Annotated in this window: 52 protein-coding genes, 1 tRNA gene, 1 pseudogene and 1 riboswitch (2 of these 55 cut by a window edge); of the genes and pseudogenes, 47 read left to right on the top strand and 7 right to left on the bottom strand. The window is 32.7% G+C overall.

Annotated features, from left to right (window positions below; translation table 11 throughout):
• From DEFDS_RS10610 to DEFDS_RS10500, 23 genes and pseudogenes are all read left to right on the top strand, one after another.
• Positions 1–495 carry the 3' portion of a glycyl-radical enzyme activating protein gene (locus DEFDS_RS10610; protein ID WP_013008797.1) on the top strand. Its footprint begins 402 nt before the window's first position, so 495 of the gene's 897 nt are visible here — the last part of the coding sequence; its start codon lies off the left edge, out of view; it ends in the stop codon at positions 493–495.
• Position 496: 1 nt separating this feature from the next.
• A complete protein-coding gene (hypD, locus tag DEFDS_RS10605) occupies positions 497–2,917 on the top strand; it encodes a trans-4-hydroxy-L-proline dehydratase (RefSeq protein ID WP_013008796.1) in 2,421 nt (806 codons plus the stop codon).
• Positions 2,918–3,395: 478 nt separating this feature from the next.
• Complete coding sequence (pheA, locus tag DEFDS_RS10600) at positions 3,396–4,466, top strand: prephenate dehydratase (protein WP_013008795.1); 1,071 nt, start codon at positions 3,396–3,398, stop codon at positions 4,464–4,466.
• Positions 4,463–5,560 carry a histidinol-phosphate transaminase gene (gene hisC / locus DEFDS_RS10595; protein WP_013008794.1) on the top strand — a complete coding sequence of 366 codons (1,098 nt, stop codon included), beginning with the start codon at positions 4,463–4,465 and terminating at the stop codon, positions 5,558–5,560. The genes pheA and hisC overlap by 4 nt, the downstream gene beginning before the upstream one ends.
• 2 nt (positions 5,561–5,562) lie before the next feature.
• Positions 5,563–6,582: a 3-deoxy-7-phosphoheptulonate synthase gene (gene aroF / locus DEFDS_RS10590; RefSeq protein ID WP_013008793.1), complete on the top strand. Its 1,020-nt coding sequence runs from the start codon at positions 5,563–5,565 to the stop codon at positions 6,580–6,582.
• A 13-nt stretch (positions 6,583–6,595) separates the two neighbouring features.
• Positions 6,596–7,420, top strand: coding sequence for a prephenate dehydrogenase (locus DEFDS_RS10585; RefSeq protein WP_013008792.1), 825 nt, complete (start codon positions 6,596–6,598; stop codon positions 7,418–7,420).
• Between the two features lie 2 nt (positions 7,421–7,422).
• The gene (gene aroA, locus DEFDS_RS10580) at positions 7,423–8,697 is read left to right on the top strand and encodes a 3-phosphoshikimate 1-carboxyvinyltransferase (protein WP_013008791.1); all 1,275 of its coding nucleotides are present in this window, start codon (positions 7,423–7,425) and stop codon (positions 8,695–8,697) included.
• Positions 8,684–9,364, top strand: coding sequence for a (d)CMP kinase (cmk, locus tag DEFDS_RS10575; protein ID WP_013008790.1), 681 nt, complete (start codon positions 8,684–8,686; stop codon positions 9,362–9,364). Before aroA ends, cmk begins: the two co-directional genes overlap by 14 nt.
• A gap of 1 nt (position 9,365) precedes the next feature.
• On the top strand, positions 9,366–10,229 hold the full coding sequence (gene ispH / locus DEFDS_RS10570; protein ID WP_013008789.1) for a 4-hydroxy-3-methylbut-2-enyl diphosphate reductase: 864 nt from the start codon (positions 9,366–9,368) through the stop codon (positions 10,227–10,229).
• Complete coding sequence (locus DEFDS_RS10565) at positions 10,201–11,901, top strand: S1 RNA-binding domain-containing protein (RefSeq protein ID WP_013008788.1); 1,701 nt, start codon at positions 10,201–10,203, stop codon at positions 11,899–11,901. The genes ispH and DEFDS_RS10565 overlap by 29 nt, the downstream gene beginning before the upstream one ends.
• A 39-nt stretch (positions 11,902–11,940) precedes the next feature.
• The gene (locus tag DEFDS_RS10560) at positions 11,941–12,936 is read left to right on the top strand and encodes a sodium:calcium antiporter (RefSeq protein ID WP_013008787.1); all 996 of its coding nucleotides are present in this window, start codon (positions 11,941–11,943) and stop codon (positions 12,934–12,936) included.
• The gene (sppA, locus tag DEFDS_RS10555) at positions 12,933–13,790 is read left to right on the top strand and encodes a signal peptide peptidase SppA (protein ID WP_013008786.1); all 858 of its coding nucleotides are present in this window, start codon (positions 12,933–12,935) and stop codon (positions 13,788–13,790) included. Before DEFDS_RS10560 ends, sppA begins: the two co-directional genes overlap by 4 nt.
• A 4-nt stretch (positions 13,791–13,794) precedes the next feature.
• Positions 13,795–15,321, top strand: coding sequence for a YifB family Mg chelatase-like AAA ATPase (locus tag DEFDS_RS10550; RefSeq protein ID WP_013008785.1), 1,527 nt, complete (start codon positions 13,795–13,797; stop codon positions 15,319–15,321).
• A gap of 227 nt (positions 15,322–15,548) precedes the next feature.
• The gene (locus DEFDS_RS10545; protein WP_013008784.1) at positions 15,549–17,150 is read left to right on the top strand and encodes an MFS transporter; all 1,602 of its coding nucleotides are present in this window, start codon (positions 15,549–15,551) and stop codon (positions 17,148–17,150) included.
• 13 nt (positions 17,151–17,163) lie between these two features.
• Positions 17,164–17,598 carry a c-type cytochrome gene (locus tag DEFDS_RS10540; protein WP_013008783.1) on the top strand — a complete coding sequence of 145 codons (435 nt, stop codon included), beginning with the start codon at positions 17,164–17,166 and terminating at the stop codon, positions 17,596–17,598.
• A complete protein-coding gene (locus DEFDS_RS10535; RefSeq protein ID WP_013008782.1) occupies positions 17,595–21,197 on the top strand; it encodes a nitrate reductase subunit alpha in 3,603 nt (1,200 codons plus the stop codon). The genes DEFDS_RS10540 and DEFDS_RS10535 overlap by 4 nt, the downstream gene beginning before the upstream one ends.
• A 1-nt stretch (position 21,198) precedes the next feature.
• The gene (narH, locus tag DEFDS_RS10530) at positions 21,199–22,641 is read left to right on the top strand and encodes a nitrate reductase subunit beta (RefSeq protein ID WP_013008781.1); all 1,443 of its coding nucleotides are present in this window, start codon (positions 21,199–21,201) and stop codon (positions 22,639–22,641) included.
• A complete protein-coding gene (locus DEFDS_RS12745; RefSeq protein WP_013008780.1) occupies positions 22,638–23,141 on the top strand; it encodes a molecular chaperone TorD family protein in 504 nt (167 codons plus the stop codon). The genes narH and DEFDS_RS12745 overlap by 4 nt, the downstream gene beginning before the upstream one ends.
• Positions 23,134–23,793 (top strand): respiratory nitrate reductase subunit gamma, encoded by a 660-nt coding sequence (locus DEFDS_RS10520; protein ID WP_013008779.1) that lies wholly within the window; start codon positions 23,134–23,136, stop codon positions 23,791–23,793. The genes DEFDS_RS12745 and DEFDS_RS10520 overlap by 8 nt, the downstream gene beginning before the upstream one ends.
• A 15-nt stretch (positions 23,794–23,808) precedes the next feature.
• The gene (locus tag DEFDS_RS10515) at positions 23,809–25,113 is read left to right on the top strand and encodes an MFS transporter (protein WP_013008778.1); all 1,305 of its coding nucleotides are present in this window, start codon (positions 23,809–23,811) and stop codon (positions 25,111–25,113) included.
• A 1-nt stretch (position 25,114) separates the two neighbouring features.
• Positions 25,115–25,495 (top strand): PAS sensor domain-containing protein, encoded by a 381-nt coding sequence (locus DEFDS_RS10510; RefSeq protein ID WP_013008777.1) that lies wholly within the window; start codon positions 25,115–25,117, stop codon positions 25,493–25,495.
• A 22-nt stretch (positions 25,496–25,517) separates the two neighbouring features.
• Positions 25,518–25,814 (top strand): annotated as a pseudogene (locus DEFDS_RS10505) (ATP-binding protein); the annotation flags it as partial.
• A 196-nt stretch (positions 25,815–26,010) separates the two neighbouring features.
• Positions 26,011–27,639: a hypothetical protein gene (locus DEFDS_RS10500; protein WP_013008776.1), complete on the top strand. Its 1,629-nt coding sequence runs from the start codon at positions 26,011–26,013 to the stop codon at positions 27,637–27,639.
• Positions 27,640–27,861: 222 nt separating this feature from the next.
• Here the strand turns inward: DEFDS_RS10500 and DEFDS_RS10495 are convergent, their stop codons facing one another.
• From DEFDS_RS10495 to DEFDS_RS10485, 3 genes are read right to left on the bottom strand one after another with little or no spacing between them, the layout of a single operon-like run.
• The gene (locus DEFDS_RS10495; protein WP_013008775.1) at positions 27,862–28,584 is read right to left on the bottom strand and encodes a septal ring lytic transglycosylase RlpA family protein; all 723 of its coding nucleotides are present in this window, start codon (positions 28,582–28,584) and stop codon (positions 27,862–27,864) included.
• Positions 28,529–29,608 (bottom strand): tRNA 2-selenouridine(34) synthase MnmH, encoded by a 1,080-nt coding sequence (mnmH, locus tag DEFDS_RS10490; RefSeq protein WP_013008774.1) that lies wholly within the window; start codon positions 29,606–29,608, stop codon positions 28,529–28,531. The genes DEFDS_RS10495 and mnmH overlap by 56 nt, the downstream gene beginning before the upstream one ends.
• Positions 29,608–30,501, bottom strand: a complete 894-nt coding sequence (locus tag DEFDS_RS10485; RefSeq protein WP_013008773.1) for a selenium metabolism-associated LysR family transcriptional regulator — start codon at positions 30,499–30,501, stop codon at positions 29,608–29,610. The genes mnmH and DEFDS_RS10485 overlap by 1 nt, the downstream gene beginning before the upstream one ends.
• 249 nt (positions 30,502–30,750) lie before the next feature.
• Between DEFDS_RS10485 and DEFDS_RS10480 the strand changes: the two genes are divergently transcribed.
• From DEFDS_RS10480 to DEFDS_RS10450, 7 genes are all read left to right on the top strand, one after another.
• Positions 30,751–31,536 carry an enoyl-CoA hydratase/isomerase family protein gene (locus DEFDS_RS10480; protein WP_153801494.1) on the top strand — a complete coding sequence of 262 codons (786 nt, stop codon included), beginning with the start codon at positions 30,751–30,753 and terminating at the stop codon, positions 31,534–31,536.
• A 10-nt stretch (positions 31,537–31,546) separates the two neighbouring features.
• Complete coding sequence (locus tag DEFDS_RS10475) at positions 31,547–31,951, top strand: cobalamin B12-binding domain-containing protein (RefSeq protein WP_013008771.1); 405 nt, start codon at positions 31,547–31,549, stop codon at positions 31,949–31,951.
• Positions 31,948–32,589 carry an enoyl-CoA hydratase-related protein gene (locus tag DEFDS_RS10470; RefSeq protein WP_013008770.1) on the top strand — a complete coding sequence of 214 codons (642 nt, stop codon included), beginning with the start codon at positions 31,948–31,950 and terminating at the stop codon, positions 32,587–32,589. The genes DEFDS_RS10475 and DEFDS_RS10470 overlap by 4 nt, the downstream gene beginning before the upstream one ends.
• Position 32,590: 1 nt before the next feature.
• Positions 32,591–33,502 carry a methylmalonyl Co-A mutase-associated GTPase MeaB gene (gene meaB, locus DEFDS_RS10465; protein WP_013008769.1) on the top strand — a complete coding sequence of 304 codons (912 nt, stop codon included), beginning with the start codon at positions 32,591–32,593 and terminating at the stop codon, positions 33,500–33,502.
• On the top strand, positions 33,492–35,138 hold the full coding sequence (locus DEFDS_RS10460) for an acyl-CoA synthetase (RefSeq protein ID WP_013008768.1): 1,647 nt from the start codon (positions 33,492–33,494) through the stop codon (positions 35,136–35,138). The genes meaB and DEFDS_RS10460 overlap by 11 nt, the downstream gene beginning before the upstream one ends.
• 85 nt (positions 35,139–35,223) lie before the next feature.
• Positions 35,224–36,057, top strand: a complete 834-nt coding sequence (locus DEFDS_RS10455) for a hypothetical protein (RefSeq protein WP_013008767.1) — start codon at positions 35,224–35,226, stop codon at positions 36,055–36,057.
• Positions 36,054–37,550 (top strand): leucyl aminopeptidase family protein, encoded by a 1,497-nt coding sequence (locus tag DEFDS_RS10450; protein ID WP_013008766.1) that lies wholly within the window; start codon positions 36,054–36,056, stop codon positions 37,548–37,550. The genes DEFDS_RS10455 and DEFDS_RS10450 overlap by 4 nt, the downstream gene beginning before the upstream one ends.
• A gap of 31 nt (positions 37,551–37,581) precedes the next feature.
• On the opposite strand, the gene DEFDS_RS10445 is transcribed toward DEFDS_RS10450, so the two are convergent.
• Both DEFDS_RS10445 and DEFDS_RS10440 read right to left on the bottom strand, forming a co-directional pair.
• On the bottom strand, positions 37,582–38,901 hold the full coding sequence (locus DEFDS_RS10445) for a TRAP transporter large permease (protein ID WP_013008765.1): 1,320 nt from the start codon (positions 38,899–38,901) through the stop codon (positions 37,582–37,584).
• A complete protein-coding gene (locus DEFDS_RS10440; RefSeq protein ID WP_013008764.1) occupies positions 38,894–39,430 on the bottom strand; it encodes a TRAP transporter small permease subunit in 537 nt (178 codons plus the stop codon). The genes DEFDS_RS10445 and DEFDS_RS10440 overlap by 8 nt, the downstream gene beginning before the upstream one ends.
• 513 nt (positions 39,431–39,943) lie before the next feature.
• Between DEFDS_RS10440 and DEFDS_RS10435 the strand changes: the two genes are divergently transcribed.
• The 7 genes from DEFDS_RS10435 (at position 39,944) to DEFDS_RS10405 (ending at position 47,439) form a co-directional block, all read left to right on the top strand.
• Complete coding sequence (locus DEFDS_RS10435) at positions 39,944–41,665, top strand: proline--tRNA ligase (protein ID WP_013008763.1); 1,722 nt, start codon at positions 39,944–39,946, stop codon at positions 41,663–41,665.
• A gap of 136 nt (positions 41,666–41,801) precedes the next feature.
• Positions 41,802–43,403, top strand: coding sequence for an ABC transporter substrate-binding protein (locus tag DEFDS_RS10430; protein ID WP_013008762.1), 1,602 nt, complete (start codon positions 41,802–41,804; stop codon positions 43,401–43,403).
• A 121-nt stretch (positions 43,404–43,524) separates the two neighbouring features.
• On the top strand, positions 43,525–44,529 hold the full coding sequence (locus DEFDS_RS10425; protein WP_013008761.1) for an ABC transporter permease: 1,005 nt from the start codon (positions 43,525–43,527) through the stop codon (positions 44,527–44,529).
• The gene (locus DEFDS_RS10420) at positions 44,529–45,395 is read left to right on the top strand and encodes an ABC transporter permease (protein WP_013008760.1); all 867 of its coding nucleotides are present in this window, start codon (positions 44,529–44,531) and stop codon (positions 45,393–45,395) included. The genes DEFDS_RS10425 and DEFDS_RS10420 overlap by 1 nt, the downstream gene beginning before the upstream one ends.
• Complete coding sequence (locus DEFDS_RS10415; RefSeq protein ID WP_013008759.1) at positions 45,396–46,370, top strand: ABC transporter ATP-binding protein; 975 nt, start codon at positions 45,396–45,398, stop codon at positions 46,368–46,370.
• The gene (locus tag DEFDS_RS10410; RefSeq protein ID WP_013008758.1) at positions 46,370–47,326 is read left to right on the top strand and encodes an ABC transporter ATP-binding protein; all 957 of its coding nucleotides are present in this window, start codon (positions 46,370–46,372) and stop codon (positions 47,324–47,326) included. The genes DEFDS_RS10415 and DEFDS_RS10410 overlap by 1 nt, the downstream gene beginning before the upstream one ends.
• A 40-nt stretch (positions 47,327–47,366) precedes the next feature.
• Positions 47,367–47,439, top strand: a tRNA-Ala gene (locus DEFDS_RS10405).
• 353 nt (positions 47,440–47,792) lie between these two features.
• Here the strand turns inward: DEFDS_RS10405 and DEFDS_RS10400 are convergent.
• Together DEFDS_RS10400 and DEFDS_RS10395 are read right to left on the bottom strand one after the other, a co-directional pair.
• Complete coding sequence (locus tag DEFDS_RS10400; RefSeq protein ID WP_013008757.1) at positions 47,793–48,533, bottom strand: ABC transporter permease; 741 nt, start codon at positions 48,531–48,533, stop codon at positions 47,793–47,795.
• Positions 48,530–49,381, bottom strand: coding sequence for an ABC transporter ATP-binding protein (locus DEFDS_RS10395; protein ID WP_013008756.1), 852 nt, complete (start codon positions 49,379–49,381; stop codon positions 48,530–48,532). The genes DEFDS_RS10400 and DEFDS_RS10395 overlap by 4 nt, the downstream gene beginning before the upstream one ends.
• A gap of 47 nt (positions 49,382–49,428) precedes the next feature.
• Positions 49,429–49,631, top strand: a riboswitch (cobalamin riboswitch).
• Between the two features lie 81 nt (positions 49,632–49,712).
• Between DEFDS_RS10395 and DEFDS_RS10390 the strand changes: the two genes are divergently transcribed.
• The 10 genes in view from DEFDS_RS10390 to cbiR are tightly spaced (at most 20 nt apart) and all read left to right on the top strand, a layout consistent with a single transcriptional unit that may run on beyond the window.
• Positions 49,713–51,050 (top strand): cobyrinate a,c-diamide synthase, encoded by a 1,338-nt coding sequence (locus tag DEFDS_RS10390; RefSeq protein ID WP_041223745.1) that lies wholly within the window; start codon positions 49,713–49,715, stop codon positions 51,048–51,050.
• Complete coding sequence (locus DEFDS_RS10385) at positions 51,051–52,025, top strand: sirohydrochlorin cobaltochelatase (protein WP_013008754.1); 975 nt, start codon at positions 51,051–51,053, stop codon at positions 52,023–52,025.
• The gene (locus DEFDS_RS10380; RefSeq protein ID WP_013008753.1) at positions 52,022–52,963 is read left to right on the top strand and encodes a FecCD family ABC transporter permease; all 942 of its coding nucleotides are present in this window, start codon (positions 52,022–52,024) and stop codon (positions 52,961–52,963) included. The genes DEFDS_RS10385 and DEFDS_RS10380 overlap by 4 nt, the downstream gene beginning before the upstream one ends.
• Entirely contained in the window at positions 52,964–53,695 is a 732-nt protein-coding gene (locus DEFDS_RS10375) for an ABC transporter ATP-binding protein (RefSeq protein WP_013008752.1), read from the top strand. It begins immediately after the preceding gene.
• Positions 53,640–54,434: an ABC transporter substrate-binding protein gene (locus DEFDS_RS10370; protein WP_013008751.1), complete on the top strand. Its 795-nt coding sequence runs from the start codon at positions 53,640–53,642 to the stop codon at positions 54,432–54,434. The genes DEFDS_RS10375 and DEFDS_RS10370 overlap by 56 nt, the downstream gene beginning before the upstream one ends.
• Positions 54,431–55,192: a uroporphyrinogen-III C-methyltransferase gene (gene cobA / locus DEFDS_RS10365; protein ID WP_013008750.1), complete on the top strand. Its 762-nt coding sequence runs from the start codon at positions 54,431–54,433 to the stop codon at positions 55,190–55,192. The genes DEFDS_RS10370 and cobA overlap by 4 nt, the downstream gene beginning before the upstream one ends.
• Positions 55,180–55,887, top strand: coding sequence for a precorrin-2 C(20)-methyltransferase (gene cobI / locus DEFDS_RS10360; protein WP_013008749.1), 708 nt, complete (start codon positions 55,180–55,182; stop codon positions 55,885–55,887). The genes cobA and cobI overlap by 13 nt, the downstream gene beginning before the upstream one ends.
• A complete protein-coding gene (locus tag DEFDS_RS10355; protein ID WP_013008748.1) occupies positions 55,880–56,497 on the top strand; it encodes a precorrin-8X methylmutase in 618 nt (205 codons plus the stop codon). Before cobI ends, DEFDS_RS10355 begins: the two co-directional genes overlap by 8 nt.
• The gene (gene cobK / locus DEFDS_RS10350; RefSeq protein WP_013008747.1) at positions 56,490–57,185 is read left to right on the top strand and encodes a precorrin-6A reductase; all 696 of its coding nucleotides are present in this window, start codon (positions 56,490–56,492) and stop codon (positions 57,183–57,185) included. The genes DEFDS_RS10355 and cobK overlap by 8 nt, the downstream gene beginning before the upstream one ends.
• Positions 57,186–57,205: 20 nt before the next feature.
• Positions 57,206–57,671, top strand: partial view of a cobamide remodeling phosphodiesterase CbiR gene (gene cbiR, locus DEFDS_RS10345; RefSeq protein WP_013008746.1) — the 5' portion only. It continues 242 nt past the right edge of the window; the window shows 466 of its 708 coding nt (coding positions 1–466); it begins with the start codon at positions 57,206–57,208; its stop codon lies beyond the right edge, outside the window.

Raw genomic sequence — 57,671 nt, 5'->3', positions numbered from 1 at the left:
GCACAGCCAGAATTTTTGAGAGAACTATTGAAATTATCAAAAGAAAAAAGGTTGAATACATCTGTTGATACCAGTGGATATACCGATTTTGCAAATATTGAGGCATGCAATCAGTATATTGATACATATCTTTATGATATCAAAATGATGGATGATGATAAACATAAGAAATATACAGGGGTTTCAAATCGTTTGATTTTAGAAAATTTAAAAAAGCTTGATGAAATAGCTGCGGATATAAGGGTTAGAATCCCTTTAATCCCTGGTGTAAATGATGATGTAGAGGAGATAGATAAGATCTATGATTTTATAAAAGATCTAAAATCAGTGAAGGGTGTGGATTTGCTACCTTATCACAATATTATGATTGATAAGTATTTAAGGTTAGGGATGGATGTTTTGGTGGGGGATATACCAGAGATAGATAAAAATAAAATTAATTATTTTAAAGAATTTTTTGAAAAAAATGGTTTTTCCGTTTTGATAGGAGGATGATATGGCAACAAAAATCTGTGTTTTAAATTTTCCAACAGGGAAAGAATATCTTGAAAGAGGCTCAACAGAAAGGATAAGGAGACTTAGGAGAAAGAGCCTTGAAACAGAAGAACGCATCAGTGGTGAAAGAGCAAAAATCATTACAGAATTTTATAAGAACAATAAAGAGATGTCTATACCGGTTGTTAGAGGGAAAGCTTTTAAGTATTTGATGGAGAAAAAATCTTTATATTTTGATAAAGATGAGCTGATTGTTGGAGAAAGGGGTGAAGCTCCAAAAGCTGTACCTACCTATCCAGAAGTTTGCTGCCATTCTTTAGAAGATTTGAAAATGCTAAATGATAGAGAAAAAGTGCCATACAAAGTAAGTGAAGAAGTATTTGAATTATACGAAAAAGAGATTATCCCTTTTTGGGAAGGTAAAACGATTAGGGATAAGATTTATGCTGAAATGGATGAAGAATGGCTAAAGGCATACAAAGCAGGGATTTTCACAGAGTTTATGGAGCAAAGAGCCCCTGGTCATACAGTTTTAGACGATAAAATTTATAAATACGGGATGAAAGATTTTATTAAAAAAATTGATGAATCAATTGCAAATCTTGATTTTGAAAACGATCCCTTTGCTTTTGATAAAAAAGAACAGCTAATTGGTATGAGGCATGCAGCAGAAGGGCTAATTATTTATGCTAAAAGATATTCCGAGTTGCTAAGAAAAATGGCTGAAGAAGAGATAGATGAAGAAAAAAGAGCAGAGCTGTTAGAGCTTTCAAGAATTTGTGATAAAGTGCCAGAAAATAAGCCGGATACCTTTCATGAAGCTTTGCAATATTATTGGTTTGTCCATGTGGGGGTAATTAGTGAGTTAAATACTTGGGATGCGTTTAATCCTGGTAAATTAGATAGAAATCTTTACCCATTTTATAAAAAAGATATTGAGGAAGGGCGTTTGACTAAAGAAAGAGCAAGGGAGCTTTTAGAATGTTTCTGGATAAAGTTTAATAATCAGCCAGCTCCTCCAAAAGTGGGGGTAACAGCAAAGGAGAGTGCCACATATACAGATTTTGCTCAAATCAATCTTGGTGGAGTAAATGAGGATGGCAGTAGTGCTATAAATGAGCTGACTTTTCTAATACTTGATGTAATAGAAGAGATGAGATTGTTACAGCCAAGCACAAGTATTCAGGTAAGTAAAAAGAGTCCTGATAGGTTTATCAAAAGAGCTTTGCAGATAATTAAAACAGGTTTTGGGCAGCCTTCAATATTTAATACCGATGCTGTAATACAAGAATTATTAAGGCAAGGGAAATCAATTATTGATGCAAGAAATGGTGGGACAAGTGGGTGTGTAGAAGCTGGAGCGTTTGGAAAAGAGAATTACGCATTGACAGGTTATTTTAATTTGGTGAAAGTTCTTGAGGTTACACTCAATAACGGCGTTGATCCTTTGACTGGTGAAAAAATAGGGGTTGAAACAGGTGATCCAAGAGAGTTTAAAACCTTTGATGAGTTAATGAATGCTTTTAAAAAGCAACTTGAATATTTTGTAAATGTAAAGCTAAAAGGGAACAGGATTATTGAGAGGATTTACGCAAAATATATGCCTGCTCCATTTTTATCAATTCTGATTGATGATTGTATCGAAAAAGGGGTGGATTACAATGCAGGTGGCGCAAGGTACAACTCCCTTTATGTCCAAGGTGTAGGTATTGGGACAATTACTGATTCATTATCAGCTATAAAATACCATGTTTTTGATACAAAAAGGTTTACCATGGATGAGTTGTTAATGATGTTGAAAGCAAATTTTAAAGGGTATGAAAAGGAAAGGCTATTTTTATGGAACAAGACACCAAAATATGGCAATGATGATGATTATGCTGACAGTATAATGAGACAAATATTTGAAACATTTTTCTCCTTGATTGATGACAGACCTACGACAAAACCTGGAGGAAAATTTAGGATTAATATGTTGCCTACTACCTGTCATGTATATTTTGGTGAAGTGTGTGGTGCAACTCCAGATGGTAGGTTTGCGCATGAGCCTCTTTCAGAGGGGATATCACCTGTTCAGGGGTGTGACAGAAATGGCCCTACAGCTGTTATAAAATCTGCTGCAAAGATGGATCATGTTAAAACAGGTGGAACTTTGCTTAATATGAAGTTTTCTCCATCATTTTTGGAAACAGAAAAGGGGATTGATGCAGTTTGTTCGCTAATTAGGTCTTACTTTGCTATGGATGGGTATCATATTCAGTTTAATGTAATTAGTGCAGATGTTTTAAAAGAGGCTAAAAAACATCCTGAACAGTATAGGGATTTAATCGTAAGGGTTGCTGGTTATAGCGACTATTTTTGTGATTTAAATGATAAGTTGCAGGATGAAATAATCAGAAGAACAGAGCACGAATCTATGTAAAATCCAAAAAAACAGTATGATTTTAAAGCCCCTAATGGGGCTTTTTTTATGTTACGTTATAGATTGATATGTTGATAATAAATATAAACATGTGATCGCTTCTGCAACTTTTGTTGTCTCGCAATAACCAAAAACGCAGTCATTGCGAGCATTAGCGAAGCAATTTCCAATTTTTGTCACTGCGAGGAACGTTAGTGACGAAGCAGTCTAAATTTCGTAAGTAGTGAATGGTGAATAGTGAAAAGTGAAATATGAAAAGGGAATAAAAGAAGAGATTGCTTCGGTAACTTATGTTGCCTCGCAATGACCCAAAAATGCCGTCATTGCGAGCGTCAGCCAAGCAATCTGAGGTGATTAAGCAACTCTTATTGAGCAACACCCTCATTTCAAACAATTTATAGTGATTTGTTTAGAAATATGGTATTATGAGACTTAAAAAGGTTGAATATTTTTTAACTCTGAATTATATAACACATCTATGGATAGATTAAACGATTTAAGAAAAGAGATTGATAAAATTGATGAGCAGATTTTAAAGCTTCTCAATGAGCGAGCTAAGCTTGTGATTGAAATTGGTAAGATAAAAAAGGAGCAGAACAAACCATTGTATGTTCCTTCAAGAGAAAAGGCTATATATGAGAGGTTAAAAAGTATAAATACAGGCCCTTTTCCTGATGAATATATAAAAAATGTTTTTAGAGAGATAATTTCTGCTTCTTTATCACTTGAAGAGGTTCAAAAGATTGCTTATCTTGGGCCTGAGGGCACTTTTACGCATCTTGCAGGAATAAAACATTTTGGGCTTGCAGCAAAGCTTATACCGCTTTCTAATATCTCAGATGTGTTTGAATATGTGGAAAAAAAGAGATGTGCCTATGGTGTAATCCCTATTGAAAACTCATTGGAAGGTGTGGTCAATCACACACTTGATATGTTTATGGATTCCGCCTTAAAGATTTGTGGTGAAATATTTTTAGAAGTTTCTCATCATTTAATGAATTTGAGTGGAAAATTTGAAGATATCAGAAAGATATATTCTCACCCTCATGCCATAGCACAGTGTAGAAAATGGCTTAGCAAGAATGCTAGAAATATTACTATTGTAGAGGTTGAGTCCACTGCGAAAGCGGCCGAAATTGCAAAGGGGGATGCTTCTGTTGCTGCTATAGCCAGTGAAATGGCTGAAATTCAATACGGACTAAAGATAGTGGAAAAGAGTATCGAAGATTATACAAACAATTACACAAGATTTCTTGTTATAGGTTTTAATGAGCCTGCGAAAACAGGTAATGATAAAACATCTATTATGTTTTCGTTAGCTCACAAAGCTGGTTCATTATACAACGCTTTGAAAGCATTTGCCGAAGAAAATATCAATATGACTAAGATTGAATCGAGGCCTTCAAAAAGGAAGGCTTGGGAGTATATCTTTTATGTGGATATCGATGGACATATAGATGATGAGCCTGTTAAGAAGGCTCTTGAAAATTTTTCAAAAAATGTAAATATGCTAAAAATATTAGGTTCATATCCAAAGGGGGAAAAATGATAGATTTTGAAAAATTGGCTGGAGAAAATATTGCAAGCTTAATCCCTTATCAGCCAGGAAAACCTGTAAAAGAGCTTGAAAGGGAGCTTGGTATTAAAAAGGCAATTAAACTTGCCTCTAATGAGAACCCTTTGGGGATTCCACCAAAAAGTAAAGAAGCATTAATGAATTTTTTGGATGAATTAAATAGATATCCGCTTGGAGATTGTTATTATTTAAGAGAAAAATTGAGCAAAAAATTGAATGTGGCACAAAATGAGTTGCTATTTGGTACTGGCTCAAATGAAATTATTGAGCTTCTTATCAGGACTTTTGTGAAGCCTGGAGAAAATGTGGTATCTTTTGCCCCAAGTTTTTCTGTATATGGGATAATTGCACAGGCAAATAACTCCTTTTGCAAATGGGTTGAAACTGATAAAGATTTTATTGTGAATTTTGATAAAATACTTGAAAATATCGATGAGAAAACAAGGCTTGTATTTTTAGCCAATCCAAATAACCCCACAGGGACTTATTTTAGTGAAGAACAGCTTGTATCTTTTCTTGATAAAGTGAGAGAAGATATCCTTGTGATACTTGATGAAGCTTATTATGAATTTGTCGATGCGGCAGATTATCCTAATAGTTTGAAATTGATGAAAAAATATCCAAACCTTTTTTCCATGAGAACCTTTTCTAAAGCATACGGATTGGCTGGACTTAGGATAGGATATATTATTGGTAATAGTAAAGCTCTTGATATGCTAAATAGGGTGAGGCAACCTTTTAATGTAAATATGGCTGCTCAAGTAGCGGCTATTGCTGCTCTTGATGATCATGACTTTTTAAGAAAAGTTATAAAAAACAATAGGGACGGAAAGCTGTATCTGTATAAAGAGTTTCAGAGGCTTGGTTTAAAATATTATGAAACGCAGGCAAACTTTATACTTGTTGATGTTGGTGATGGGAATAGAGTTTTTAACGAGTTATTGCATAAAGGTGTGATTGTTAGATTTCTTGGGCCAAAACTGGCACCATTTATCAGGGTGTCTATTGGATTGCCTGATGAAAATAAAGTTTTTATCAAAAAATTAGAAGAGGTTATTGGAGGCTAAAAATGATTATAGTAATGAGGCCAGAGGCCACAGAGAAAGAGATAGAATTTGTTGAGAAGAAATTAATAGAATATGGGTTTAAAACTCACCTTTCAAAAGGTGTAGAAAGAACAATTATTGGTGCAATAGGTGATGAAAGGGCGCTTAGAGATAAACCGTTAAGCTCTTTGCCAGGTGTTGAGAAGGTTGTCCCAATTTTAAAACCTTACAAACTTGTGAGCAAAGATTTTAAAAAAGAGCCGACTGTTTTAAATATTAAGGGTGTAAAAATAGGTGGCAAACATATTGCAGTAATGGCTGGCCCCTGTTCGGTAGAAAGCAGAGAATTATTATTTGAAGTTGCAGAATCTGTTTATAAAGCAGGTGCAAGAATTTTAAGAGGTGGAGCATTTAAACCAAGAACTAGTCCTTATTCTTTCCAGGGGCTTGGCGAAGAAGGGTTGAAATATCTTCGTGAAGTTGCAGATCACTTTGGAATGCTTGTAATAACTGAGCTCATGGATCCAAGAGATTTGGATCTTGTGGCAAAATATGCTGATATTTTGCAAATTGGCGCAAGGAATATGTCAAACTTCAGATTGTTGAAAGAGGTTGGTAAGGCGAAAATGCCAGTAATGCTGAAAAGAGGAATGTGTGCCACTATCAAAGAGTTTCTTATGGCAGCAGAATATATAGCAAGTGAAGGAAACTATGACATCATCCTTTGCGAAAGGGGGATAAGGTCTTTTGATACTGAGACAAGAAATACATTGGATCTTGCTGCAGTCCCTGTTATTAAAAACTCAAGCCATTTACCTATCATAGTGGATCCAAGTCATGGTACAGGTAGAAGAGATTGTATCTTGCCTATGGCTCAGGCTGCAATAGCTGCAGGAGCTGATGGTTTGATGGTAGAAGTTCATCCTCGTCCATCTGAAGCTTTGAGTGATGGTGATCAATCAATTTTGCCATCAGATTTTGAAGTGTTGATGAAAAGGGTTAGAGTTATTGCTGCAACTTTAGAGAAACATTTAGAAGAATAAAAAGGTATCTGTTTTGATAAAAAAAATTGGGATTATCGGTTTAGGGTTAATCGGTGGCTCTTTAGCTAAAGCATTTAATAATGTTGGTTTTAAAATATATGGGTTTGATTTAAATCCTGATGTAGTTATTTCTGCTGCAGAATCAGGTGTTTTTGACGCGGTTGCTGATAACTTAGAAGATTTTTTATCACTTGATATGGATTTGGTATATCTTGCAACCCCAGTATTGACCACTTTAGAATTGTTGGTTGAGTTAAAGGGATTTAATGTTGATGTATTGATAACAGATGCTTGCAGTACTAAAAAAAGTATTGTGGAAAAAGCAAAATCTCTTGGTTTGAGATTTGTTGGTGGACACCCTATTGCAGGTAAAGAGACATCAGGATTTAAAAACAGTGATGAAAAATTATTTGAAAATGCGTATCATTTTTTAACAACTGATTTTGTTGATAAATCGGATGTAGATAAGCTAAAAGAAATTCATAAAAAAATTGGGATGCGTGTAGAGCTTATTAGTAGTAATGAGCATGATAAACTTTTTGGTTTAATTAGTCATTTTCCCCATTTGATAGCTTTTTCATTGATAGATCTTGTTTTTAATGTTGATGAAACTTCATTGAGATTTACAGGTGGTGGATTTAGAGATTTTACCAGAATAGCTGGTAGCGACCCTAAGATGTGGAGTGATATTTTTGTGGATAATAATGCAAATTTGGTGGAGCTAATTGATAAGTTTATTGATATATTAAGAACATGGCAAGAAATGATTATAAATAAGGATGGAAAAGAGTTATTTAACTCCATCGAAAAAGTTAGTAATTTAAGGCGGAGTTTGTAGTTATGATAAGTTTTGAAAAAATAAGAGGGCTAAATGGTGAGATTACTGTTCCTTCTGATAAGTCTATGACTCATAGAGCATTTATTTTTGGTGCTATGGCAAAAGGGAAAACTGTAGTAAAATCACCGCTTTTATCAAGGGATACGATAGCCACAAAGGATGCACTTGTAGCTTGTGGTGTGGATTATGAACTAAAAGATGGGGATATGATAATAAATTCTAAAGGGTATGATAGCTTTTTAGAACCAGACAATGTTATAAATTGTGAAAATTCTGGTACTACAGCAAGGTTATTGACAGGGTTATTTGCTCCGCAAAGCAAATACTTTTTTATGACTGGCGATAACTCGCTTCGTAAAAGGCCTATGAAAAGGGTTATAGACCCCCTTTCTAATTTGGGAGCGGTTATTCATTCAAGAAGAGGTTTTCTCCCTTTGATGATACAGCCATCAAGTATGAAAGGTGGTATAATTGAAGCTAAGGTAAAGAGCGCTCAGGTTAAAAGTGCTGTAATACTTGCAGGTTTACAGATTGATGAGCCTGTAACATATATTGAAAAGGATCAAACAAGGGATCATACAGAACAGATGTTAAAATATTTTGGTGTCAATTTGGATATAAATAATGGTGTAATTGAAGTTAATAAAAAGTATCAATTAAAATCTACAGAATTTACTGTGCCTGGTGATTTTTCATCTGCAGCTTTTTTTATTGGTGCGGCATTAATGTTTGAAAATAGTGAAGTGGTAATAAAAAATGTGGGTTTAAATAAAACAAGGACTGGATTACTTAAAATTTTAAATGAAATGGGAGCAAAAATAGATGTTTTAGTAACAAAAGAAGGGGATGAACCTATTGGGGATATTTCCATTAAATTTTCATCTTTAAATGGTGGTGTAATTAGAGGTGAGATAATTCCAAATATTATAGATGAAATCCCACTGCTTGGAGCACTTGGGCTTTTTGCAAAATCACCTATTGAAATAAGGGATGCTGAGGAGTTGCGTGTAAAAGAATCAGATAGGATTAAATCGATTGTGTATAATCTAAGGGTAGTAGGTGCAGAGGTTGAAGAGTATGAAGATGGTTTTAAGGTTTACCCTATGAAAAAGGTTAATGATAAAGGGGTGCTAAAGTCTTTTGATGATCATAGGATAGCTATGATTAATATATTGCTCTCTAAAAGGTTTGGAAATTTTGATATTGACAGTATAGAAAGTATTGATGTATCTTTTCCAGACTTTTTGGAGAGGTTGAAACAGATTGAAATCAGTTAAAAAACTTCGTATTGCAATAGATGGCCCAGCAGGCAGTGGAAAAAGCACAATAGCCAAAATTTTAGCAAAGCTTTATAATTTGATATATATCGATACTGGTGCAATGTATCGTTATGCTGCATATCTGTATCTAAAAAATAATCAAAATCTTGATATAGTTATCAATATGCTGAAAGAATCTGAGTTTAATTTTGTTAAAGATGGTGAAACTCAGAAGTTAAAGGTAGATTTTCATGGGGAAAGTAAGCTTTATGATGATGAGTTAAGAACGGTTGATGTAAGCAAAATAGTTAGTAAAGTTGCTAAAAATAAGGATATCAGAATAATTTTGACAGAAAAACAGAAAGAAATTGCAAAAAATAACAGTGTGATCATGGATGGAAGAGATATTGGGACTGTGGTAATACCTGAGGCAGAAGTAAAAGTGTTTTTATCTGCAACACCTGAAGAGAGAGCAAAGAGAAGATTAAAAGATTATGAAACTAAAGGGATAAAAATTTCATATGAAGAAGTATTAGAGGATATTAAAAAAAGGGATGAAGAGGATGTAAACAGAGACATTGCTCCTTTAAAAAAGGCAGATGATGCCTATGAGCTTGATACAACTGGTTTGTCAATTGATGATGTGGTAAGAAGAATAAAAGAGTTAATTGATAAGGTGTATTAATATGAAAATTTTAGTTGCAGAGCATGCTGGGTTTTGTTTTGGTGTTGAAAGAGCTGTGGGGATTGTGGAGGATACAGCAAATAAAAAGAGTAATGTTATCACACTCGGGCCAATCATACATAACCCTCAACTTGTTAATAAATTGAAAGAGAAAGGGGTGCTCCCTTTAGAAAATATAGATGAAGTGAAAGATGTTCATACTGTGATTATTCGTTCTCATGGTATTACAAAGGATAATTATGAGTTGTTGAAAAATAAAGGGGTTGAAATAATCGATGCTACCTGCCCCTTTGTAATCAAAGCTCACAACTCAGCTATGAAGTTATCTAAGGAAGGTTACAGTGTAATAGTTTTTGGCGATAAGAATCATCCTGAGGTAAAAGGGATTGTTAGTTATGTGGAAGGGGAATATTTTCTTGTTTCCAATAGTGAAGAAGCTAAGAACTTGCCATTTAGAAAAAAGTATGGCTTAGTGGCTCAAACCACGCAGAATAGTCAAAGTTTTGAAGAAGTTGTTAGTGTTGTTCAAGATAAATGTGATGAATTAAAAGTGATAAACACCATTTGTAATGCCACAACTCATAGACAGGAAGCTGCCAAAGAGGTTGCAAAACAGGTTGATATGATGATTGTTATAGGTGGCAAAAATAGCGGAAATACAAGAAGATTGTTTGAAATCTGTTCAGAACTTTGTAAAAATACTGTTCATATTGAGACAAAAGATGAATTATCAGAAAAAATGTTTGAAAATATTGAAAAAGTTGGTATAACAGCAGGAGCAAGCACTCCTGACTATCTTATAAAAGATGTTATAAACTATTTAGAAGAGGTTAAAAATGAGCGAGAACGAAAAGAAAATAGGTGAGACTGAGATTGAAGATTTTGAAACTTTATTAGAGCAATCATTGGCTACTCCACAAAAAGGGGCTATTGTAAAGGGGCAGGTTGTCCAGATTACAGATAGCCATGTGTTAATAAATTTTGGTTATAAATCTGAAGGTTTTGCAAATAAAGAGGATTTTTTAGAAGATGGAGAGCTGACTGTTAAGGTTGGCGATGAAGTAGAGGTTATGGTTGTTGGTATCACTGGAGGTGGTGCAAGGATCTGGCTTTCGAAAAGAGTCCTTGATCAGAAGAAAGACTGGAGCGATGTTTTAGAAGCTCATGAAAAAGGTAAATATATCCCTGTAAAGATTTTAGAGAAGGTGGAAAAAGGGTTTAAAGTTGTTTTCAAAACGGTAGAAGGGTTTATCCCTGATGGGCACATGGAATATATGCATAAACAAAGGGATGATGAATACTACATCGGCAAGGTATTCAATGTAAAAATTTTAAGAATTAACAAAAGAGATAAATCCTTTTTAGCTTCAAGAAAAATTTATATGCAAGAGGTTGCAGAGGAGGAGAAAAAACATTTCTTTGAAACTGCAAAAGTAGGTGACCTTGTAAAGGGTAGGGTGAAAAGTATTAAAAATTACGGTGTGTTTGTGGATCTTGGCCCAGTTGATGCATTTTTAAAGAGGGAAAATATAAGCTGGGGTAGAGTAAGACATCCAAATCAGTTTTTAGAAATAGATGATAAAGTAGAAGGGGTTATTATTAACCTTGATCCAGAAAATCAAAAGGTTGAGATCAGTATTAAGGATAAAACAGAAGATCCTTGGCTTAGTGTAGATAAGAAGTATAAAAAAGGTGAAAAAGCTTCTGGCCAGATTGTAGCTAGAGTTAGAAGAGGTTATATTTTGGAAATGGAACCAGGTATAGATGGATTTTTACCTGATGAAGAGTTGTCCTGGCTTAAGAAATCTAATGTTAAACTTAATGTAAAAGATGTTGTAGAAGGGCAAGTACTTGATATAGATCAGAAAAATAAAAAAGTGGTTATTTCTTTAAAATTGCTTACCGATAATCCTTGGAATACTCTAAAGGAGAAACATCCAGAAGGCTCTGCCATCAAAGGGAAAATAAAAAATATCACAGATTTTGGGCTTTTTGTAGATTTTGGATCTTTTATAGATGGGTTAATTAGAAAAGAGGATATTTCTTGGACTGAGGAGATTGAAGATTTAAATGAAAGATTTAAAGTAGGTGATGAGGTTGAAGCGAAGATATTAAAAATAGATGAGAAAAGGGAAAGAGTATCTCTTGGGATAAAACAGTTAGAGAAAAACCCTTGGAAAGAGATAGATAAGATTTTACCAAAAGGTAAGGTTGTTGAAGCCCCTGTAACATTTGTGGGCAAAGATTATGTGGAAGTTGAGTTGCCTAGAGGGATAAAAGGGGTTATTGAAGCAAGAGAGCTTGATGAAAATAGAGTATTGCCAGAGGATGTGGCAAAAGTTGGTGATACTTTAAAAGCAGTTGTTATTGGGCATAATGCAAAAGAAAAAAAGGTTTATTTATCAAGGAAGAAATATTTATTGGACTCTGAAAAGAGGGAAGTAAAAGAGTTTTTAAAACAGCTAGAAACTAAAGAAACTTCAGGCTTTAGCTTGGGGAATGTGTTAAAAGATAAGCTTAAAGATATTAAAGAATAGAATAAAAAAGCTCCCCTCTTTTTATAAATTGAGGCAACAATGATTTATTATCTTATTTTTCTTGTTTGTGCCGCGGTTATCGTTGTAAGCGGAATTAAGCTTTCTAAATACGGTGATGTGATTGCCGAAAAAACATCTTTAGGGCATAGTTTAGTTGGTATTTTACTCATCTCTGTTGTTACAAGTTTACCTGAGTTGATTTCTTCAATCGGTTCTGTCACAGTTGTAGATTCACCATCTTTGGCATTTGGAAATGTATTTGGCTCTAATATGTTTAATATTTTTATCATTTTTTTGATGGACTTATTATTTAAAGATGATTCTATTTTTATAGATGTTAGTCTTGCAAATGTAATTACAGGGATTTATGCAGTTTTGCTTACATTTATTGCTATGGCTGGTTTTGTATTTAAATCACCTCAGATATTTTGGGTTTCTTCTGTAAGTGTTATAATTTTCATTGTTTATGTAGGATCTGTTTACAGTGCTTATAGAAGCTCATCACTGGATGTTGATGTGGATAGCAAAGAGGATGAAATATCTGAAATTCCCCTTAGCAGAGCTGTTTTACTTTTTTTACTTTTTGCAGTTTTGATCATTGTGGCAGGTTTGTTACTCAGTAAATCAGCTGATGAGATAGCAATTAGAACTGGGCTTGGTCAAAGCTTTGTTGGCATGTTTTTGCTGGCAGCTGTTACTTCCTTACCTGAGGTTTCTGCAGCTGTTGGAGCTTTAAGAGTTGGCTCTAGCAATATGGCTATCGGTAATCTTTTTGGCTCCTGTGTGTTTAATGTGGCTGTTATCTTTTTTGTAGATATTTTTTATGCAAAGGGGAGTGTCTTTAACAATGTTGAATTGATTCACTTAAAATCTGCTCTTTTTTCTGGTATAATGATTTTAATTGCTATGATAGCTGTAAAGCAGGATAAATTATCTAAATTTAGGTTTGGGAGGATAAGTATTTATTCTTTTTATATCGCATTGTTTTATGTATTTTATCTCTATTATATGTATAAATTTAGGGTTGGGGTATGAAGACTTTTAAAAAGGTTATGAAATTTTTGCTTTCATTGATAGTAATAGTAATATTTATCTATTTTGTAGTGTATTTATTCTCTGGAAAAAATGAAATTGTTTTGAATAAGCCGCATATAAAAGTGATCAAATTAGAAGGGATTATCGTAGATTCTGAAAAGATTGTCAGAGAGTTAAGAAAAGCTGAGGAAAATGACTTTGTAAAAGGGGTAATTATTAGGATTAATTCACCAGGAGGAGCAGTAGCTCCAAGCCAGGAAATTTATAAGGCTATTAGAAAGGTCAAAAAGCCTGTTTATGCAGCAATTAGCACACTTGGAGCTTCTGGTGGGTATTATGTGGCTGCTGCATGTGATAAAATTTATGTACTGGGTGGTAGTATCACTGGTAGCATAGGTGTTATTATGAGATTTTCAAATTTTAAAGAGCTTTATGATAAGATAGGGGTAAAGTTTGAGAGTATAAAAAGTGGTAAATTTAAAGATATTGGGTCATCAAGTAGAGAGATGTCAAAAGAAGAAAGGGAGCTTTTACAAAAAGCTATAGATAATGTTTATAAACAGTTTGTTAATGATATTTTAAAAACAAGACATATTTCAAAAGATATCATTAAAAAATATGCTGATGGAAGAATTTTAACTGGTGAGCAGGCTTTAAAACTTGGTTTTGTAGATAAAATTGGGACATATTATGATGCTTTTGAAGACATGAAAAAAGATTTTCATTTGGGTGAAGATGTTGTTTTGTATGAGGTAAAGGATAAGAATAGTTTACTCAAAGAGCTATTGGAAGGGGTCTCAAAAGTTAGGTTACTATTTAATAATTCAGCAATATTTTATTATTTATACGAATAGATAGATGTTTGCTAAAGTTACCACTGCGCATTTAGAAGGGATTGAGCCTGTTTTAGTTGAGGTGGAAGCAAATATTTCAAGTATGGGTTTGCCATCATTTTCTGTGGTGGGTTTAGCCGAGACGAGTATCAAAGAGAGTAAAGAAAGAGTCAAATCTGCATTAAAAAATTTTGGATTTAATATCTTTGCAAAACCTATCATTATAAATCTTGCTCCTGCTGATTTCAAAAAAGAGGGGACTCATTATGATTTGCCTATAGCTGTTGTTTTATTGCTTGCTGCAGGATATTTAAACGCTAATGTTGATGATACCTTTTTTATTGGTGAACTTTCCCTGGATGGAAAACTAAGAGGTGTAAGAGGGGTTTTGCCGTTTACTATTTTTGCAAAAGAGATGGGTTTTAAAAGGGTAATATTGCCTGAAGAAAACATAAACGAGGCAGGCATCATTGATGGAATAGATATTTTTGGATTTCAAAGTTTAGATGATGTGATTGGTTATATAAATGGTGAGGTTAAAAAAGAACCGGTCAAAATGGATATAAATGAACTTTTATCTGATGAAGAGGAGCATTTGGATTTTAGTGATGTAAAAGGGCAGTTTGCTGTAAAAAGGGCTGCAGAAATTGCTGCAAGTGGTATGCACAATTTTATTATGATTGGTTCTCCTGGAAGTGGAAAATCAATGATTGCAAAGAGAATCCCAACAATTATGCCCTCAATGACTATTGATGAGATTATAGAAACTACAAAAATACACTCAGTAGCTGGTAGGCTTTTAAAAAAGAATGGGATTGTAAATAAAAGGCCTTTTATTGCGCCACATCATACGGCAAGTGATGTTTCAATTATAGGTGGTGGTAGAGATGCAAAACCTGGCGCAGTGAGCCTTGCTCACAATGGGATACTTTTTTGCGATGAGGTGTTAGAGTTTAAAAAGAGTGTGCTTGAGGTTTTGAGACAGCCGTTAGAAGATAGGGTGGTGACAGTTAGCAGAGCAAATAGGACTGTGGTTTATCCAGCAAATTTTATGTTTGTTGCTGCATGTAATCCTTGCCCTTGTGGGTATTTGGGTGATAGTAAAAGGGAGTGTGTATGTACTCAAGCACAAATTCAAAGATATAGAGCAAAGCTATCAGGTCCTCTTATGGATAGGATAGATATACAGGTGCAGGTATCATCAATTGATATAAAGGATTTATCAAAATTGCAGCCTGGTGAATCATCAGCAAGTATAAGGGAGCGTGTAGAGGCAGCAAGAAAGATTCAGCAGGAAAGGTTTAAAGAAGAGGGGATATTGTATAATTCTCAAATGAGTGAGAAATTGATAAGGAAATATTGTAAGCTTGATAGTGAAAGTATAAAATTGATGGAGCAAGCAGTAACAAAGATGGGGTTATCAGCAAGAGCCTATTCAAAGATATTGAAAGTAGCAAGAACGATTGCTGATTTAGAAAATAGCGAAAATATCAGTTCAAAACACCTCTTAGAAGCCATCCAATACCGCATCCTCGATAAAGAGTATTTTTAAATATAATTAATAATATTATGCTTTCAACATAAGTATATATTTATATACACTTAATAATATAACAGTGTTTAATCGAAGCATATAGGATAGGCGTTTATTCTCTGTAAAAAAGTATGGATATTAATAAAATATGCTGATGTAAATTTTTTGTAAATTTTGTAAATTTGTTTGACATGAAGCTTTACGTAAATATACTGGTGTTATAAAATAAACAATTGGAGGGTAGTGTGAATATTAATATCTATGATTGGGATCCTGAAAATCCTGATTATTTTAGTAGAAAAGGGAGAAAAATTGCACTGAGAAATTTATGGATTTCAATCCCAGCATTGTTGTTAGCATTTGCAGTATGGATTATGTGGAGTGTGATAATAACAAAAATGAAACAGTTTGGCTATAATTTTGGGATGATTACTTCTGATATGACACCTGAGCAAGTTAGTGAGAAACTAAAAGAAATTAATATGTTGTATTACACACTTCCTGCTATTGCAGGGTTAACAGGTGCTACATTGCGAATACCAAATTCATTTTTAATATCTATTGCTGGTGGTAGAAATGTTATATTTGTAACAACCTTCCTTTTGTTATTGCCTGCTATTGGTACTGGTTTAGCTTTAAGAGACGTTAATACTCCGTATATTGTTTTTGCAATATTAGCAGCTTTATCAGGTATAGGGGGAGGAAATTTTGCTTCATCTATGAGCAATATAAGCTATTTTTTCCCTAAAAAAACTCAGGGTACATATTTGGGGATGAATGCTGGTATTGGAAATTTGGGCGTAGGAGTAATGCAAAAAGTTATTCCTATAGCTGTAGGTGTTTATTTGTTTAGTGCTATAGACAAAAATGGTAATATAGTCACAAATGTACCATTAGCTGGTGTACAGAATGCAGGTTGGGTTTGGGTAATTCCTCTCATATTAGTTTCAATCGCTGCATTCTTTGGAATGAATAATTTGCAATCTGCTACTCCTAAAATTCCTACCCAGTTAGTTGGTATGATTAAAACGTTATATCTAATATGTTTAGGTTTTATAGCTGCTGGAATAGGTGCATACATGCTAATTAGTTTGAAGATAAATATGTGGATTGTACTGCCTTTTGTTATTATTTTTACTCTATTACTTATGAGATATATGACACCAAAACAAATTAAAGAAAATTTAAGACAACAGTTTGTTATATTTAAGAACAAACATAATTGGGTTATGACAATAATTTATACGATGACTTTTGGTTCATTTATTGGTTTTTCGGCAGCCTTTCCAAAACTATGTCAAGATGTTTTTGTTTATTCAAATCCTTCTGATCCCACTTTTGTTAATCCAAATGCACCAGATTTTTTATTTTGGGTATTTTTAGGACCAGTTTTAGGCGCATTAATTAGACCAGTTGGAGGATGGTTATCTGACAAAGTAAACAGTGGAGCAAAAGTAACAACAATTAGCATTATATTGCAAATAATTGCTACATTTGCAGTAGCTTACTTTATAAAATTAGCAAAAGGAAGTCCGACTCCAGAAAGATATTGGTGGCCATTTTTTATTATGTTTATGATTCTTTTTATTACCACTGGTATTGGGAATGGTTCTACTTTTAGAAGTATTCCTCATATATTTGATAAGGCATTGGCTGGACCAGTATTAGGTTGGACATCTGCGGTTGCAGCATATGGAGCTTTTATAATCCCAGGTATTTTTGGCCAACAAATTAAGGCAGGAACTCCTGAAAAGGCATTATATGGATTAGCTGTGTATTATATCATATGCCTATTTTTGAACTGGTGGTATTACCAAGGGCCAAAAGCTGAAATAAAAAATCCATAAATAAGGGGGAAAGATGAAATACCTTTATGTGTTAATAATAATTTTTTTTAGTACTAGTCTCTTTGCTTATAATAATACTTTTACTAAACCTTTTAAGAATGGGAGTCCAGCATGTACAAGTTGTCACTCAATTAAGGCAGCAGGCTTTTCCGGTAAAACATGGGGACCTGATCTAAGCACGTTATACATAGATTTTGACTCGGATGCTGATTCTATTAAATCTTTTATAAAAGATAGTGGGATACCTCCTATGGATGCTGTTTATAAAGGTAGAAATCTTTCAGATGAAGAACTGAATAACCTTATTAAAGCTTTTGCTTCATTAGGAAGTAAAAATGTAGAAAGTAATAATTTATTTTTTACTTTGTTTGTTATTTTCTTTGTAGGCATTTTTGTAGCTATAAAAATATTTTTTAGGAAAAATGAGATTTTGGAGGCAAACAAATGAGCATAAAAATAACAAAAAATTCATGGTTTGAGATATTAAAATCAAGTGAAGAGAGGAAATGGGAAGAATTATATAGGAGCAGATGGGAGCATGATAAAGTTGTAAGAAGCACTCATGGTGTTAATTGTACAGGAAGTTGCAGTTGGAATGTTTTTGTTAAAGATGGACTCGTAGTTGGTGAAGTTCAAGCAACTGATTATCCTGCAATTGGAGGAGACATTCCTATGACTGAACCACGAGGTTGTGCACGAGGCGCTTCCTTTTCATGGTACTTATATAGCCCTATAAGAGTAAAATATCCATATATTAGAGGAAAGCTTCTTGATTTATGGCTTGATGCAAAAAAGAAATATGATGATCCAGTTGATGCATGGGCAAGTATTGTAGAAGATACTGAAAAGAGAAACAGTTATATGGTTAAACGAGGTAAAGGTGGGTTTAGAAGAATTGATTATGAATCAGCATTGGAACTAATTGCCGCATCAAATATTTATACCATTAAGAAGTATGGACCTGATAGAATTATTGGTTTTTCACCGATTCCTGCTATGTCCCAAATAAGTTATGCAGCTGGTTCAAGGTATTTGAATTTAATTGGTGGTGTAGTGATGAGTTTTTATGATTGGTATTGTGACTTACCTCTTGCATCACCACAAGTATGGGGTGAGCAAACAGATGTGTGTGAGAGTGCAGACTGGTTTAATTCATCATATACAGTTTTGATGGGGTCAAATGTTAATGTAACAAGAACACCAGATGCTCATTATTTATACGAATCTAAAATGAAAGGTGGCAAAATTGTGGTGATGTCACCAGATTACAGTTCAGTAACTAAGGGAGCTGATTTATGGATTAAAATAAATAAAGGTCAAGATGGTGCTTTTTGGTTGGCAGTAAACCATGTGATACTTAATGAGTTTTATAATAAAAGTATTACTGGTTATTTTGATGATTATGTTAGAAAATATACGGATCTTCCTTTTTTGGTTTATTTAGATGAAAACAATGATAGCTATGAAATGGGTAGAATGGTAAGAGCTTCAGATTTTGAGAATACAGAGAGAGAAGAGAATGCAGAATGGAAATATGCTGTAATAGATCTTGAAAGTAAAAATGTAGTTTTTCCATATGGATCAATTGGTTTTAGATGGGCACAAGATGAAAAAAACAAATTTAAATGGAGATTGATAAATAAATGTGGGATTAGTGATAAAGAGATTGTACCTACTTTGAGTATACTTGAAGTTTCAGACAGAACAATTGGTGTGAAATTTTATGAATATCATAATGATAAAGTTGTTGAAAATGTTAGAAATATACCTGTGTTTGAAATTGAAACTAAGGAAGGTAAAAAATTTGTCACAACGGTGTTTGATTTGCTTAACGGTATGTTGGGTGTTGATAGAGGTTTAGGAGGAGATTATCCGTCTTCATATTATGATGATAAAATTTATACTCCTAAGTGGCAGGAAAAGTATACTGGTGTAAATGCTGATACAGTTATAAAAGTCGCAAGGGAATTTGCTGAAAATGCAGCGAAAACTTGTGGTAAATCAATGATTATAATTGGAGCTGGGATAAATCACTGGTATCACCAAGACTTAATGTATAGATCAGCGATAATGGCTTTACTTTTAACTGGTTCTGTAGGAGTAAATGGAGGAGGTTTAGCTCATTATGTAGGACAAGAAAAAGTAGCTATGTTATCTTCTTGGGCAACAATCGCCATGGCTGGTGATTGGTTGAAGCCTCCAAGATTACAAAATACGCCATCTTTTTGGTATATTCACTCAGACCAATGGAGGTATGAAGATAAAGTTTTTGACTATTTTAAAGTTAATGATGAAAACAAATTTAAAGAAAAGCATACAGCTGATTTCATAGCTAAAGCTGTAAGGTTAGGATGGTTGCCATTTTATCCTAGTTTTAGTGAAAATCCATTGAACCTTGCAAAGTTGAACAACCCTCAGGCAAATGTGGTAAATAAATTGAAAAAAGGTGAGTTAAAATTCTCTGTTGAAGAGCCTGATAATCCAGTAAATTTCCCGAGAGTTTGGTTTATCTGGAGGGCAAATGCTATTGCTAGTAGTGCAAAAGGGCACGAATATTTTATGAGACATGTTTTAGGAACATCGGATAATTTGACAGCTGAGGAAAAAGCAGTTTCATTAAAGGATGTAAATAATCAAATAGAAGCACCTAAAGGAAAAATTGATCTTATTGTGGATATTAATTTTAGAATGGATACATCTGCGCTTTATTCTGATATAATTTTACCGGCTGCCACATGGTATGAAAAAGATGATCTTAATACGACAGATATGCATTCTTTTGTCCATCCATTGAGAAAAGTAGTTGCTCCATTATGGGAATCAAAGAGTGACTGGAATATTTTTAAAGATCTTGCTAAGAAATTTTCTGCACTTGCAGAAAAACATTTTCCAAAATCAGTAAAAGATTTAGTAGTAGCAACACTTTTGCATGATACTCCAGAAGAAATAATGCAGCGAGATGTCAAAGACTGGAAATATGGAGAGACAGAGCCAATTCCTGGAAAAACAATACCTAAATTGGCAGTTATCGAGAGAGACTATAAAAAAATATATCACAAGTTTATTTCTTTGGGACCAAATGCTGCAAAATCTATTGGTGCTCATGGTGTTAGCTGGGATTCATCCGAGGAGTATGAAGAATTAAAAATAAAAAATGGTGCAATCAGATTAGCTGATGAAGAATTTCCTAGCTTAGAAGAACCTATTAATGTTGCAAATGCAATACTACATCTTGCTCCAGAAACAAATGGTAAAGTGGCAGTTAAAGGTTTTAAATCTTTATCGAAGTTTACAGGCATTAATTTTGATACTTTGGTAAAAGGGAATGAGAAGGTAAAAATGGATTTTGATGATATAACGATACAACCCCGAAGACTTAATACATCCCCTATTTGGAGTGGTATTATTGATGAAGGAAGACCATATGCTCCATATACAATTAACACAGAGTTTGGTCTGCCCTGGAGAACTTTGACGGGAAGGCAGCATTTTTATCTGGATCATGAGTTTTATAAATATGCTGGAGAGATGCTTCCTGTATATAAACCTAACTTACCAGAAAATGTTTTAAATGAGCTCATTAAAACTCAGGATGGCCTTGTTTTAAATTATCATACACCTCATGGGAAATGGCATATCCATAGTACTTATTATGACAATTTAAGGATGCTTAGTTTGTCAAGAGGTGGACAGGTAATCTGGTTAAATAATGTTGATGCGGAAAAATATGGTATAAAGGACAATGATTGGGTAGAGGTTTATAATAAAAATGGAGTTGTTATCTGCAAGACAGTAGTCTCATCCAGGATGCCATCTGGAGTTTGTTATATATATCATGCAACGGAACGAACTATTAATGTGCCAATATCAGAAAAAACAAACAATAGAGGGGGTAATCATAATAGTCTGACAAGAGTTAGGTTAAAACCTCTGGCTATGGTAGGTGGTTGTGGACAGTTTAGCTATTACTTCAATTATTGGGGACCAGTGGGGGTCAATAGGGACACTTATGTAGTGGTTAAAAAATTAAATAAAGTGAGGTTCTAAGATGGATGTTAGAGCTCAGTTTTCAATGATTTTAAATTTGGAAAAATGTATAGGATGTCATACATGTAGTGTCACATGTAAGAACATGTGGACAAACAGAAAAGGTGCAGAATACATGTGGTGGAACAATGTGGAGACAAAACCAGGAACTGGATATCCAAAGAGATGGGAAGATCAGGAAAAGTACAAAGGTGGTTGGATAAAAACAGATAATGGGCTGAGTCTAAAAATTGGGGGAAAACTTAAACTTTTGTCTAAGATATTTTACAATCCTGATCAGCCAACAGTAAGAAATTACTATGAACCTTGGTCATATGAATATGAGCATCTTTTTAATGCAGCAGATGGTGATTATCAACCTACTGCAAGAGCGATATCTGAGATTACGGGGGATTATATTGAAGTTAAAAGTGGTCCAAACTGGGATGATGATTTAAGTGGTTCTGATGAATATGCTTTAAATGATCCTAATCTATCTGATGAAGAAAAAAAACTAATAAAAGAATTATCAACTGTATTTATGTTTTATTTACCTAGATTGTGTAATCACTGCTTGAATCCGGCATGTGTTGCTTCATGTCCATCTGGAGCTATATACAAAAGGGGGGAAGATGGTATTGTATTAGTTAATCAAGAAAAATGTAAATCTTGGAGATATTGTATATCAGCATGTCCTTACAAAAAGGTATATTTTAATTGGAATAATGTAAAATCTGAAAAGTGTATTTTTTGTTATCCTAGGATTGAAAATGGTGAGGCTACTATATGTTCACAATCCTGTGTTGGTAAAATCAGAAGTCTTGGGGTAATATTATATGATGTAGATAAATTGACAGCTATATTGACTGAAAATGATACAAATCTTGTTGATTACATTAGAGAATGTATTCTTGATCCAAAAGATGAAGATGTTATTAGGGCTGCAAAAGAATCTGGTATTAGTGAAGAGTGGATAACAGCTGCAAAATCTTCTCCAGCATATTCTTATGTAAAAGAACTTGGAATAGCTTTGCCCCTGCATCCAGAATTTAGAACTTTTCCGTCGGTTTTTTATGTTCCTCCTTTATCCCCGATTTTGCCTACAATAGATACTGAAGATTATATTCCTGAAGTAGATAAACTAAGGATTCCAATTAAATATTTGTCTAAAATCTTTTCAGCGGGAAATGAGAAAATAATTAAAGATGTGATTGAAAAACTAATTGTTGTTAGGAAATATATGAGAGCAAAAATGTTGGGAGATAAAGAGAAATTAGCAGAGATTTTGAAAAATTCAAAACTTGAAGAAGATTTAATATTAAAGGCTTACAAACTGTTTACCCAGGCAACAATTCATGAAAGATATAATATACCTCAGACAGCTAAAGGGAGCAATAAAGACTCTTATGAACAACAAGGAACAATAGGTTTTGGATTAAGAGGCAAAAAAGGGTTTAGAAAATGATAAAAAAATTAACTGTTTATAGTAAATTACTTGAGTATCCCTTAGATTATAAAGAATTTATGTGTAGTTGTAATTTGATAGGTGATTTAAAATTAGATTTTTCTAAAATTAAATTATCAGAATTACAAGAAGAGTATGTGTCCATTTTCGATTTTAATGAGAAATCAACACTTTATATTTCAAAACATATTTCTAAGAATGATGATGAAAGGAAAATGTTCTTGTTAGCAATGAATGAGTTTTTAAAGTTGTATGGCGGTAAACCAAATATAAAACATTCACCAGATTATTTGCCTACGATTTTGTCAGCTTTGTATATTGCAATAAATAAAAAAGAATATCCAGAAAAATTAAGTTACTTAACAGCGATGATTGAAAGATCTGTTTGTGACATTTTGAATTCATTTAATGAGAGAAGCAGTGTCTATTACAAGATAGTGGAATCTTTAAAATATTATTTAAACGATATTCAAAAAATTTTGGAGGTAAAATATGCTTGATATTTTAGTTTATATAATAATACCTTATTTATCTATAGCGTTTTTTATTGTTGGGTTAGTATTTAATCTCAGTTATGGGAAATTGCGAAATTCAGCTCCTGCAACAGGATTTTTTGAGAAAAACAAATTAAATACTGGTTCACCTCTTTGGCATTATGGTATTATTATAGTTTTAATAGGACATTTATCCGGTCTTTTATTACCAGGGCTTTTTAAATTATTATTTACTAATTACTCTGTCTTGCTTCTTTTTGAGGCTTTAGCTGTATCTTCAGGCTTAATAGCATTCATAGGGATTTTAGTTTTGCTAATAAGAAAATTTGCAGTAAAAAGTGTAAATAAACACTCACTGTTTACAGATTATATTTTTATGATTTTATTGTTCATTCAGGTAGTATTAGGGCTTATTATTGCAATTAATTATAAATGGGGAATTGCTTGGTATGTATCGAATATAACTAAATATTTATGGAGTATTTTAATTTTAAGCCCACAAGTTAAATACGTTGAGGGGTTTCCAATTTTGGTTACTTTTCATTTTTTAATTGCATTTATACTTTTTGCAATATTGCCATTTACTAGGCTTATTCACGTAGTATTTGTTCCTATTGGATATTTTTTTAGAAAACCACAAAGAATAATATACAATTAATTGTAGGAGCAGTATATGTCTAAAAAAGATCTAATTATAAAATACGGACTAAAAGGAACGCCAAATTCAGGATTAATAATGGCGACCTTTGGCTTTTTTGTGGGATTTGCTGCAGTTTCTTTATATGGTCCTGTTGCTAAAAATTTTAACAATGTAATGCATATGTCTGGAGTATTATTAGGTCTGTTGGTGGCAGCACCAAATTTAACGGGGTCTTTATTAAGAATTCCTTTTGGGGCTTGGGTTGATAGAGTTGGTGGTAAAAAGCCAATGCTTACTCTTCTATTTTTATCAGTAATTGGTATGGCAGGTTTGACTCTTGTTTTATATTTTTATTATCCCGAGAAGATTAGTATAAAAATGTATCCTATTATCTTTATTTTTGGATTACTAAGTGGTTGTGGAATTGCAACATTCTCTGTAGGAATCCCTCAAACATCATATTGGTTCCCTCAGAAAAAACAGGGATTTGCTCTAGGAACTTATGCAGGTTTAGGTAACACAGCACCTGGTATTTTCGGAATTATCTTACCCGTAATTCTTGGTGCTATTGGTTTAACTGGGGCATACGCTTCCTGGTTCTTATTTTTATTAACGGGCACAATAATTTATTTATTCTTTGCAAATGATGCATATTATTTTCAATTAATTCAAAAAGGGGTATCCCGTGAAGAAGCGATTAAAATTTCCAAAGAGTTAGGGCAAGAACTTTTTCCATCTGGAAAAGTAATAGAATCATTAAAGATATCAGCTAAAGTACCAAAAACATGGGGACTTGTAGTTTTGTATTTTATTTCTTTTGGAGGATTTTTAGCACTTACTGCATGGTTTCCTACATATTGGATAGAGTTACATAATGTTGGTATAAGACAAGCTGGTTTATTAATGGCTTTTGGTTTTTCTTTGTTAGCATCCTTTATCAGGGTATATGGTGGTTTTTTAAGTGATAAAATAGGAGGAGAAAAAACTGCTATTATTAGTTATTCTATAGTATTTATAGGTGCTTTTATTCTTGTTTTTACTAATCAGTTTATAATAGCTTTAATAGGTGAAATAACAATAAGTATTGGTATGGGGATAGCAAATGCTGCGGTTTTTAAACTTGTTCCAAAATATGTGCCTAATGCTCCTGGTGGTGCCAGTGGTTGGGTTGGTGGCTTAGGAGCTTTTGGTGGGTTTGTAGTACCTCCTTTGCTTGGTATTTTCGTGGATTTATTTGGTAAAATTGGCTATGCAAAAGGCTTTATTGTTTATATGCTATTAGCAGTTATTGGTATTGTTATATCAGTACTATTAAAAAAATCTAGTCAAGGAGTTTAATATGGACGAAAAAACAATTATTAAATTTGTTGAAAATGCTGCGGATGCAATTTTAGCAATTGATAAAGAAGGTATAATTCGTTTTTGGAATTCTGGTGCTTCAGATTTATTTAGATTTAGTAAAGAGGAAGCCATAAACAGTAGTCTAGACATCATAATTCCAGAAAAATTGAGGCAAAGACATTGGGAAGCTTTTTTTAATTTTGTTAAAACAGGCAGAGGCAAATACAGTAATGAGCATTTGCTATCAGTCCCTGCTATAACAAAAAACAATAAAAAAATATTTGTGGATTTCAAGTTAACAACTTTAACTGATAATAAAGGGAATATTGAATATTGTTTTGCTATTATGAGAAAAAAAGAAAAAAATAAAGATCTCTAGGTTAGGATTCGTTGATAAAGTGGTTATGTTCGGCCACAATGGGATACTTTTTTGCGATGAGGTGTTAGAGTTTAAAAAGAGTGTGCTTGAGGTTTTGAGACAGCCGTTAGAAGATAGGGTGGTGACAGTCAGCAGGGCAAATAGGACGGTAGTTTATCCAGCAAATTTTATGTTTGTAGCAGCTTGTAATCCTTGCCCTTGTGGGTATTTGGGTGATAGTAAAAGGGAGTGTGTCTGCACTCAAGCTCAAATTCAAAGATACAGGGCAAAGTTATCAGGGCCTCTTATGGATAGGATAGATATACAGGTGCAGGTAACATAATCGATATAAAGAATTTTTCAAATTTAATATTCTCTAGAGAGTATTTAAAACTTAAATAATTATTTTATAGTAAATTAATAAATTTATATTTGTTATAAATTTTATGCTTTTTTACATATAAAATAACTTGAAAAATGAGAAACATCGAATAAAATAAATTATTTTCAATAATAAACTAGAGAAAGGAGATGTCATGTTTTCTTTTAAAAAGCTAAGCCTTTTTATAATAATGTTTTTATCTATTATATTCTTATACGGTTGTTTTGATGATAACGGAGATAACAATGCAGTAACAACATCTGGTAGTTTCTTACCTTATGAAGGTAGTATAAATCTTGTTGATGCTGAAGATCCAACGTTGAGAAAAACAGTTGTAGATGGTCAAATTGACGATTATTTACCTGTTTTTAAAATTAAAAACTACAATACAGATACTGGTATTTATACAGGGCTTCATTATGATTCAATCTTTTATATTTATAATGGTATTGTTTATAAACTTAATTTGCATAATAATGGGGAATCTTTCCCATCTCCAGTAGCTGTAGGAGATATAACAAATGCAAATGGAATAGCGTATTTACCAGATTTTAAAAATGATATAACATATCTGTTAGTATACACTGATAATGATAAAAGTTATTTATTAAAATACAACAATGGTCAGGTCATTAATAAAATAGAATTTAATTATAATATTTTTAATAGCGATGTTTTGTATTCATCAGATGGTACTTTGACAAAATTTCTAATAGGTGATAATAATACTATAAAGATATGTGATACAGATTTACAAAACTGTACAATTGCTTTTACAGGGTCTGATGAGTTTGATTTGTTAGGGTATAAAACTATAGAAACAAAATACTATTCAATAAATAATTATATTTTTAAATATAATAAAGATAACAATAGCCTTGACAACACATCTATTGCAGTTCCTGCCGGATTTGTAGATTCTTATACTGATAATAACAGTTTATATTTTCTTAATATACAAGATAATAATTACAACCTCCCAGCACATTTCATTATTTCAAAATATTATTTTGATAATAATTCGATGTCCAATATTTTCAATGATAACTTTACGGATAACTGTTCCTTAGTAGATGCTGATTTAATTGGTGGGACAGATAATTATATAATTTTAACTGTAGAATATGCAAATCCTTCATGTACAAATCATTTTTATTCAGAAATTTGGGCAATGAAAAAGGACGGAAGTTCACATTTGGTTATTTATCAACCCCCAGAAGGTTATAAATTAGAGTCATTTGGGAGTGATACATTTATTCTTGATAAAAATAAACTTTATTTCAACAAAGTTTCTGATAATGGTACAAAAGTAGAAGCGTGTTATTGGGAAGACAATGACAATAATACACATTGTTACGATAGCCAGAATAATAGTTACTGGATGTTAGCTACTCTCTCATCAACCAATACCGTTGATATTTACAATTTTCAATTACCAGTGGATAAATTGTTGTTAGTAGAAAATCCAACAATAGTAAAAAATAATGATATAAATAAGGAGTTATATTTGTATGGAGGAGATTTAAGAGTTATTACTAAAGAAAGCATTGTCAATAATTTTTCTAAAGATGACACAATATACTTAGGGACATTACCAGATGATGGTTATCGATATCTCTATATTGATCAAAATTTTAATTTTAGTGATTCAATTTTATTTGATATGGAGTTTGATGATGATAATTCTGATGTGTTTTATGTAAATCTAAACAACAGTAATAGCTTATATAGGGTAACAGAAACACCAGATAAAGATGAAGTGGTTATAGATAGTTTATTTTAATCCATTATGACAGGGTGTTTTCACCCTGTCATAATATATGAAGACAGGATATTATGAGGATATTGCACAATAATAATTGCAAAAGCTCCTCAGGTTGCTTCGCTGATGCTCGCAATGACAACATTTTTAGGTTATTGCGAGGCAACAAAAGTTGCCAAAGTAATCTCAAAACTACTGTGATATCAAGATATTGACCCATTGTGCTACAGCCTCGATTTGGTGTTAGTCGAGGGAAACGATAAATGCTCCTGGGAATCTATACTTTATATCGTTTAGTCCTTTTTGTGCTTTTTCTAAAGAGTTAAAACCAGTTATTTGGACTCTATAAAAAGTATTTCCGTGGATATAGGCTTTTTCTATTCTTGAATTTCTAAACTGTTTTGAAAGTTTATAGGCATTGTTATAAACTTTAAATGATCCTATCTGGATTGCAAAGTTACCTTTATCAAGATTATATCTTTCTCCTTTTACCTGATAAAAGTCAGGGCTTTCTGATAGTAAAGTAATTTTTACTTTTGCAGTCCCTTTTTCTACAATTCCTATTTTTTTTGCAGCAGCATAAGAAAGGTCGATTATTCTTCCACTAATAAATGGGCCTCTATCATTTATTCTAACATCTACTTCTTTACCATTTTCTAGATTTTTGACATGCACATAGCTTCCTAAAGGGAGTAGTTTATGAGCAGCTGTTAAATCATACATGTTAAACCGCTCTCCACTTGCTGTTAATTTTCCATGTTCTTCTTTTCCATACCATGAGGCGATACCAACCTGCTGAAAGTGAGAAATTTTTGTATATGGATAATATAATTTACCTCTGATAACATATGGTTTACCATATCGAACACCTTTTGCTTTATATTTTGGTGGATGATATTTTGTGGCGCAGCTAACTGTTAATAGTACAAGAGTTATTAAAAACAGATTGTAATATTTTTTTAACATTTTTTATCCCTTCATCTATAGTGTTGTAAGAGATTTTATATTCTATTTTGTCCGGTAAAGATTTGTAATAAAGAGGGTCATAATAATTTTCTAATAAGTCTTTAACAAAATATTCGTATTTTTGATTTTTATAAAAATTAATAAGTTGTTCACTCCTTTTTTTTCCTAAATACTTTTTTATTTTATCTAATGCTTTAGTGATTGAATTAATATCAGTAAATGGTAAATAATTTTCTAGAGTGTATTTAACCCGAAACTCTAAACTTGGTTCTGTTAGAATAGAAATACCTGAATTCATTAAACTAAATAAAGTATCGGGTATAGTGACTTTGCCAATTTTTTTGCTTTCACCTTCTATTAAGATATATTTTGGGTAATTTAACAGGTAAAAATTATACCACAATCTTGATTCAAATTTCTTTTGAGTAATACTATCAAACCCTTTTTCTCCTATAAAACCAAAGCTTGAACCTTTGTGGCAGGCATGTTTTTCAAGATTTATAACAGGGTATCCTTCCTTAAAAAGTTCTTCTAGGATTTTTGTTTTAGCGGAACCTGTGGGCCCATACATTACTATTATCTTGGGTTTATATTCTAAGCTAAATTTACTTGTAAAGAAATTATAGACAAACTTTCTAAAGATTTTGTATCCACCTGCCAATTTAGAGACATTGAGACCAGCTAGTTTTGCAAAAGCACACATAGCTTCGCTTCTGTCTCCGCCTCTCCAGCAATAAATGACTGTTTCTTTCCCATTATCGACTAACTTTTTTATTTTATTTATAAATTGGGGGATTTTAGGGCTAACAATTTCTACGCCTTTTAATTTTGCTTTGTTTGAGCCTTCTTTTTTATAAATTGTTCCCACAATAGCTCTTTCATTGTCATCTAAAAGTGGGATATTTACAGCGGTTGGTATGTGATCTTCTAAATATTCTGAAGGTGATCTTACATCAATCAGGTTACAATTTTCAATCCCTTTAGTTAATATATAATCTAAATCAATGCGTTTAATATAGAGCATCAGTTATACATTTTTTTCAAAATATCTAAAAACTGTCTGACTGAGTTTCTTAAGGTTTTCTTTTTGCTATGAACTAAAAAGATATCTTTTTCAACAACAAGGTCAACTATCGGAACACCTATTACTTCATCACCACAAATTTCATTTTTTAGAGCAAATTCACTCATAAAACCGATACCGAGTTTTCTCTTAACACTGTGCAAAACTGCATGAGTTGTACTGACAGTAGCAACGATTTTTAATGAGTCGAAATCATAGCCTTTTTGTTTCAAAGCATGTTCAACTGCAGCTCTGGTGCCTGAACCTATTTCTCTGACAATAAATTTTTCATGTAAAATCTCTTCTAAAAAGATACTATCCCTTGTATAAAAAGGGTGTTCTTTATGAACGGCCAGGATGATTTTATCTTTAAAAAAATGAGTAAAATCTAACCCTTTTTTTGGTATTTTTCTTGATACTATTGCAAAATCTAATATCCCATCGAATACCCTTTGAATGATAGATTGAGAATTACCCACATCGATACTGAAATATGTTTTCGGATGTCTATTTTGGAACTCTTTGATTGCATTTGGTAAAATAAATTCTGAAAGAATAGTGCTTGAGCCTATTCTGATATGGCCGCTGACATCATGTAAGAACTCTTTGATTGATTCATAAGCACGCTCTCTTAAATCTAACATATCAACCGCATATGGGTAAAAAAGCTCTCCGGCTTCTGTTAAAATTACTTCTTTTGATAGCCTTTCGAAAAGCTTTACGCCTAATTCTTCTTCTAATGTGTTTATATGCGTAGAAACAGTGGGCTGGCTTAAAAGAAGTTTTTCCGCTGCTCTAGAAAAACTTTTATACTTTGCAACATATACAAATGCTTCTATTTGCTTGAAATCCATATGATTAACCTCACATTTTTTAAACTATTTTAATTATATTATTGAAAAAATCAATGATTAAAGTGAAAGTATTTTTGAAACTAATAATATTATTTAGCAGGTTATACTCTTTGAGACCATAGTAAAGTAATTGTTGCTCAGGCAATCAAGTAAAATAAACTTTTAAACAAATTTACTGCTTGATTTTATTTTAACAATGTTTTATTATTCCTTAAATTTATAAACAATTTGTATATAAGGGGCTTGTGGATGAAGATATCAAAGATGGTAGATGAGACTATTGGTTATATCGTGTTTGATTTAGACCCCTATTTAAATAGTGAAAATTTAAAAGAAATTTATAATATATTAAATGAATTTGAAAATAGTAAAGATATTAATTTGATTGTTTTAAAAAGTAATTTGGATGACTTTTGTTTGGGTTGTAATATTGAGGAGTTAATCAATTTTAATGAAGCAGATTCTAAAATATACTCATTTTTAGGTCAGAGATTGATAAAAAGGATGAGAAATCTTAAAAAAATAATAATTTCTATGGTTGATGGTAATGCAACTGGGGGAGGGTTTGAAATCTCTTTAGCTTCTGATGTGATTTTTGCTACAAAAAGGAGTAGGTTTGGTTTCCCGGAGACAAATTATGGGATTATCCCAGGTTTTGGCGGTACTCAACTAATGAGTAGAAAAGTTTATGAAACATTTACAAAGTATTTGGTGTTTACGGGTGATTTGGTTGATGCTGATATATTGTATGAAAAAGGGTTTATTGCTGAGTTATTTGAAAATAGAGAAGACATGGAGAAATTTTTGATTGATTTTGCAAATAAGATAAAGGAAAGAAGTGTTTTTGCTATTGGTTTGGCTAAAGAGGTAATAAATAATGGTGTTGAAATCGATTTGGATAAGGCATTATTGTTAGAGCAGAATGCATTTACTGTGGCGTTTGCAAGTAATGATAAAGTGGAGGGGATGTCAGCATTTTTAGAAAAGAGGAAACCGATTTTTAAAGATAGATGGGAAGAGTTTAAAAAGTTGTAGGGAGGATGCAATGAGTAAAATTAGAATTTTAATAGCAAAACCCGGTTTAGATGGGCATGATAGAGGGGCAAAAGTTGTTGCAAGAGCACTTAGAGACGCTGGTTATGAAGTTATTTATACGGGGTTGAGACAAACACCTGAAGCTATCGTAAATACTGCAATACAAGAAGATGTGGATGCTATCGGCATAAGTATTTTATCAGGTGCTCACAACACAGTTTTTCCAAAAATTGTTCAATTGTTGAAAGAGAAAGGTGCAGAAGATATTGTGGTATTTGGTGGTGGAGTGATACCTGAGGACGATATACCATTTTTGTTATCTAAAGGGGTTAAAAAGATTTTTACCCCAGGGACTCCAACATCTGAAATCATAAAATTTATAGAAGAAAATGTTAAACCGAAAAATGCAGCATGATAGAATTAAGTGTTGAAAATGAAGTTGCTTATTTAACCTTAAAACCTGAAGAAAAATTTAATATTTTAAATACACATACTATTAAGGAAATAATAAATAGTATAAAACACCTAATTGATTCACCGGCAAAGGTTTTAAGGATATTTGGAGAAGGTGGTTCTTTTGCTGTAGGTGCAAATATTCGCACAATGCTTGGATATTCTGGTTTTGATGCAAAAGGGTTCTCTATTCTTGGGAATCGTTTATTTAATCTGTTGCAAGATATTCCACAGGTAGTAATTGCGGAAATAGATGGTTTTTGTATGGGTGGTGGAGTAGATTTTGCTGCTGCAGCTGATTTTAGATTTGCTACAAAAAGGAGTAAGTTTGCACATCCAGGGTCAAAACTGGGGATAATTACGGGTTTTGGTGGTACACAGAGAATACCTCGTGTAATGAAACAGAGTTATTATCAAAAATTATTTATTACAGGTGATCTGTTTGATGCAGATTTTATGTATAGAGGTGGTTTTTTATTTGGTATTTGCGAAGACAAAGATGATTTAAGGCAAAATGTGGATAATTTCGTGAGGAAAATTATAAATAAAAACAGGGTGCATATTTACTATTTAAAACAGATGGTTAACAAAGGAAGATAATATGCTTTATGAAAAGGTTTTGGAAGGGGATAGAAGAGCTTTAGCAAGACTTATCAGGTTTGTAGATGATAGGGTATCAGGTTATGAAGAAGAAGTAAGCAGACTGTTAGATAAATGTGGTAATGCGCACTTCATAGGGATTACGGGTTCACCCGGTGCAGGCAAATCAACATTGACCAATGAAATTATAAAACATTATAGAAAACTTGATAAAAAGGTTGCTGTCGTAGCAATTGATCCTACAAGCCCATTTTCTCATGGAGCAATTCTTGGTGATAGAATAAGAATGCTTGATCATGCAAATGATGAGAATGTTTTTATTAGAAGTGTTGCAACAAGAGGGCATTTAGGTGGATTATCTAGCTCAGCCGTTGAGATAGCTATGGTTTTTGATGCAGCGGGATACGACATTGTAATAATAGAGACTGTGGGGGTTGGTCAGGATGAAGTGGATATAGCTTATGTGGCTGATACATGTTTAGTAGTTAGTGTCCCAGGACTTGGTGATGATATTCAGGCAATTAAAGCTGGTATTTTAGAAATAGGGGATATTTTTGTGGTGAATAAAGCTGATAAAGATGAAGCTATTAGAACTGTTAGGGATTTAGAGTTGATGATAGAGTTATCTCTTAAAGAGGGGTGGAAACCTCCTGTCGTAAAAACAGTGGCAACGAAAGGTGAAGGGGTGAGTGAGTTAATCGGTTTTATTCAAAAACATAGAGAATCTGTACCATCTAAACATTTTGATAGATTATACTATATAGGGAAACAGTATCTTTTAGAGCATATAGAAAAGAAATTGCTTACATATGATAAATTCTTAGAATACTTGCAAAATATTAAAGATCCTTATAAGATTGTAAAGAAAAATATATTAAATACAATTGAGATTGGAGGTAATAATGGCTCATAATATGGAAAATTATGAAGAAACTGTAAAAAACTTTAAAATTGATGTGCCTGTGTATTACAATTTTGGATTTGATGTGATTGATAAATGGGCGGAGGATAGGAGTAAATTAGCACTTATTTGGGTTGATACAGATGGTGATACTCACCACAAATATACATTTTATGACCTTATGAAAATGTCCAATAAATTTGCAAATGTTTTAAGAGCTAAAGGGTTTAAGAAAGGGGATAAACTTTATGTAATGGTGCCAAGAATTCCAGATTGGTATTCCGTGATGCTTGGTTGTTTTAAGATGGGTGTAATACCGATGCCTGCACCAAAGATATTACAACCTAAAGACATAAAATACAGGATAGATGCTGCTGAGGCAAAAGGTGCTGTGGTACATATTGATGGGATAGAAAAATTTGAAGGGCTTGAGTTACCTTCATTGCAGCAAAAAATTGTTGTTGGTGGCAAATATGAGGATTGGGAAGATTTTGATGGATTGATGTCAAAAGCATCAGATAAATTAAGTAGAGAAGAGGTGGAGCCTACTAAGAGCACTGATCCATTGATAATATATTTTACAAGTGGAACTACAAAATTTCCAAAGATGGTTATGCATGAGCACTCATATGCTTTAGCACATCTTATTACCGCTAAATTTTGGCAAGACTTGACACCAAAGGATTTGCACTGGACTTTGAGTGATACTGGCTGGGGTAAAGCAGTATGGGGTAAAATGTTTGGTCAGTGGATAATAGGAACAACTGTATTAATGCACAATGCAGCCGATAAATTTGATCCTGAAAAACATTTATATATTATGGAAAAATATGGTGTTACAACATTTTGTGCACCACCTACTGCATATAGGATGCTTATTTTACAAGATTTAAAAAAGTATGATTTTAGCCAGCTAAGACATTCTATTAGTGCTGGAGAACCTTTAAACCCAGATGTGATTAGAATATGGAGAGAGTACACAGGGACAACGATTTACGATGGTTATGGTCAGACAGAAACGGTAAATACTATTGCAAACTTTCCATGTTTGAGAATAAAGCCTGGTTCAATGGGGAAACCTACTCCAGGTTTTCATGTGGATGTAGTTGATGATGATGGTAACCCTGTACCAGTTGGAGAGGTGGGGCATATAGCAATCAAGGTAAAACCTGAGCACCCAATAGGTGTTTTTAAAGGGTATTATAAAAATGAAGAGGCCACAAAAGAAGCCTTTAGAGGTGATTGGTATTTTACTGGTGATAAGGCTTATAAAGATGAAGATGGCTATTTCTGGTTTGTTGGTAGAGCAGATGATGTTATTAAAGCAAGTGGTTATAGGATTGGGCCTTTTGAAGTGGAAAGTGCTTTACAGTCACATCCAGCTGTTGCAGAAAGTGCAGTTGTTGGCTCTCCAGATAAGATAAGAGGAACTATTGTTAAGGCTTTTATAGTTTTAAAGCCGGGTTTTGAGCCATCTGATGAGTTAGTTAAAGATATTCAAGAACATGTGAAAAGAGAAACAGCACCTTATAAATATCCAAGAGAAGTAGAATTTGTGAAAGAGTTGCCTAAGACTGTAAGCGGTAAAATTAGAAGAGTTGAGCTCAGAAAAATGGAAGAGGAGCGCAAACTCAAAAATAATAAATAAGATTGATTGTTTTGCGGCATAGAGTATTAAAGTTGATACTCTATGCCAGATGATTTTTATTATAAGTGAGGTCATTAATTGATAAATGGGTGATGAGTTAGGTGATTTTTTAGAAAAGCATGAAGTTCATTATCTAAGTGATATTAATAAATTGCCTTTTGATATTAAAGAGAAAATTTACTCTTATTTTATCCCTGAAAAGTTATATCAGATATTAAATGTTAAAGATTATGATACTTTGAAAAACAAATATTTTTTAAAGATTTTCTGTGAGCCCGGTACTGATTTTGTAAAAATCGAAATTAAAACTGATAAAAAACAAAAAGACTGGGTATTTTTGTTAGAACTTGCTGACACTATTTATTATCAGTTGGAATTATCTCTTATTGTAATCTGTGACCCTAATGCTCCATTTTTCGATGTATATTATGATAAATTTGGCCATAGAAATTATTTCGCTACTGCAAAAAGGAATATCGAAGAGGAGATAAAAGCATTACAGGCCGGTTTATATCCTCATCAAACAAGGAGAGGGTTAAAATTATTTGATGAAGTTTTAACTATTTTAGAAAGATTTTGTAAGCTAACCGATAAGCATTTAATAGAAACAGATCCTTTAGGTTATGCAAGCGCAATATTTTATGAAAGGAAAGGGTTTGGTTATATCGATGGTAAAAAACTAATGATAGACATTGATAATGGGTTTTATCCAGATGGAATATTGTACAAGCTGTTGGATGATAAAAATATATTTAGAAAAAAAAGTTATTGGAATAGTGTTTGGGGGAGAAGTTGGGCAATTCATGACGGAATTTTAAAGGATGGGATGAATCTTGAATTTAATGACATTAAGATGTATAAACCGGTGGATAGAAAATTAAATATAAACACCTTTATGATGAAAGGAGATGCGCAATGAAAATAGTTTGCAGAAAAAAGATTGCTTTAGGTAGTAAAAAAGAGGCTATTGTTATTCCTGTTTATAAAAATATTGAAAATTTAAAAGCTTTAACAGGTAAAAGGGTAGAAGATGAAATAAAAAAGATATTAAATTCTGATTTTTTCTACTTTGAAGACAATGAAATTAAAAGTTTTTATATCGAAATTAACAAAAAGATTAAAAAAGTATACTTGATTAATATACCAAAAGAACCTGAAGAATATAGAGATTATATGAAGTTGGGGAGTAAATTTGCTGATATCTTAAAAAAAGATAAGATTTATACATTCTCCGTCCTTTCCATTGAAGATATATATAATGAGAGGAAAGATTTTAATTATACAAAATCGTTTATCGAAGGTATTTACTTTGGATTATACGAATTTGATAGGTATAAAAGCAAAAAGAGTGAGTATGAATTAGAAGAAATAGAAATTATTACAAACAGCAACAAAACAAAGAAAGTTTTTGATGAGGAAATGGGGAAATTGGATATTATTTTTAATAACGTCAATATGGTTAGAGATTTGGTAAATTTGCCTCATGCAGATTTGACACCTCAAATATTTGCTGATTTTATTAAAAAATATGAAAGTGATAAATTAAAAGTTACTATATTTGATTATGATACACTTCAAGAGGAAGGTTTTGGATTGATTGTAGCAGTGGGTAAAGGTGGCGTAAATAAGCCTTGCATGGTTAAGGCAGAGTATAAAGGGGATCCTGAAAGTGAAGAAAATGTGGCATTGGTTGGTAAAGGGGTCACATTTGATTCTGGGGGTATGAATTTAAAACCTACAGGGCATATAGAAACTATGAAAACTGATATGGCTGGTGCTGCAACAGTTTTTGGTATTATTAAGACACTTCATGATTTAAATGAAAAGATAAATGTATATGCATACATTCCGCTTGTGGAAAATATTATTAGTCATGAGTCATATAAACCAGGTGATATTATAAAATCAAAATCAGGTAAAACAGTGGAAATATTAAATACAGATGCTGAAGGGAGACTTATTTTAGCGGATGCTCTTTATGAAGCCACAAAGACTGATCCAGAAATAATAATAGATATGGCTACTTTGACAGGAGCTTGTGTTGTGGCACTTGGTTCGTATTGTGCAGGACTTTTTTCAAACAGGAAGTTTCTTGCTAAGAATATCTCTGATTTGTCTTATGACCTTTGTGAAGATATATGGGAATTGCCGTTATATGAAGAGTATAAAGATAGGATAAAAGGCGATATTTCTGATTTGATAAATATTGCTAAGAAAAGGGGTGAAGCAGGCTCCATAATTGCAGCTTTATTTCTTCAAGAGTTTGTTGATAACTATCCATGGATTCATTTAGATATAGCAGGAACTGCATATGTAGAAGAAAAACACCCTATTTTTGGTAAAGGTGCGACAGGTTTCGGGTTAAGATTGATTTATAGCTTTATTAAAAAGTTTTATATAGAGAAAAAATAAAAAAGGGGGTTATCCCCCCTTTTTTTTATTATTAGTAGCTAATAATTTTTGGTAACCAAAGAACTGACTCTGGCCAAAAAGCTACCATAGCCAAAACTATTAATTGTATTATTATATATGGTATAATACCTTTGTAAATATGCATTGTAGTAACTTCTGGAGGTGCTACACCTTTTAAGTAGAATAAGGAGAACCCAAAAGGTGGTGTTAAAAATGATGTTTGAAGGTTTACTGCAAATAAAATTCCGAGCCAGAGCAAGTCAACACCAAAGTGTTCAAAAATTGGTGCAACAACTGGCACAAGTATAAAAGTAATTTCTATAAAATCTATAAAGAAACCAGCAATAAATACTACAAACATTACTAAGAATGTAAACATCCCTTTAGAGAGATTTGCACCAATAACCAAGTCTCTAATGTAGGTATCACCACCCATACCTCTAAATACTAGACCAAATGCAGTAGCACCAACTAAAAGGATAAAAACCATACATGTGAGGTATGTAGTTTCAATCATAACAGATTTTAATGTATTGTAATTAAACTTCCCTTTTGCAGCAGTTAAAACAGTTGCAAAAAATGCACCCACTGCAGCTGCTTCTGTTGGAGAAGCAATACCTGCAAATATTGAACCAAGAACTGCCAAAATTAATAAGAATGGAAGTAAAAACGCAGTAATAATCCTTTTATACATCCCTTCTTTTCTAAATGCATCGAGCTCTTCTTTTGGCATTGCAGGGCAACTTTCTGGTTTGAAAATAGCCATACCAACTATATATACGATGTAAAGGACAACAAGCATAAGGCCTGGCACAACTGCTCCTATAAACATAGAACCGATGTCCACATTGAGAATTGAGCCAAGCAAAACAAGCACAATACTAGGTGGAATAATCTGTCCTAATGTCCCTGATGCGGAAATTGTACCAGTGGCAAGTTCAGGGGAATAATTTCTTTTAAGCATAGTAGGTAAACTTAAAAGACCCATAGTAACTACTGTTGCACCCACAATACCAGTTGAAGCTGCAAGTAAAGCACCAACTACTACAACAGATATAGCAAGTCCCCCACGTAATTTACCAAATAGCAATGCCATTGTTTCCAATAATTCTTCTGCCAAACCTGATTTTTCTAACATAACACCCATATATACAAAAAGTGGCACAGCAATCAGCACTACGTTGGTAATTCTACCCCAAATACGAAGAGGAAGAAGATTGAAGAAATCCAATCCAAAAGTTGCAAGACCAAAGAAAAGGGATACACCTCCTAAAGTAAAGGCAACAGGATAACCTAAAAGTAATAATCCGAAAACTGTTATAAATAGGATTAGTGGCATAGCTTCAGTCATTGTCAGCTCCTTTGAGGTATTCTTGTTTGTCTGTTAATATGAAGAAGTTTTTTATAAGCATAGAAATCCCCTGCAATAAAACTAAAAAGAAACCAACAGGTATTGCACTTTTGAGTATAAACCTATAGGGGAGACCACCAGGGTTTGGAGATCCTTCTTTAATAAGAAATGAATTGATAACAAAATTCTTTGAAGTGTAGATAACTAAAAGGGAAAAAGGGATAAGAAAAAATATTGTCCCTATAATATCGATCAATGCTTTCTTCTTTTCACTGAGTTTGTCATAAATAACATCAACTCTTACATGCCTATCATGCTTTAATGTGTATGCTGCTCCAAGTAGGAATAGAAAACCGAATAAGTGCCATTCAAGCTCTTGAACAGCAACAGAACTTTTATTAAAGAGATATCTAGTGGTAACATCATAACAAACAACCAAAACCATCAAAGTAGAAAGCCATGTAACTAATAATCCAAATTTTTCATTGAAGGTGTCGATTAACTTCATTATTTTGGCCATTAACTTCAAGTTAACCTCCTTGACTATGTTTTGAAAAGCATATATGCCTTTTTCCTTATTAAGTCAAGTATAATAACAAGTTAAATATTACTAAATAAAGTTAATTAAGGTTGTTGATATAAAAGTTAAAGCCTAAGCCTAATAGTAAAACATTTTTAAATTGAGGGTGTTGCACAATAATAATTGCTTAAACACCTCAGATTGCTTCGCTAACGCTCGCAAAGACAGCAATTTTGGGTCATTGCGAGGCAGTGTAAGCTGCCGAAGCAATCTCAAAACTATAGTGATATCAGAAAATTGTTCCATTGTGCAACAACCTCAAATTGTTATAATTAAGAGATTGCTTAGATAAATTACATTGCTTTGCCAAGCCTACAGAATGCTGTCAATGTTTGCATTAGTGAAGCAATCTTAAAAATTATTTAACTTGTACTGTGCAAGTCTTTAAGTCTGGTAGTTAATAACAATTGAAAAAGGGAATATAATTTGTTAAAGTAGCCAAAAAATTTAGGGGGCAATAAAATGAGATTAAGTCAATATTTTTTACCCACTTTAAGAGAGGATCCGAGCGAAGCCGAGGTTGTAAGTCATAAATTTATGCTTAGAGCTGGTATGATAAGAAAAGTTGCAGCTGGTATATATAACTACTTGCCAGCAGGGTTAAAAGTTATAAAGAAGGTGGAAAATATTGTCAGAAAGTATATGAATGAAGCAGGGGCAATAGAGCTGTTGATGCCTGCGGTTGTTCCTGCTGAGTTGTGGATAGAAAGTGGTAGATGGAATGTTTATGGAAAAGAGCTGTTGAGACTCAAAGATAGGCATGACAGAGATTTTTGCATTGGCCCTACTCATGAGGAGGTAGTGACAGATATTGTAAGAAATGAAGTGAAATCATATAAGCAGTTGCCTTTAAACCTTTATCAGATTCAGACAAAATTCAGAGATGAAGTGAGACCAAGATTCGGTTTAATGAGGGGTAGAGAGTTTATTATGAAGGATGCATACTCCTTTGATGTGGATGATGAGGGAGCGGAAAAAAGCTATATGCTCATGTATGAAGCTTACTGTAAGATTTTTGAGGCGTGTGGTCTTGAGTATGTAGTGGTTGAAGCAGATTCAGGGGCTATTGGTGGTAATTTTTCCCATGAGTTTATGGTAACTGCTGATACAGGAGAGGATTTTGTAATTAGTTGTACAAATTGTGATTTCGCTGCAAATATTGAAAAGGCTCCAATCCTTGATGAAGGTGTGGTATCAGATGAGCCTTTGAAAGAGCCAGAAATTGTGACAACTAAGAATATTAAAAAAGTTGTGGATGTGGCTGATTATTTGGGTATCCCTCCACATAAACATGTTAAGACTCTTATTTTGAAATCAGAAGATAAATTTTTTGCAATACTCATTAGAGGTGATAGAGAGCTTAACCTTGCTAAAGTAAAAAATTTCTTTGATTTGCCTTATGTGGAATTTGCTGATGAGGAAGATATCTTGAGGATAACAGGCGGCCCTGTTGGATTTTCTGGACCAAAAGGTTTGGACATCCCTGTCTATGCAGATTATGAAATTAAATATATGAAAAATTTTGTGTTGGGTGTAAACGAAAAAGATAAACATCAGATAAATTCAAACCTTGGAAGAGATTTTGAGGTTGATGGATTTGGTGATTTTAGAAATGCTGTTCCAGGGGATAAATGTGCAAGATGTAAAAAAGGGGAATATAAAATTACTAAAGGAATTGAAGTAGGGCATATATTCAAACTTGGGACAAAATATTCAAAAGCAATGAATGCGTATTATTTGGATAAAGATGGCAAGCAAAAGCTTATGGTAATGGGTTGTTACGGTATAGGGATTGGTAGGACGGCAGCAGCTGCAATTGAGCAAAATCACGATGAAAAGGGGATAATCTGGCCTGTTCAAATTGCACCATTTGAAGTTGTTATTGTTCCTATCAATACAAATTCTGAAGATGTTGTTAATCTTTCTGAAACTTTATATCTAAAACTTAAGAATAATAATGTGGATGTGTTAATAGATGATAGAGATGAAAGAGCAGGAGTGAAATTTAACGATGCTGATTTGGTGGGTTATCCACTTAGAATAAATGTGGGTGCAAAGGCACTTGCTAAGGGGAATGTGGAGATATTTATCAGAAAAACAAAAGAGACTGTAGAAGTGAAAAAAGAGGACGCTATTGCAAAAACTATGCAACTGCTAGATGATTTAAGAAGTAAAAGAATCTAAGTAAAAAGGGGCTATTTAGCCCTTTTTTTGATTTAATTGAACAAAATTTATATAATTTAAACACCATTTTATTTTTCTTGAAATTTAAATCGTTTGTGATATTCTGTTGCTCGTAAAAATCTAAAAAGGAGGAATTATGAGAAAGCTGTTATTATTTGTAAGCGTAATGTTGTTACTATTTTCAACATTACTGTTTGCTGCTCCAAGATATGGAGGAACTCTTGTTTTTGGTAGAGGTGGTGATTCTGTTACGATGGACCCATCACATGCTACTGATGGGGAAACTTTTTATGCAACAACTCAAATCTATGACAACTTAGTACAGTTTAAATATGGTACTACAGAGATTGAACCAGCGTTAGCAGAAAGCTGGGAAGTAAGTAAAGATGGGTTGGAGTACACATTTCATCTTAGAAAAGGGGTTAAGTTTCATAAAACCAAATATTTTAATGAAGATGTGGAGTTTACAGCTGATGATGTGATCTTTTCTTTAAAGAGACAGATGGATCCAAATCATCCTTACCATAAGGTAGGTGGTGCTTTTGAATACTGGCAAGCAATGGATATGAGCAATATTGTAAAAGATATTGTTAAAGTTGATAAATACACTGTAAAATTTATCTTGAAAAAACCTGAAGCACCTTTTATAGCAAACCTTGCAATGGATTTTGCTTCTATCCTTTGTAAAAAGTATGCTGATAAACTCTTGAAAGAAGGTCATCCTGAAGATATCGGTAGATTTCCTGTTGGTACAGGGCCTTTTGTATTTGTAAAATGGATAAAAGATGACAGAATCATCTTTAAAGCAAATAAAGAGTATTGGGCAGGAAGGCCTTATATCGATAGATTGATATTGAAAGTTATTCCAAACAACTCTGTTAGAGCTGCAGAGCTTAAAACAGGGCAGATCCATATAATGGATTTCCCAAATCCTGAAGAGGTTGCTGATTTGGAGAAAAATCCAAATATAAAGATTGTTAAACAGGAAGGGTTAAATGTAGGTTATCTTGCAATGAATACAGAAAAGAAACCTTTTGATAACCCTCTTGTTAGAAAAGCGATTTATTATGCAATCAATAAAAAAGAGATAGTAAAAGCTGTTTATGCGGGTTTTGGTGTTCCAGCTAAGAACCCTATTCCACCAACAATGTGGTCTTACAATGATGATATTAAAGATTATGAATATAACCCTGCAAAAGCGAAAGAGTTGCTAAAAAAAGCTGGTTATCCAAACGGTTTTGAAACAGATATATGGGCTATGCCTGTGCCAAGGCCATATATGCCAAACGGTAGAAAAGTAGCTGAGGCTATTCAGGCTGACCTTGCAAAAGTGGGGATAAAGGCAAAAATCGTATCTTATGATTGGGGTACATATTTACAAAAAACTAAATATGGTGAGCATTCTATGGCTCTTCTTGGTTGGACTGGTGATAATGGTGATCCTGATAACTTCCTTTATGTATTACTTAGTTCAAAGGCTGCGGTAAAACCTGCACAGAATATTGCGTTTTATAAAAGTAAAGAGTTTGATAAATTGGTAGAAGAAGCAAAAGTTATCACAGATAAAGAGAAAAGAGCTGAGCTTTACAGAAAAGCACAGGAAGTATTTCATAAAGATGTACCATGGGTTCCAATTGCTCACTCTATAGTTGTTGAGCCAATGAGAAAGAATGTAATGGGATTTAAACTTGATCCAGTAGGTAAAAGAAGATTTCATAAAGTTTGGCTTGAAAAGTAATTATTATGGGAGGCATAAGCCTCCCATTTTAGTATTAATAAACAATATTTTTAGTAAAAATCCTTGACATTTAGGTTTTCTAAGCTATAGTTAGGCCGCTTTTAGTTTAAAAGGGATAAACATGCTTGTTTATATACTTAAAAGGCTACTTTGGACAATTCCTACAATATTTGGTGTTTCGATACTTGTTTTTGCTATGGTTCATCTTGCACCTGGCGATCCTGCTCTTGTTATGCTTGGTGAGCATGCAAGTAAAGAATCTGTTGAAAAGCTTAGAAAAGATTTGGGTTTGGATAAACCGTTGTATGTTCAGTATCTCATTTTTGTTAAAAAAGCTGTCAAAGGGGATTTTGGAAAGTCTATTAAGAGTAGGCAAGATGTAATTGTGGAATTTTGGGATAGATTCCCTGCTACTGTTGAGTTGACAGTAGTTAGTATGCTTTTTGCAATAATAATAGGGATATTTGCAGGTATTATAGCTTCAGTAAAAAGGTATTCAATATTTGATTATACAAGTATGGTGGGTTCTCTTGCAGGTGTTTCTATGCCTGTGTTTTGGTTAGGTTTGCTGCTTATCTACTTTTTTGCAGTAAAGCTTGGATGGCTCCCAGTATCAGGTAGGTTGTCCTATGAATATTACATAGATAAAGTTACTGGCTTTTATTTGATAGATGCTTTGATAGCAAAAGATTATGAAGCGTTTTGGGATGCTTTAAAGCACTTAATCCTACCTGGGTTTGCTCTGGGTACAATCCCTATGGCACTTATTGCCAGAATGACAAGATCTAGTATGCTTGATGTGTTAAAAGAGGATTATATAAAAACTGCAAAAGCAAAGGGGTGCTCGTCATTTAGAGTTATTATGATACATGCGTTTAGAAATGCTGCAATACCTGTGGTAACCATTGTTGGCTTGATGTTTGGTACTTTGTTGGCTGGTGCGATCCTTACAGAGACAACTTTTAGCTGGCCAGGTATTGGAAAATGGCTTGTAAATGCTGTTTATCAGAGAGATTTCCCTGTCGTTCAATGTGCGACATTGATAATTGCTGTTATTTTTGTTGTTATTAATTTGATAGTGGACATTATTTATGCTTTTATAAATCCAAAGGTAAGGCTTGATTGATGAAGGAATCGCTTTTTAAAGAATATGTTTTAAGATTTAAAAAAAATAAATCAGCTTTATTTGGATTGGTACTTGTATCAATTTTGATTCTTTTAGCAGTATTTGCACCGATAATTGCTCCTTTTGATCCAACTGCTCAAGATTTAAGAATGAGGTTAATCCCACCAATTTGGGAAGAGGCGGGTAAGTGGCCTCATATTCTAGGTACTGATGATTTTGGAAGAGATCTGTTTTCGAGAATAGTTTACGGTGCAAGAATATCATTGATGATTGGTGTGATATCAGTTGGTATTTCACTATTTTTTGGCTTAATCATGGGTTCTGTAGCGGGATATTATGGTAAAAAGGTTGATGCAGTCATAATGAGGATTGTTGATATAATGTTTTCTATCCCTGCAATTTTACTTGCAATAGTTATTGTATCCATGCTTGGGCCAAGTCTTTATAATGCAATGATAGCAATTGGTGTGGTGGGTATCCCTTCTTATGCAAGGATTGTAAGAGCTTCTGTATTACAAGAAAAAGAGAAAGAGTATGTGGTAGCCTCAAGGATAAATGGGTCGTCAGATTTGAGGTTGATATTCAAAGTTATTTTACCAAACTGTATGGCTCCAATTATTGTTCAATCGACTATGGGGTTTGCTTCGGCAGTTTTAGAGGCAGCAGGATTAAGTTTCTTGGGGCTTGGTGCTCAGCCACCAACTCCAGAATGGGGAGCAATGCTTTCAGATTCTTTGCAGTATATAATGAGAGCTCCATGGATGATTACTTTTCCTGGGCTTGCTATTTTTATGGCTGTTCTTGGATTTAACCTTGTGGGTGATGGTTTGATGGATGTATTAGATCCAAAACAGAAGGATAGGTAGATGCTACTTAGTGTAAGAAATTTAAAAACAATCTTTGAGACTGATAAAGGGGTTATAACAGCAGTAAATGGTGTGAGTTTTGATATAGATCATGGTAAGACCTTATGTCTTGTGGGTGAATCAGGTAGCGGTAAAAGTATAACATCCATGTCTATTATGAGATTGATTGATAAACCTGGGAAGATTGCAGAAGGGGAAATAATATTAGATGGGGTAAACCTTGTAGAGCTTTCAGAAAAACAGATGAGGCAGATTAGAGGGAAGCAGATATCTATGATTTTTCAAGAGCCTATGACTTCCCTTAACCCTTCTTATACAGTGGGTTATCAGATTAAAGAGGTTTTGAAAATACATCAGCCACATTTAAGCAAAAAGGAGATTCATAAAAAAGCTGTAGAATCTTTAGAGTTGGTGGGGATACCATCAGCAGAGGATAGATTGAAAGATTATCCGTTTAAATTGAGTGGTGGGCTCAGGCAAAGGGTAATGATTGCAATGGCTATGGCCTGTGAGCCAGAGTTATTGATAGCGGATGAGCCTACTACTGCGCTTGATGTGACAATTCAAGCTCAGGTTTTAAGCTTGATGAAAGAGTTACAGAGAAAAAAGAATACATCTATACTTTTTATAACACATGACCTTGGTGTTGTTTATGAGATGGCCGATGATGTGGCTGTAATGTATACAGGCTTTGTTGTGGAAAAAGCCTCAAAAGAGAAAATATTTGATAAACCGTTTCACCCTTATACCGAAGGTTTGATTAAATCTATCCCATCAACGACATCTGGGGATAGAAAAACAAAACTTTACTCTATAAAAGGTAATGTTCCAAGCTTATACGATTTGCCTAGAGGTTGTACATTTTGGCCAAGATGTCCTTGTGCAACAAAAATGTGCAAAGAGAAAAGACCAGAGCTAAAGGAAATAGAACCTGGACATTTTGTAGCGTGCTTTAAGGCTGAAGGGTTGTACTAATGGAATTGTTGAGAGTAGAAAATTTAAAAAAATATTACGAAGTTAAAAAAGGTGGTCTTAATAAAAAGGCAATTTTAAAAGCTGTTGATGATGTATCCTTTGTAATAAGTAAAGGGGAAACTTTAAGTGTCGTTGGTGAATCAGGGTGTGGAAAATCTACAACAGGGAAATTAATTTTAAGGATTGAAGATCCTACGGATGGGAGGATACTTTTTAGAGATGAAGATATTGCTAAAAAAAGTATAAAAGAGCTAAAAGAGTTTAGAAAAAGTGTTCAGATTATTTTTCAAGATCCATATTCTTCTTTAAATCCAAGATGGCGAGTGGGTGATATTATAGCCGAACCATTGGTGTTAAATACTGATTTATCAAAAAAAGAGATTGAAGATAGAGTGTTTTATTTGATGGAAAAAGTTGGATTGCTACCTGAGCATTATTACAGGTATCCACATCAATTTTCAGGTGGTCAAAGACAAAGGATAGGGATAGCTAGGGCTTTAACATTAAATCCTGAGCTAATAGTGTGTGATGAGCCGGTGAGCGCTCTTGATGTAAGTATTCAATCTCAGGTTTTAAACCTTTTGATAGATTTACAAAATGAGTTCAAATTAACATATCTTTTTATATCACACGATCTTGGTGTTGTAAGACATATTTCAGATAGAATAATTGTTATGTATCTTGGAAAAGTAATGGAAAAAGGTACGGTGGACGATATTTTTAACAATCCTTTGCATCCATATACAAAAGCTTTACTTGATGCAGTTCCAGAGATAGGTAAAAAGAAGGAGCATAGGACAATTTTAAGTGGTGAAATTCCAAGCCCTATCAATCCCCCAAAGGGGTGCAGATTTTATACCAGATGCCCATTTGCAAAAAGTGAGTGCCAAGAAATCTCTGGTGAGTTAATAAAGGTTTCTGAAACACATTTTACAGCCTGCCCTTTTCAAAAATAATCTTGCTAAATCAAATTAATTTTTATAAAGAAAAAGATATGGGGCGGTAGCTCAGCTGGGAGAGCACTACAATGGCATTGTAGGGGTTGGGGGTTCGACTCCCCTCCGCTCCATTAAGATATTTATAATATTATCAATTGGTTGGTTGTCTAGATTTTTAGTTTCTAACAGTTTTCTGACAGTTTGATTTTTTAAAGATAGATATTTTGATAGTTTTTCAGCTTCTTTGTGGTCATTTTCTTTAATAAATTTTGCATATTTCTCAAATAAAGTTCTCACACCAGAATGTCCCATTTGTTGTGCAACAAAATTAGGTGAAATTCCTGCTATTAAATATTATTAGTTTTAGAAAATTTGGCTGTTCTATAAGATGCACATGCTTTTTTTTTAAGTTAGGACTTGATACTGTTTTTTTTAGTAGGAGAAGGCTTTTGATGCTTCCAATATCTTAATCTTAGAATAAATTTTACGTTGTTTCTATTTTATTCACTATTATATTTGCTAGAAAACAGAGAATAATTATTATAAATAATAAAATATAAAAATTACTTAAAGAGATAGTTTTTAAAAGTAAAGAACTTCTTATTAGTTTCGTAGAATATGTTAAAGGGAAAATATGTGCAATATATTTTATAATAGATGGCATCTTATCCACTGGATAAAATGTTCCCGACAAAAAAATCATAGGAGTTATTATAAATGTATTGAAACTAAATTGGTCTCCATGGTTTTTTACAACTAATGCAATAATAAAACCAAGTAAAGAAAATGCAATTAAATGTATTATTAATGATATAAAAAAATAAAAATTTATGCTTAATTTAACCCCTATTATAAGGCTATAAAAGATAACAATAAAAACTGGTATTAATCCTTTAGTAATACCATAAAAAACTTCTCCCAATATAATTTGCCACTTGGGAATTGGAGCAAGTAAAAATTCATCAAATACTTTGAAATAAAATCTTGAAATGTTAATTTCAGTTGAAATACTATAGGCTTGATTCATAGAACTCATAGTAATTAAACCAGGCAGCAAAAATGACAAATAACTAAAGCCGTTTATCTCTGAATTCCTTCCTACTCCATACCCAAAAGCCAGTAAAAATAAAAGTGGAGAAATGGCACTGGATAATATTACTTTCCAAAACCTTGATTTTAAAACCAATAATTCTCTCAAATATACACCATAAAACCCATTTATCATATATCTATTTTTCTCCCAGTTAATTTTAAATAGACGTCTTCAAGATTGACATCTCTAATTTTTGCCAAATCAACATCTTCATGTTGCTTCAATCTTTCTATTGCCTCGGTTTTTGATTCAAAATATTCTTCTATTGTTTTTCCTCCACTAAATATTTCTAAAACATATTTACCCATTTCACTTTTTAATTTTTCCGGCTCACCATATTTTATAATTTCACCTTTATCAATAAAGTAAACATAATCTGATAAGAGCTCAGCCTCTTCAATATAATGTGTTGTTAACACCACAGTACATCCAAAATTTTTATTTATGTTTTTTACAAAGTCCCAAATATGTCTTCTCGTTGCAGGATCAAGCCCAACAGTAGGTTCATCTAAAAATAAAATTTTTGGTCTATGCAAAATAGCCCTTCCTATGACAAGACGCCTTTTCATTCCACCCGATAATTTCCCAGCCTTTTTATTTTTATGATTAATCAATCCAGTAAAATGCAAGATTTCTTCAATTCTGTTTTTAATTTCATTTTTCTTAAGTCCAAATAAGATAGCGTGAACTAACAAATTTTGGTAAACTGTTAAATCTCTATCTATATTATTATGCTGGGGAACTACACCTATTATACTTTTAATTTTTTTGCTATTAGTTTGAAAACTAAAATCGCCATAAAATATTTCCCCTTCATCAGGTTTGAGTAAACCTGTTAATATATTGATTGTCGTGGTTTTACCTGCTCCGTTTGGTCCAAGAAGTGCAGTAATAGTTTTATCTTCAATTGTAAAAGTGATATTTTTTAAGGCTGTTATGTTTCCATATTTTTTTTTGAGATCAATAACTTTTATTTGCATTTTTATGAAGATAATTAAAACAATTCTAATTTTCAAGGAATTTGTTGAAAAAAATTTTTTATTCGGGTATTGGTTTATTAGGCACAAGGGAAGTCCGGTGAAAATCCGGCGCTGTACCCGCAGCTGTGAGCTGGACGAAAGCCCATTAAGCCACTGCCAGGCATTTTATATATTTAGGTGCTTGGTGGGAAGGCGGGCGAGTAGGATGAAGGCGAGCCAGAAGACCTGTGCCTCACCCAAATTATGGGTGTAAGTGTCCCCGGGTATTGGGACCGGAGTGCGTTAGAGAAATTTGGCTCTCCGGTCTCAAAAACGAGGCTGGAGAGTGCAAGTGGTTAAAAAAGCAGTTTTAATAGCATCTGATAAAAGCGGCTCAGGGAAAAGCCTTTTTACAATTTTTTTATCAAGATATTTTACTTTAAATCAAAAATCTGTTTTACCTTTCAAGTGTGGCCCCGATTATATTGATACACTCCATTTAAAATATGCTACTGGAAATAACGCTTATAACTTAGATACTGTACTGATAAATAAAGAAAAATTAAAACATAATTTTTTATTAAAGCTTAATAGCTATGATATGGCAATAATTGAAGGGGTGATGGGCTTTTATGATGGAATAGATTATAAAACTTTTGCTGGTAGCACCTACGAAGTGGCAAAACTGCTCAACCTTCCAGTCTTATTCATATTGGATGCTAGCTCAACATCTTTTACAATTGCTTCAAGGATAAAAGGTTTGATTAGTTTAGGTGGAAATATCAATGTGGCAGGAGTTGTTTTAAATAATGTTGGCTCTAAAAAACATGAAAAAATGCTAATAAACGCAATAGAATATCATACTGATTTAAAAGTTTTTGGTGCTATTCCTAAAATGAAAGATTTAGTTTTGCTTTCAAGACATTTAGGTATTTATACAGCTTTTGAAGTAGAAGAAAATCTTTATGATAATATTGTTAATACTTTTTTAAATTATGTTGATGTTGAAAAAATTTTTGAAAATATCGACTACATTTATGATGAAGTTGCTATTGAGAATAAGACAAAAACTAAAGATAAAAAAGCTTATATTGCCTTTGATGAAGCATTTAATTTTTATTATCAGGATAATATAGATTTTCTAGAAGAAAATGGATTCCAAGTTATCAATTTCTCCCCTTTAAAAGATGAGTTACCTGAGAATCCAGACTTTATATATTTTGGCGGGGGATATCCTGAGCTTTATGCTGAACAACTTTCAAAAAACAATAAACTTAAAAATTATATAAAAGAAGCATCCAAAAAAGGGGTACCTATCCTTGCAGAGTGTGGCGGAATGATGTTTTTATCAAATGGGATAAAAGTAAAAAATGAGTTTTTTGAAATGTGTAAAGTGTTTGATGTAAATGTTGAAATGACTGAGAAAAGACAGGCCTTAGGTTATGTAGATATTACCTCATTAAAACATACAGACTTATTTGAAGAGGGTGAAAATTTCATTGGTCATGAATTTCATTATTCTAAAATAAAAGAGTGTAATGAGGATTATGTATTTAAAATTAAAAAAATTACTGACAATAGTGTTAATTATGATGGATTTGTGAAATTTAAAACTCTCGCAAGTTATACACATTTTCATTTTTTAAGCGACAACTGCATAATAAAAAATATAATAAGAGGAGGATGTTAGATGAAAAAAGTTATTATTTTTCTTTTTGTTGCAGTATTCTTAATGACAGGAGTTTGTATGGCTAAAATGGAAAAGAACAAAACAAAAAAAAACGCAATTGTAATTGCAAGCTTTGGGACTACTTACCCTTCAGGACTAAAATCTATTATTAATATTATCAATATGGTTAAAAATGAATTCCCTAATACCGAAGTTAGAGTAACTTTTACTTCAAATATTATAAGAAAAATATGGCAAAAAAGAAATAAACACCCTGAAGAGTGGATAAAAAAAGGTGTGCCAAAAGAGATTTTAAATGTGAAAGGGGTTGTTGCTACATTAGGTGATTTGTCTGACGAAGGGTATAAAAACATTGTTATCCAGCCAACACATATCTACCATGGTGAAGAGTTCTCTGACCTTTTAGAATATGCAAGAGGCCTAAACTCTATTCAGACAATTAAAAAAAGATGGAAGCCTTTTCACAAAATAGTGCTTGGTCGTCCAGCACTTGGAACTTATGGTGATAAATACGATTACCATGAAGATATAAAAGAGGTAGTAAAAGCATTAAGAAATGATGTTGAGTTAGCAAGAAAGCATAATGCAGCATTAGTCTATATGGGGCATGGAAATGAATTTTATTCCACAGGTGCATATATTGAAACAGAAAAAGAGTTCAACCGTCAATATAAGGATGTAAAAATTTTTATAGGTACAGTTGAAGGTTATCCTAGTTTGGGAGATGTGATTTTAAAATTAAAAAAGCAAAATATCAAAAAAGTGGTTTTAAAACCGTTTATGGTTGTAGCTGGGGATCATGCAAGTAACGATATGGCAGGGGATGAACCTGATTCTTGGAAAAATATTTTGAAAAAAGAAGGGATAGAAGTTATCCCTGTAATTGAAGGACTTGGTTCTAACAACAGTTTTGCAAAGATTTTTTTAGAGCATTTAAAAGACGCTGCTAAGGATGGTGGGATTAATCTTAAATGAATAGATTTGTAATAGCTTTGATAATTACAATCATAATTTTTTCTTTTTCTCTGACAAATGGTGCAGTAAGTCTTAATAATTTGACAATACAGTTATTGTTAAATGTAAGATTACCAAGGGTTTTGACAGCTTTTATTATAGGAGGGATACTTTCACTTAGTGGATCTATTTTACAGCTAATATTAAGAAACCCTTTGGCAGATGGATTTACCACCGGCATTTCTGCCTCAGCAGCGCTTGGTGCATCAATAAGTATCGGTTTAGGATTAAATTTATCATTTACCCCTATGATTGCCATCCTGTTTGCATTAATAGGCTTATATATTGTATTTACGCTTACCAATATTGATAAATCATTTCACTATATCACCATTATACTGGCTGGGATTATTTTAAATATAATATGCTCGGCGATTATAAGCTTTTTGAAATATTACTTTGATGAATCTTTAGGCTCAATTATCTATTGGCTAATGGGTGGATTTTATGATGTATCCTACCTAAAGGTTTTTATTCTTTTTCTGGTGCTAATTTCAAGCTTTCTTATTCTTTTTAAAAATAGTTTTAAACTAAATATCTTAGCCTACGACTATAAAACTGCCAACTCACTTGGCGTTGATGTGGCTATTACCAGAAAAAAACTTTTTATAATTGTTTCCATACTTATTGCTTTTGCTGTGAGTTTTAGTGGTATAATTGGTTTTGTAGGTCTCATTATCCCACATATTGTTAGGGGGCTTTTTAAACCCGATATGAAAACCCACTTAATATATTCTACGCTATTTGGAGCTAATTTCCTTTTGTTATCTGATACAGTTTGTAGAATAATCATCCCTTCTGGTGCAGAACTGCCTGTGGGTGTAGCTACATCATTTTTTGGTGGGATTTTCTTCCTATTTTTAATGAAATATAGATTAAAAAATATCTGGTATGGGTAAATGAATATTATTGATATTAAAAATTTGAATGCCAAAGTTGGAGATTTTACATTAAAAATTGATAGTCTAACTGTATCAAAAAGGGAAAAAATAGCTCTATTAGGTGAAAATGGTGCTGGTAAAAGTACACTGCTTGATATCATCAGTGGAGTAAATAAAAATTTTACAGGTGAACTAAAAATCTTAAACAAACAAGTTTCTAACTATAAACCTATTGAGCTTGCAAATTTAATCTCTTATTTACCCCAGTTTTCTGAAATTATTTTTGGGTTCAATGTTTTTGATACTGTTTTATTTGGAAGATATCCCAAAACCTTAGGCAAATTTGATAATTACGATCTTGAGAAGACTGAGTTGTGGCTAAAAAAACTGGATATTTATCATTTGAAAAATAGAAAATTTAATGAGCTTTCTGGTGGAGAGAAAAAGCGAGTAATGCTTGCAAGAGTTTTAAATCAGGATACTGACATCATCTTGTTGGATGAGCCCTTTTCCATGCTCGATGTAAAGCATACAAAGACAGTTAAAGAGATTTTGGCAGATGAGAAAAAAAGCGTAATACTATCATCACATGACATCAATATCTTAAAAGGGTTAGTGGATGAGATAGTCTTTTTAAAAAAAGGGGAAATCCTTTGCAAAGTAAATATTAACGATTTAAACAAGGAGATTTTGAATGAAGTTTTTGAAGTGGATTTTAAATGTATTAATGGTTTTTATTTTATTGACTAATAGCAGTTTAGCTTATGAAAGGGTAATTTTATTGTCTCCAGCCTGCGCTGATATTTTTTTAAAATTAGGATTAAACAATAAAGTTGTAGGTATCACAAAGCATATAAAAGGTTTTGATAGCACCGTTAAAGTGGGTTCTCATTTAAAACCAAATTTAGAATTAATGCTTTCTTTAAATCCAGATTTGATTATATATTCAAATAATCGTTTTTTACCAAACAGTTTGGATAAATTTCACATAAAAACATATAAATATGATCCAAAAACTACCAAAGAAATATTTGAGCAAATAAAAAAGATAGCTTCTATGATGAATGTATCTAAAACTGGTAATAACTTAATAAATGAATTAAAAAATAAACTATCCCAGTTAAAAAAGCTAAATAAAAAGCCTAAAGTAATATATGAAATCACACAAACACCCTATATAGTAGCAGGGAAAAACAGCATAATAAATGATATCATAAAAAAGGCTGGTGGGATAAACGCGATAGATATAAATAAAAAACTTGTTAAATTTTCCATCGAAAAGGCCATTTCGCTACATCCTGATATATATATTTACCAAGTTGGTCCTATGAACAAAACCCCAACCCCACCAGATAAAAGGCCTCTTTTTAAAAATATGAAGACTGTTTTTATCAGAGTAAATGAACTTGATTTTGCAAGAGCAAACACAAAAACCATAGATAACATCCTTTTTTTAAATAACATTTTTTACAAATGGAGCTTAAAATGAGAAAACTTATTCTAATTGGTGCAGGCTTAAATAAAGATTTAATAACATTAAAAGGTTTAAACAAGCTTAAAGAAGCAGACATCATTTTATACGACAGGTTAGTGGATAACAGTTTATTGGATGTAGTAAATTGTGAAAAAGTATTTGTTGGTAAAACTCCTTATAAACCAAGCTGTTCGCAATGTGAAATAAATAGCTTGATAGAAAAAGCTCTTTTAGAAGATAAAACAGTAGTTAGGTTAAAAGGTGGAGATGCTTCTATATATTCTAGAAGCCTTGAAGAGATTGAAGTAGCAAGAAGATGTGATGCCATAATTGAAATTATTCCTGGAGTTACTACTGTATCACAATTTGTTGCAAAATTAGAAACGGCTCTTACTGCAAGAGGTATCTCTTCTGGCGTAATTTTCATAACAGGTCATAAAAAAGATGGTGAGCTTAATGAAGCTTACAACTGGAAAGCAATAGTGGATTTAAACATGAGTATAGTAGTCTATATGGGAGTTAAAAATTTTATGAAAATTTTAAATTTATTGTTAGAAAATGGGTTAAGTGAAAAAACTCCAGTTGCTATTGGTGAAAAATTGGATTTTGATGATGAAAAAATAATCGTATCAGATGTTGAAAACCTATTTAACTTTAATTTTGAGATTAAATTCCCTGCAATAATGCTAATTGGCGAAGTGGTTAAATCTTCTAACTTTTTTACAAATAGTTTTACCATTAAAGGTGAAGGGTGTACAAAATGCAAAAACTAATTTATGCAATCGGATTAGGGCCTGGTGATCCAGAGCTTATTACTTTAAAAGCTTTACATACTTTAAAAGATTCAGATGTTGTAGTTACTCCTCAATCAGATAAAAATGGCAGAAGTCTTGCAAAAGAGATTATCAGCAAGCATATTTCTCCCTCAAAAATTTACACATATTATTTCCCTATGAATAACGATAAAGATTTACTTGATAAAAGATACAAAGAATTAGCTGAAATCATAAACAACTTTTTATCTGAAGGTAAAAAGGTTTCTTATGTTACAATCGGCGATCTTTCCATATACAGTACTTTTAATTATCTCGAGAAAAAGTTAAAACTTTTTGATATAGATATAATTAAAATTCCTGGTGTCCCATCCTTTATTGCTGCTGCAAATAGAATTAACGAAAATTTAGTGATAAAAGATGAGTCTTTTTGCGTAGTAGAGCTTTCAAATAATTTAGATAAGCTGGATGATTTATTAAGTAATTTTTCCACAGTGGTAATAATGAAAGTGCATAAAAGGTTAAATGATCTAATAGCTTTTGTCAGAAATAGCAATTCAGTAAAAAAAGGTTTTTTGATAGAGAGGGCAACTTTACCAGAAGAAAGGATTTTTGACCTATTGTCAGATGATTTACCTAAAGACGCTGGTTATCTATCCACCGCAATCCTTTTTAGTGAGGTTAAACATGGATAAAGGGTTATCAATAGAAAAAGAGAGTTTTGATATTATAGAGCAAAATGTAGACTTATCAAAATTTAGTGACGAAGAAAAAATTGTAGTAAAAAGGGTTATTCATGCATCAGGTGACTTTGATTTTGCTAAACAGATTATTCTTTCTAATAACTGGCTTACAAACTTTAAAAAAATCATACAGACAAAACCAGCAGTGGTATGCGATGTAAATATGGTAAAAGCTGGAATTACTGAAAAATACTTAAAAGTTAGTGGACTAAAAACACACTGCTTTATTTCAGATGAAAGCATTAAAGAGCTTGCAAAACTTAAAGGGAAAACCAGAGCTGAGACTTCTATTGAGCATGCTTTTGAAAACTTTGATAATATAATCTTTGTTATTGGTAATGCTCCAACAGCTTTACTAAAGGTTATAGAATTAAATAGTTTATATACTGATAAAAATATATTCGTTCTTGGATTCCCCGTGGGTTTTGTAAAAGCTGCAGAATCAAAGGAGATGCTCACAAAAACAGATATCCCTTTTATAACAAATAAAGGGACAAAAGGTGGTAGTGGTATAGCAGCAGCAGCTTTTAATGCCTTGATAAAGGTGTATTTTAATGTGTAAGAAAATACTTATATTGGGTGGAACATCTGATACTGAAAAATATTTAAGCTCAAATGATAAAAAAGAGTACATAATTTCTGTAGCTACAGAATATGGGTATAAACTGTTTTCTAAAAAGTTTGGTAAAGATAAAATTATTTTAAAACGCTTTGACAAAAATAGTTTAGAAGATTTTATCAAAGAAAACAATATCTATAAAATTGTAGATACTACTCACCCTTTTGCAAAAGAGATTACACAAATTGCTAAAGATGTTGCAAATACCTTAAATATCACATACAAATCTTTTATAAGGGAAGGTGAGATAAATATTACTTACGAAAAGCTGATATATGTAACTTCTATAAAAGAAGCCATCACATTTCTAACAGAGAAAGATTTTAAAAGAATCTTGCTAACCATTGGTAGTAAAATGATAAAACATTTTTCTTTCTTAAATGAAAAAGCCTATGTCAGGATACTCCCATTTGAGCAATCCATAAAAGATGTAATAGAGGCTGGATTTGATTATGATAAAATTATAGCAATTCAGGGTCCATTCTCTAAAGATTTCAATAATGCTATTATCAAAGAGTTTGACATAGATTTGTTAGTAACAAAAGTAAGTGGAAAATCTGGTGGTTTTGAAGAAAAAGTAGAAGCCTGTAGGGAAATGGGGATTTTTTGTCTAGTAATTAAAAACTGGTAGCTAAATAGAGGAACTAATATATGAAAAAAGAGATACCAAAATTAGCCACAACTTCATTTATTTATCAGGATACGAGGATAATGAATGTATTAAAGCTAAAGCATCTTTTTGATGAAATAGAATTGCTTTTTTTTGAAAGTAAAAGAGAGTATGACCAGTTAGATAAAAATGAATTAACACTGCTAAACAAAATAGACACAAAATACTCTGCTCATCTTCCTTACGATAGAAATTTAAATGATACTGATGATTTAGAGTATATGATTTCATTCATCAAAAATCTAAATTCTTTAAATGTTTCATATTTTTTTCTTCACTCAAAAGGGGATGATTTTGAATCCATTGAAAAAATTTGCCATTTATACCCATCAGTTTTAGTAGAAAATACAGTGTCTTCAAATATTTTTGACAGTCTAAAAAATACCAAAATCAAATATTGTTATGATATCGGCCATTCATTACTCAATAATGAAAACCCTTTTGAAA

It is taken from the genome of Deferribacter desulfuricans SSM1, assembly GCF_000010985.1.
Classification (GTDB): domain Bacteria; phylum Chrysiogenota; class Deferribacteres; order Deferribacterales; family Deferribacteraceae; genus Deferribacter; species Deferribacter desulfuricans.
The sequence above is the reverse complement of the archived record's forward strand: the minus strand, read 5'-3'. Positions and strand labels throughout refer to the sequence as shown.

Bases quoted from the DNA above. Each gene is read 5' to 3' on its own strand.
- DEFDS_RS10565 (WP_013008788.1), top strand. From the start codon at position 10,201: ATGAGCGAGAACGAAAAGAAAATAGGTGAGACTGAGATTGAAGATTTT.
- aroF (WP_013008793.1), top strand. From the start codon at position 5,563: ATGATTATAGTAATGAGGCCAGAGGCCACAGAGAAAGAGATAGAATTT.
- DEFDS_RS10410 (WP_013008758.1), top strand. From the start codon at position 46,370: ATGGAATTGTTGAGAGTAGAAAATTTAAAAAAATATTACGAAGTTAAA.
- meaB (WP_013008769.1), top strand. From the start codon at position 32,591: ATGCTTTATGAAAAGGTTTTGGAAGGGGATAGAAGAGCTTTAGCAAGA.
- DEFDS_RS10485 (WP_013008773.1), bottom strand. From the start codon at position 30,501: ATGGATTTCAAGCAAATAGAAGCATTTGTATATGTTGCAAAGTATAAA.
- DEFDS_RS10480 (WP_153801494.1), top strand. From the start codon at position 30,751: ATGAAGATATCAAAGATGGTAGATGAGACTATTGGTTATATCGTGTTT.
- DEFDS_RS10455 (WP_013008767.1), top strand. From the start codon at position 35,224: ATGGGTGATGAGTTAGGTGATTTTTTAGAAAAGCATGAAGTTCATTAT.
- DEFDS_RS10380 (WP_013008753.1), top strand. From the start codon at position 52,022: ATGAATAGATTTGTAATAGCTTTGATAATTACAATCATAATTTTTTCT.
- hisC (WP_013008794.1), top strand. From the start codon at position 4,463: ATGATAGATTTTGAAAAATTGGCTGGAGAAAATATTGCAAGCTTAATC.
- sppA (WP_013008786.1), top strand. From the start codon at position 12,933: ATGAAGACTTTTAAAAAGGTTATGAAATTTTTGCTTTCATTGATAGTA.
- DEFDS_RS10535 (WP_013008782.1), top strand. From the start codon at position 17,595: ATGAGCATAAAAATAACAAAAAATTCATGGTTTGAGATATTAAAATCA.
- DEFDS_RS10495 (WP_013008775.1), bottom strand. From the start codon at position 28,584: ATGTTAAAAAAATATTACAATCTGTTTTTAATAACTCTTGTACTATTA.
- DEFDS_RS10560 (WP_013008787.1), top strand. From the start codon at position 11,941: ATGATTTATTATCTTATTTTTCTTGTTTGTGCCGCGGTTATCGTTGTA.
- cobI (WP_013008749.1), top strand. From the start codon at position 55,180: ATGCAAAAACTAATTTATGCAATCGGATTAGGGCCTGGTGATCCAGAG.
- DEFDS_RS10445 (WP_013008765.1), bottom strand. From the start codon at position 38,901: ATGACTGAAGCTATGCCACTAATCCTATTTATAACAGTTTTCGGATTA.
- DEFDS_RS10420 (WP_013008760.1), top strand. From the start codon at position 44,529: ATGAAGGAATCGCTTTTTAAAGAATATGTTTTAAGATTTAAAAAAAAT.
- DEFDS_RS12745 (WP_013008780.1), top strand. From the start codon at position 22,638: ATGATAAAAAAATTAACTGTTTATAGTAAATTACTTGAGTATCCCTTA.
- DEFDS_RS10475 (WP_013008771.1), top strand. From the start codon at position 31,547: ATGAGTAAAATTAGAATTTTAATAGCAAAACCCGGTTTAGATGGGCAT.
- DEFDS_RS10370 (WP_013008751.1), top strand. From the start codon at position 53,640: ATGAAGTTTTTGAAGTGGATTTTAAATGTATTAATGGTTTTTATTTTA.
- cobK (WP_013008747.1), top strand. From the start codon at position 56,490: ATGTGTAAGAAAATACTTATATTGGGTGGAACATCTGATACTGAAAAA.
- DEFDS_RS10430 (WP_013008762.1), top strand. From the start codon at position 41,802: ATGAGAAAGCTGTTATTATTTGTAAGCGTAATGTTGTTACTATTTTCA.
- DEFDS_RS10375 (WP_013008752.1), top strand. From the start codon at position 52,964: ATGAATATTATTGATATTAAAAATTTGAATGCCAAAGTTGGAGATTTT.
- DEFDS_RS10520 (WP_013008779.1), top strand. From the start codon at position 23,134: ATGCTTGATATTTTAGTTTATATAATAATACCTTATTTATCTATAGCG.
- DEFDS_RS10415 (WP_013008759.1), top strand. From the start codon at position 45,396: ATGCTACTTAGTGTAAGAAATTTAAAAACAATCTTTGAGACTGATAAA.
- DEFDS_RS10425 (WP_013008761.1), top strand. From the start codon at position 43,525: ATGCTTGTTTATATACTTAAAAGGCTACTTTGGACAATTCCTACAATA.
- DEFDS_RS10550 (WP_013008785.1), top strand. From the start codon at position 13,795: ATGTTTGCTAAAGTTACCACTGCGCATTTAGAAGGGATTGAGCCTGTT.
- DEFDS_RS10450 (WP_013008766.1), top strand. From the start codon at position 36,054: ATGAAAATAGTTTGCAGAAAAAAGATTGCTTTAGGTAGTAAAAAAGAG.
- DEFDS_RS10510 (WP_013008777.1), top strand. From the start codon at position 25,115: ATGGACGAAAAAACAATTATTAAATTTGTTGAAAATGCTGCGGATGCA.
- mnmH (WP_013008774.1), bottom strand. From the start codon at position 29,608: ATGCTCTATATTAAACGCATTGATTTAGATTATATATTAACTAAAGGG.
- DEFDS_RS10395 (WP_013008756.1), bottom strand. From the start codon at position 49,381: ATGCAAATAAAAGTTATTGATCTCAAAAAAAAATATGGAAACATAACA.
- DEFDS_RS10400 (WP_013008757.1), bottom strand. From the start codon at position 48,533: ATGATAAATGGGTTTTATGGTGTATATTTGAGAGAATTATTGGTTTTA.
- DEFDS_RS10460 (WP_013008768.1), top strand. From the start codon at position 33,492: ATGGCTCATAATATGGAAAATTATGAAGAAACTGTAAAAAACTTTAAA.
- DEFDS_RS10470 (WP_013008770.1), top strand. From the start codon at position 31,948: ATGATAGAATTAAGTGTTGAAAATGAAGTTGCTTATTTAACCTTAAAA.
- DEFDS_RS10435 (WP_013008763.1), top strand. From the start codon at position 39,944: ATGAGATTAAGTCAATATTTTTTACCCACTTTAAGAGAGGATCCGAGC.
- cobA (WP_013008750.1), top strand. From the start codon at position 54,431: ATGAGAAAACTTATTCTAATTGGTGCAGGCTTAAATAAAGATTTAATA.
- DEFDS_RS10355 (WP_013008748.1), top strand. From the start codon at position 55,880: ATGGATAAAGGGTTATCAATAGAAAAAGAGAGTTTTGATATTATAGAG.
- narH (WP_013008781.1), top strand. From the start codon at position 21,199: ATGGATGTTAGAGCTCAGTTTTCAATGATTTTAAATTTGGAAAAATGT.
- DEFDS_RS10500 (WP_013008776.1), top strand. From the start codon at position 26,011: ATGTTTTCTTTTAAAAAGCTAAGCCTTTTTATAATAATGTTTTTATCT.
- pheA (WP_013008795.1), top strand. From the start codon at position 3,396: ATGGATAGATTAAACGATTTAAGAAAAGAGATTGATAAAATTGATGAG.
- aroA (WP_013008791.1), top strand. From the start codon at position 7,423: ATGATAAGTTTTGAAAAAATAAGAGGGCTAAATGGTGAGATTACTGTT.
- DEFDS_RS10515 (WP_013008778.1), top strand. From the start codon at position 23,809: ATGTCTAAAAAAGATCTAATTATAAAATACGGACTAAAAGGAACGCCA.
- hypD (WP_013008796.1), top strand. From the start codon at position 497: ATGGCAACAAAAATCTGTGTTTTAAATTTTCCAACAGGGAAAGAATAT.
- DEFDS_RS10540 (WP_013008783.1), top strand. From the start codon at position 17,164: ATGAAATACCTTTATGTGTTAATAATAATTTTTTTTAGTACTAGTCTC.
- DEFDS_RS10385 (WP_013008754.1), top strand. From the start codon at position 51,051: ATGAAAAAAGTTATTATTTTTCTTTTTGTTGCAGTATTCTTAATGACA.
- ispH (WP_013008789.1), top strand. From the start codon at position 9,366: ATGAAAATTTTAGTTGCAGAGCATGCTGGGTTTTGTTTTGGTGTTGAA.